General features: G+C 46.5%; 51 protein-coding genes (2 of these 51 only partly in view). 42 read left to right on the forward strand and 9 right to left on the reverse strand.

The window, feature by feature from the left end:
* The 16 genes from topA to I2B62_RS09695 all read left to right on the forward strand — a co-directional run.
* Positions 1 to 1,402 carry the 3' portion of a type I DNA topoisomerase gene (topA, locus tag I2B62_RS09620; protein ID WP_195268750.1) on the forward strand. It extends 677 nt beyond the left edge of the window, so the window shows 1,402 of its 2,079 coding nt (coding positions 678–2,079); its start codon lies beyond the left edge, outside the window; its stop codon occupies positions 1,400 to 1,402.
* A gap of 121 nt (positions 1,403 to 1,523) precedes the next feature.
* Positions 1,524 to 2,057, forward strand: coding sequence for an ATP-dependent protease subunit HslV (gene hslV, locus I2B62_RS09625; protein WP_195268751.1), 534 nt, complete (start codon positions 1,524 to 1,526; stop codon positions 2,055 to 2,057).
* Positions 2,058 to 2,073: 16 nt separating this feature from the next.
* Positions 2,074 to 3,495 (forward strand): ATP-dependent protease ATPase subunit HslU, encoded by a 1,422-nt coding sequence (hslU, locus tag I2B62_RS09630; RefSeq protein ID WP_195268752.1) that lies wholly within the window; start codon positions 2,074 to 2,076, stop codon positions 3,493 to 3,495.
* 157 nt (positions 3,496 to 3,652) lie between these two features.
* A complete protein-coding gene (gene rpsB / locus I2B62_RS09635; RefSeq protein ID WP_195268753.1) occupies positions 3,653 to 4,444 on the forward strand; it encodes a 30S ribosomal protein S2 in 792 nt (263 codons plus the stop codon).
* Positions 4,445 to 4,478: 34 nt separating this feature from the next.
* Positions 4,479 to 5,120: a translation elongation factor Ts gene (gene tsf / locus I2B62_RS09640; protein WP_038351420.1), complete on the forward strand. Its 642-nt coding sequence runs from the start codon at positions 4,479 to 4,481 to the stop codon at positions 5,118 to 5,120.
* Positions 5,121 to 5,526: 406 nt separating this feature from the next.
* Complete coding sequence (locus I2B62_RS09645; protein ID WP_195268754.1) at positions 5,527 to 7,935, forward strand: cation-translocating P-type ATPase; 2,409 nt, start codon at positions 5,527 to 5,529, stop codon at positions 7,933 to 7,935.
* 297 nt (positions 7,936 to 8,232) lie between these two features.
* Positions 8,233 to 8,946 (forward strand): UMP kinase, encoded by a 714-nt coding sequence (pyrH, locus tag I2B62_RS09650; protein ID WP_195268755.1) that lies wholly within the window; start codon positions 8,233 to 8,235, stop codon positions 8,944 to 8,946.
* A complete protein-coding gene (gene frr, locus I2B62_RS09655; protein ID WP_195268756.1) occupies positions 8,946 to 9,503 on the forward strand; it encodes a ribosome recycling factor in 558 nt (185 codons plus the stop codon). Before pyrH ends, frr begins: the two co-directional genes overlap by 1 nt.
* A gap of 128 nt (positions 9,504 to 9,631) precedes the next feature.
* On the forward strand, positions 9,632 to 10,096 hold the full coding sequence (gene rimP / locus I2B62_RS09660) for a ribosome maturation factor RimP (RefSeq protein WP_195268757.1): 465 nt from the start codon (positions 9,632 to 9,634) through the stop codon (positions 10,094 to 10,096).
* A 15-nt stretch (positions 10,097 to 10,111) separates the two neighbouring features.
* A complete protein-coding gene (nusA, locus tag I2B62_RS09665; RefSeq protein ID WP_195268758.1) occupies positions 10,112 to 11,347 on the forward strand; it encodes a transcription termination factor NusA in 1,236 nt (411 codons plus the stop codon).
* A 58-nt stretch (positions 11,348 to 11,405) separates the two neighbouring features.
* The gene (locus tag I2B62_RS09670; protein ID WP_038351432.1) at positions 11,406 to 11,672 is read left to right on the forward strand and encodes a YlxR family protein; all 267 of its coding nucleotides are present in this window, start codon (positions 11,406 to 11,408) and stop codon (positions 11,670 to 11,672) included.
* 75 nt (positions 11,673 to 11,747) lie between these two features.
* Positions 11,748 to 14,174, forward strand: a complete 2,427-nt coding sequence (gene infB, locus I2B62_RS09675) for a translation initiation factor IF-2 (protein ID WP_195268759.1) — start codon at positions 11,748 to 11,750, stop codon at positions 14,172 to 14,174.
* Positions 14,175 to 14,192: 18 nt separating this feature from the next.
* Positions 14,193 to 14,585 (forward strand): 30S ribosome-binding factor RbfA, encoded by a 393-nt coding sequence (rbfA, locus tag I2B62_RS09680; RefSeq protein WP_195268760.1) that lies wholly within the window; start codon positions 14,193 to 14,195, stop codon positions 14,583 to 14,585.
* Entirely contained in the window at positions 14,557 to 15,531 is a 975-nt protein-coding gene (locus I2B62_RS09685; protein ID WP_195268761.1) for a bifunctional oligoribonuclease/PAP phosphatase NrnA, read from the forward strand. Before rbfA ends, I2B62_RS09685 begins: the two co-directional genes overlap by 29 nt.
* Complete coding sequence (truB, locus tag I2B62_RS09690) at positions 15,528 to 16,436, forward strand: tRNA pseudouridine(55) synthase TruB (RefSeq protein WP_195268762.1); 909 nt, start codon at positions 15,528 to 15,530, stop codon at positions 16,434 to 16,436. Before I2B62_RS09685 ends, truB begins: the two co-directional genes overlap by 4 nt.
* A gap of 11 nt (positions 16,437 to 16,447) precedes the next feature.
* Complete coding sequence (locus I2B62_RS09695) at positions 16,448 to 17,356, forward strand: bifunctional riboflavin kinase/FAD synthetase (protein WP_195268763.1); 909 nt, start codon at positions 16,448 to 16,450, stop codon at positions 17,354 to 17,356.
* Positions 17,357 to 17,409: 53 nt separating this feature from the next.
* On the opposite strand, the gene I2B62_RS09700 is transcribed toward I2B62_RS09695, so the two are convergent.
* Positions 17,410 to 18,369 carry a sugar-binding transcriptional regulator gene (locus tag I2B62_RS09700; protein WP_195268764.1) on the reverse strand — a complete coding sequence of 320 codons (960 nt, stop codon included), beginning with the start codon at positions 18,367 to 18,369 and terminating at the stop codon, positions 17,410 to 17,412.
* 508 nt (positions 18,370 to 18,877) lie between these two features.
* Here I2B62_RS09700 and I2B62_RS09705 point away from each other — a divergent pair.
* From I2B62_RS09705 to I2B62_RS09780, 16 genes are all read left to right on the forward strand, one after another.
* Positions 18,878 to 19,720, forward strand: a complete 843-nt coding sequence (locus I2B62_RS09705; protein WP_195268765.1) for a class II fructose-bisphosphate aldolase — start codon at positions 18,878 to 18,880, stop codon at positions 19,718 to 19,720.
* 4 nt (positions 19,721 to 19,724) lie between these two features.
* Entirely contained in the window at positions 19,725 to 20,438 is a 714-nt protein-coding gene (locus I2B62_RS09710; protein WP_195268766.1) for a triose-phosphate isomerase, read from the forward strand.
* On the forward strand, positions 20,425 to 20,946 hold the full coding sequence (locus I2B62_RS09715) for a YjbQ family protein (protein WP_195268767.1): 522 nt from the start codon (positions 20,425 to 20,427) through the stop codon (positions 20,944 to 20,946). The genes I2B62_RS09710 and I2B62_RS09715 overlap by 14 nt, the downstream gene beginning before the upstream one ends.
* Before the next feature lie 396 nt (positions 20,947 to 21,342).
* A complete protein-coding gene (locus tag I2B62_RS09720) occupies positions 21,343 to 21,843 on the forward strand; it encodes a transcriptional regulator GutM (protein WP_195268768.1) in 501 nt (166 codons plus the stop codon).
* Positions 21,844 to 21,924: 81 nt separating this feature from the next.
* Positions 21,925 to 22,455, forward strand: coding sequence for a PTS glucitol/sorbitol transporter subunit IIC (locus tag I2B62_RS09725; RefSeq protein ID WP_013380768.1), 531 nt, complete (start codon positions 21,925 to 21,927; stop codon positions 22,453 to 22,455).
* On the forward strand, positions 22,448 to 23,428 hold the full coding sequence (locus I2B62_RS09730) for a PTS glucitol/sorbitol transporter subunit IIB (protein WP_195268769.1): 981 nt from the start codon (positions 22,448 to 22,450) through the stop codon (positions 23,426 to 23,428). Before I2B62_RS09725 ends, I2B62_RS09730 begins: the two co-directional genes overlap by 8 nt.
* 14 nt (positions 23,429 to 23,442) lie before the next feature.
* Entirely contained in the window at positions 23,443 to 23,805 is a 363-nt protein-coding gene (locus I2B62_RS09735) for a PTS glucitol/sorbitol transporter subunit IIA (RefSeq protein WP_195268770.1), read from the forward strand.
* Positions 23,806 to 23,885: 80 nt separating this feature from the next.
* A complete protein-coding gene (locus I2B62_RS09740; protein ID WP_013380765.1) occupies positions 23,886 to 25,187 on the forward strand; it encodes a hypothetical protein in 1,302 nt (433 codons plus the stop codon).
* A gap of 87 nt (positions 25,188 to 25,274) precedes the next feature.
* Complete coding sequence (locus I2B62_RS09745) at positions 25,275 to 25,550, forward strand: HPr family phosphocarrier protein (RefSeq protein WP_195268771.1); 276 nt, start codon at positions 25,275 to 25,277, stop codon at positions 25,548 to 25,550.
* A gap of 121 nt (positions 25,551 to 25,671) precedes the next feature.
* Positions 25,672 to 26,313, forward strand: a complete 642-nt coding sequence (locus tag I2B62_RS09750; protein WP_195268772.1) for a cobalamin-dependent protein — start codon at positions 25,672 to 25,674, stop codon at positions 26,311 to 26,313.
* Positions 26,306 to 27,007 carry a GntR family transcriptional regulator gene (locus tag I2B62_RS09755; protein WP_195268773.1) on the forward strand — a complete coding sequence of 234 codons (702 nt, stop codon included), beginning with the start codon at positions 26,306 to 26,308 and terminating at the stop codon, positions 27,005 to 27,007. The genes I2B62_RS09750 and I2B62_RS09755 overlap by 8 nt, the downstream gene beginning before the upstream one ends.
* A complete protein-coding gene (locus I2B62_RS09760; RefSeq protein WP_195268774.1) occupies positions 27,004 to 27,702 on the forward strand; it encodes a GntR family transcriptional regulator in 699 nt (232 codons plus the stop codon). Before I2B62_RS09755 ends, I2B62_RS09760 begins: the two co-directional genes overlap by 4 nt.
* A gap of 202 nt (positions 27,703 to 27,904) precedes the next feature.
* Positions 27,905 to 29,341, forward strand: a complete 1,437-nt coding sequence (locus I2B62_RS09765) for a trimethylamine methyltransferase family protein (RefSeq protein ID WP_195268775.1) — start codon at positions 27,905 to 27,907, stop codon at positions 29,339 to 29,341.
* 20 nt (positions 29,342 to 29,361) lie between these two features.
* Complete coding sequence (locus tag I2B62_RS09770) at positions 29,362 to 30,777, forward strand: trimethylamine methyltransferase family protein (RefSeq protein WP_195268776.1); 1,416 nt, start codon at positions 29,362 to 29,364, stop codon at positions 30,775 to 30,777.
* A gap of 11 nt (positions 30,778 to 30,788) precedes the next feature.
* The gene (locus tag I2B62_RS09775) at positions 30,789 to 32,030 is read left to right on the forward strand and encodes an MFS transporter (RefSeq protein WP_195268777.1); all 1,242 of its coding nucleotides are present in this window, start codon (positions 30,789 to 30,791) and stop codon (positions 32,028 to 32,030) included.
* Positions 32,031 to 32,080: 50 nt separating this feature from the next.
* Positions 32,081 to 33,643: a BCCT family transporter gene (locus I2B62_RS09780; protein WP_195268778.1), complete on the forward strand. Its 1,563-nt coding sequence runs from the start codon at positions 32,081 to 32,083 to the stop codon at positions 33,641 to 33,643.
* Positions 33,644 to 33,728: 85 nt separating this feature from the next.
* On the opposite strand, the gene I2B62_RS09785 is transcribed toward I2B62_RS09780, so the two are convergent.
* The 5 genes from I2B62_RS09785 to I2B62_RS09805 all read right to left on the reverse strand — a co-directional run bounded on the left by I2B62_RS09785 (position 33,729) and on the right by I2B62_RS09805 (position 39,337).
* Positions 33,729 to 34,520 (reverse strand): GNAT family N-acetyltransferase, encoded by a 792-nt coding sequence (locus I2B62_RS09785; protein WP_195268779.1) that lies wholly within the window; start codon positions 34,518 to 34,520, stop codon positions 33,729 to 33,731.
* Positions 34,521 to 34,592: 72 nt separating this feature from the next.
* The gene (locus I2B62_RS09790) at positions 34,593 to 35,141 is read right to left on the reverse strand and encodes a flavodoxin family protein (protein WP_207735985.1); all 549 of its coding nucleotides are present in this window, start codon (positions 35,139 to 35,141) and stop codon (positions 34,593 to 34,595) included.
* Between the two features lie 115 nt (positions 35,142 to 35,256).
* On the reverse strand, positions 35,257 to 36,198 hold the full coding sequence (gene glsA, locus I2B62_RS09795; RefSeq protein WP_195268780.1) for a glutaminase A: 942 nt from the start codon (positions 36,196 to 36,198) through the stop codon (positions 35,257 to 35,259).
* Positions 36,199 to 36,462: 264 nt separating this feature from the next.
* Positions 36,463 to 36,738: a metal-sensing transcriptional repressor gene (locus tag I2B62_RS09800; RefSeq protein ID WP_195268932.1), complete on the reverse strand. Its 276-nt coding sequence runs from the start codon at positions 36,736 to 36,738 to the stop codon at positions 36,463 to 36,465.
* A 4-nt stretch (positions 36,739 to 36,742) separates the two neighbouring features.
* Positions 36,743 to 39,337 (reverse strand): heavy metal translocating P-type ATPase, encoded by a 2,595-nt coding sequence (locus I2B62_RS09805; protein ID WP_195268781.1) that lies wholly within the window; start codon positions 39,335 to 39,337, stop codon positions 36,743 to 36,745.
* Between the two features lie 509 nt (positions 39,338 to 39,846).
* Here I2B62_RS09805 and I2B62_RS09810 point away from each other — a divergent pair.
* A complete protein-coding gene (locus I2B62_RS09810; protein ID WP_195268782.1) occupies positions 39,847 to 40,629 on the forward strand; it encodes an RICIN domain-containing protein in 783 nt (260 codons plus the stop codon).
* A 282-nt stretch (positions 40,630 to 40,911) separates the two neighbouring features.
* Complete coding sequence (gene xdh, locus I2B62_RS09815) at positions 40,912 to 43,482, forward strand: selenium-dependent xanthine dehydrogenase (protein ID WP_195268783.1); 2,571 nt, start codon at positions 40,912 to 40,914, stop codon at positions 43,480 to 43,482.
* A 67-nt stretch (positions 43,483 to 43,549) separates the two neighbouring features.
* On the opposite strand, the gene hydA is transcribed toward xdh, so the two are convergent.
* From hydA to ssnA, 3 genes are all read right to left on the reverse strand, one after another.
* On the reverse strand, positions 43,550 to 44,926 hold the full coding sequence (hydA, locus tag I2B62_RS09820; protein ID WP_195268784.1) for a dihydropyrimidinase: 1,377 nt from the start codon (positions 44,924 to 44,926) through the stop codon (positions 43,550 to 43,552).
* A gap of 81 nt (positions 44,927 to 45,007) precedes the next feature.
* Positions 45,008 to 48,004 (reverse strand): putative selenate reductase subunit YgfK, encoded by a 2,997-nt coding sequence (gene ygfK / locus I2B62_RS09825; protein ID WP_195268785.1) that lies wholly within the window; start codon positions 48,002 to 48,004, stop codon positions 45,008 to 45,010.
* A 56-nt stretch (positions 48,005 to 48,060) separates the two neighbouring features.
* Positions 48,061 to 49,395 carry a putative aminohydrolase SsnA gene (gene ssnA, locus I2B62_RS09830; protein ID WP_195268786.1) on the reverse strand — a complete coding sequence of 445 codons (1,335 nt, stop codon included), beginning with the start codon at positions 49,393 to 49,395 and terminating at the stop codon, positions 48,061 to 48,063.
* Between the two features lie 380 nt (positions 49,396 to 49,775).
* On the opposite strand from ssnA, the gene I2B62_RS09835 reads away from it, so the two are divergent.
* The 8 genes from I2B62_RS09835 to I2B62_RS09870 form a co-directional block, all read left to right on the forward strand.
* The gene (locus I2B62_RS09835; protein ID WP_195268787.1) at positions 49,776 to 50,432 is read left to right on the forward strand and encodes a helix-turn-helix transcriptional regulator; all 657 of its coding nucleotides are present in this window, start codon (positions 49,776 to 49,778) and stop codon (positions 50,430 to 50,432) included.
* A gap of 59 nt (positions 50,433 to 50,491) precedes the next feature.
* Positions 50,492 to 51,703: a diaminopropionate ammonia-lyase gene (dpaL, locus tag I2B62_RS09840; protein ID WP_195268788.1), complete on the forward strand. Its 1,212-nt coding sequence runs from the start codon at positions 50,492 to 50,494 to the stop codon at positions 51,701 to 51,703.
* Positions 51,704 to 51,820: 117 nt separating this feature from the next.
* Positions 51,821 to 53,131, forward strand: coding sequence for a YgeY family selenium metabolism-linked hydrolase (locus I2B62_RS09845; RefSeq protein ID WP_195268789.1), 1,311 nt, complete (start codon positions 51,821 to 51,823; stop codon positions 53,129 to 53,131).
* Positions 53,132 to 53,221: 90 nt separating this feature from the next.
* Positions 53,222 to 54,421, forward strand: a complete 1,200-nt coding sequence (gene ygeW, locus I2B62_RS09850) for a knotted carbamoyltransferase YgeW (protein WP_195268790.1) — start codon at positions 53,222 to 53,224, stop codon at positions 54,419 to 54,421.
* A gap of 80 nt (positions 54,422 to 54,501) precedes the next feature.
* On the forward strand, positions 54,502 to 55,434 hold the full coding sequence (gene arcC / locus I2B62_RS09855; protein WP_195268791.1) for a carbamate kinase: 933 nt from the start codon (positions 54,502 to 54,504) through the stop codon (positions 55,432 to 55,434).
* A gap of 40 nt (positions 55,435 to 55,474) precedes the next feature.
* Positions 55,475 to 55,852, forward strand: a complete 378-nt coding sequence (locus tag I2B62_RS09860; RefSeq protein ID WP_195268792.1) for a RidA family protein — start codon at positions 55,475 to 55,477, stop codon at positions 55,850 to 55,852.
* A 79-nt stretch (positions 55,853 to 55,931) separates the two neighbouring features.
* Positions 55,932 to 57,257 carry a nucleobase:cation symporter-2 family protein gene (locus I2B62_RS09865; protein ID WP_195268793.1) on the forward strand — a complete coding sequence of 442 codons (1,326 nt, stop codon included), beginning with the start codon at positions 55,932 to 55,934 and terminating at the stop codon, positions 57,255 to 57,257.
* 132 nt (positions 57,258 to 57,389) lie between these two features.
* A protein-coding gene (locus I2B62_RS09870; protein WP_195268794.1) for a PAS domain-containing protein crosses the window boundary here: on the forward strand, positions 57,390 to 57,671 show its start. Its footprint extends 366 nt past the window's final position; only the first 282 of its 648 coding nucleotides appear in the window; the start codon lies at positions 57,390 to 57,392; its stop codon lies beyond the right edge, outside the window.

The raw sequence follows: 57,671 nt of genomic DNA on the forward strand, positions 1-57,671 counted from the left end.
GGCGCGTCTGGAACAGATCGTGCTGCACAATCCCATCACTGTGGCCGGAGTCAAAAAGCGTGTGCGCAACCAGAAGCCCCCGCTGCCTTTTACCACCAGTACCCTGCAGCAGGAAGCCTACAAGGTTTTGGGCTTCACGACCCAGCGTACCATGCGGATTGCCCAGCAGCTTTACGAAGGGGTTGAGATAACCGGCAAGGGACTTGTCGGCTTGATCTCCTATATCCGTACCGACTCCACACGTCTGGCGGATGAAGCCATCGCCGAGGCGAAGGACTTCATTGAATCCAATTACGGCCCGGATTACCAGCAGAGCTCAGCTAAAAAAACAGTGAAGAAAAAAAATGTGCAGGATGCCCACGAAGGGATCCGCCCCTCATCAGTTTTCAACCTGCCGGAGGAAGTGCGGGATTCACTCGAAAAGGACCAGTACAAGCTGTACAAGCTTATCTGGGACCGGATGGTCGCCAGCCAGATGGCCGACGCTGAGTATTACGTGACCGATGTGGATGTAGCCTGTGCGAATCTGCTCTTTAAAACAAAGGGTGAGATCATGAAATTTAAGGGCTTTACAGCCGTTTACCGCACAGCCAGCTCAGCTGAAAAGGAAGAAGCCAACCGCCTGCCCGAATTTGAGGACAACGAAGAATTAAATCTTGTAAAAATTAACAAGGAACAGAAGTTTACCAAGCCGCCGGCGCGCTATACCGAAGCGTCGCTGGTAAAAATCCTTGAGGAAAAGGGGATTGGCCGGCCAAGTACCTACGCGCCGACCATTGCCACCATTAAAAACCGTGATTATGTCGAGGTGGTGGAAAAACATTTTGTGCCCACTGAACTGGGCGTTACGGTTACCCACCTGATGAAGGAATATTTTGAGGACATTGTCAATCTGACCTTTACGGCGGAGATGGAAGAAAAGCTGGATAAGGTAGCAGATGGCGAAACGGATTGGGTAAAGCTTCTGGAAGACTTTTACGGCGGGTTTAAAAAAGAGCTGGACCATGCCCAGGAGGCAGCGGCAGCGGTAACCATCGCCGACCCTGAGTCGGATGAGGTCTGCGAGCTCTGCGGGCGCCGGATGGTCATTAAAAAAGGGAAGTACGGTAAATTTCTGGCCTGTCCCGGCTTCCCGGAATGTAAAAATACCAAGCCTTATTTTGAAAAGACCGGCGGTATCTGTCCGGAATGCGGGGGAGACCTTGTCAAGCGTACCTCCAAGAAAGGCCGGACTTTCTATTCCTGCTCAAACTATCCGAAATGCGAGTACATGAGCTGGGATATGCCGGTGGCTGAGAAATGTCCGGACTGCGGGCAGACCATGTTCCAAAAAGGTCTGGGCAAACGAAAGAAAACCTACTGTGCCAAATGCGGTTTTGAAAAGTCGCCGGATCAACAATAGAAAACAGGGTTCAGGCTGGTGGCCGTCCGTTTCGGGCGGTCACCCGTTTACATATAGATTTAAGCATTCCTTGCTAAAATGACCCTTTAGATTAAATATAAAATGAAATGAGGAATAAAGAATGTTTCATGCAACAACAATCGTTGGTGTAAGACACAATGGCGAGGTTGCCATTGCGGGTGATGGTCAGGTGACAATGGGTGAAACGACCATCATGAAGGCAACCGCCAAAAAAGTCCGGAAGATTTACAATGACCAGGTGCTGGTCGGCTTTGCGGGATCCGTGGCCGATGCCTTTACACTGTGTGAGCGTTTTGAACACAAAATTGAACAGTACAATGGCAATCTGCAGCGCGCCGCGGTCGAGCTGGCTAAGGACTGGCGTCAGGATAAGGCGCTGCGTAAGCTGGAGGCCCTGTTAATTGTAATGGATAAAAAAGAAACGCTGGTGCTTTCTGGCAGCGGAGAAGTGATTGAGCCGGACGACGACATTGCCGCCATTGGTTCAGGAGGAAATTACGCCCTGTCAGCCGCCAGAGCTTTAAAACGCCATTCAAATCTGAGCGCAAAGGAAATCGCGCACGAAGCCCTTAAGATTGCGTCTGAAATCTGTGTTTACACGAATGATAATATCCGTGTCGAAGAATTAGAATAAATTTGAGGTAAAATTTATGGAAATGAAAGATTTAACGCCTAAAAAAATTGTCGAAGAGCTGAACCGCTATATTATCGGTCAGGAGCCGGCAAAAAAGGCGGTGGCCGTAGCGCTGAGAAACCGTTACCGCAGGAGTCTGCTTTCAGAGGAAATGCGTGACGAGTTTACGCCAAAGAACATTATTATGATGGGGCCGACCGGTGTCGGTAAAACCGAAATTGCCAGACGGATCGCCAAGCTGGTGTCGGCGCCCTTTATTAAGGTAGAGGCCACTAAATTTACGGAAGTGGGATATGTTGGGCGTGATGTGGAATCCATGGTCCGCGACCTGGTGACCACCTCCATCCGCAAGGTACAGCAGGAAAAAATGAAGGCCGTTTATGAGCAGGCCGAAGCGCGGGCGGATAAGCTGATCTTAGATATCCTAGTGCCCCTGAAAAAGAAAAAAGAAACCATCAAAACCCCTTTCGATATTTTTATGAAAAGCAACAAGCAGCCGGCCCAGCCTGAAACAACAGATCCGGCCAAAGAAGCCGAAAAAGCCGAAAGAGAAAAGAATCTTCAGATTAAGCGTGAAGCCATTGCCCAGGATCTGGCCGACGGTAAGCTGGAAGATGAGGTTATCGAAATCGAAGTGGAGGACGATGGCTCCAAAACCATCGGCGTCATGGCGGGGATGAATGATGATATGAACATCAACATCAACGACATTCTCGGCGATTTTCTGCCTTCCAAGAAGAAAAAACGGCACGTCAAGGTCAAGGACGCCCGTAAGATTTTTACCAACCAGGAAGCCCAGAAAATGATCGATATGGACGAGGTTAAGGAGATCGGTCTGCGCGAAGCCGAGCAGAATGGGATTATTTTCATCGATGAAATTGATAAGATCATTGGAAATGGCAATAACAACGGCCCCGATGTCTCGCGCGAAGGGGTACAGCGGGATATTCTGCCGATCGTGGAGGGCAGCACCATCACCACAAAATACGGTCCGGTGAAAACCGATTTTATTCTGTTTATCGGTGCGGGTGCTTTTCATGTGGCTAAGATATCAGATATGATTCCGGAGCTTCAGGGACGTTTCCCGATCACCGTTGAGCTGGACAGCCTGACAGAGGAGGATTTCAAGCAGATTCTTACCCAGCCTGAAAACTCAGCCATCCGCCAGTATCAGGAGCTTTTAAAAACCGAAGATGTCACCCTGGTCTTTGAGGACGACGCCATCGAAACACTGGCACAGATTGCGTTTGCGCAGAACGAGGAGCAGGAAAATATCGGCGCCAGACGTCTGCACACAGTGCTTGAAAAGCTGTTGGAGGAAGTCTCCTTCTACGCATCTGATTACGATGCCGATACCTTTGTGGTCAACAAAGCATATGTCAACTCTGTTTTTAAACCGGCAGAGCGAGAACGCAGTTATTCCAGATTTTTACTTTAAAAAAATAATAAAAATACTTGTCACTGCCCTGTAATTGTGTTATTATAGGGCAGTATGTTGTTATTACACACATTTTTCGAGGAACGGCAGGTGCCTGCGCAGCAGGTGGGCTTATTCCGGAGAGAAAAATGGAGGAAAAACCTAAGGAGGAATTATTATGGCAGCAGTAACAATGAAACAATTATTAGAAGCAGGTGTCCATTTCGGTCACCAGACCAGAAGATGGAACCCTAAAATGGCGCCTTACATTTTCACTGAAAGAAACGGTATTTACATCATCGACTTACAGCAGACAGTGAAAAAAATCGATGTTGCCTGCAACTTCGTTAAAGATGTAGCAGCAAACGGCGAAAGCATTTTATTTGTCGGAACCAAAAAACAGGCTCAGACCAGCATCGAAAAGGAAGCTAAGAGAAGTGGCAGCTTCTGTGTTAACCACCGTTGGTTAGGTGGTACCTTAACCAATTTCAGCACCATCAGCAAACGTATTGAGCGTTTAAAAGAATTAAAAGCGATGGAAGAAGACGGCACTTTTGAACTGTTACCGAAAAAAGAAGTTATCAAGTTAAAAAGAGAACGTGAAAAACTGCAGAAATTCTTGGGCGGCATTGAAGATATGAAGGAAATGCCTGGCGCGATGATCGTTATCGACAGCAAGAAAGAAAGAATCGCTATTGCAGAAGCACATAAACTGGGTATTCCAATCGTTAGTATCGTTGATACCAACTGTGACCCGGACGAAATTGACTACGTTATTCCTGGAAACGACGATGCAATCCGTGCCGTCGCTTTAATCCTGGGCGTATTAGCAGACGCTATTATCGAAGGAAAACAGGGCGAACAGTTTGAAGAAGCTGTCGTAGAAGAAACCGTTGTGGCAGAAGATGCCTCCGGCGACGTGGTTGTTGAAGAAGTTGTAGAAGTTGAAGCAGAAGTGACAGCTGAATAAGCTGTTTGACATTTAATCAGAGGAGGATACAGACGTGGACGCTAAATTAGTTAAAGAATTAAGAGAAAAAAGCGGCGCAGGCATGATGGACTGCAAAAAAGCTTTGGTTGCTACCGATGGTGACATTCAAAAAGCAATGGAATATTTAAGAGAACAGGGCTTAGCCGCTACCAATAAAAAAGCTGGCCGTGTTGCGGCGGAAGGTGTTGTAGAATCTTACATCCATATGGGCGGTAAAATCGGTGTTTTAGTTGAAATCAACTGTGAAACAGACTTCGTGGCTAAAACCGATGGCTTCAAGGCCTTTGCGAAGGATGTTGCCATGCACATCGCAGCTGCAAACCCAACCTATGTTTCCAAGGAAGAAGTGCCGGAAGCAGAAGTTGAACACGAAAAGGAAATCCTGAAGCATCAGGCATTAAATGAAGGCAAGCCGGAAAAAATCGTCGACAAGATGGTTGAAGGCCGTATCGGCAAATTCTACAAAGAAATCTGCCTGTTAGAACAGCCTTTTGTTAAAAACCCGGACATCACCATTGAAGATCTCGTAAAAGAACAGATCATGACAATTGGTGAAAATGTAAAAATCAGACGCTTTGCCCGCTTCCAGTTAGGCGAAGGGATCGAAAAGAAACAGGAAAACTTTGCAGAAGAAGTAGCTGCACAGATGAAATAAATAAGCTATCGAAAAAAGGACAGGCTGTCTCGCAGCGTGTCCTTTTTTATTTCCAGGTTGTTTTCATAATACACATAATACAAAGAGCACACACCAGGTAGTTATAAAAATGGATTTAAAAACGGAGGGGTATGATTCTTTTTGTTTAAAAAATGAAAATAAATAAATATATTTATAAAAAAATGCCTTTATACGTCCTGTGCTTTTTTGCTTTTTAACTTACAGCAGCTGTGTTCTGTGTATTATGTGTATTATGAAAAGGTCTCATAGTGATTGGCAGAATACCTTTGTGTTTTAAAACGAAAGCCTCTGACTGTTCATTGTTAATAATTTTTTAATAATTCCTTTATTACCAGGTTAGAAAGTTCCGTTACAATAAAGACAGCAAAAACGATGGAGGCTGTCAATGAGTAAAAAAAATTGTGAAAAAAATCGTATAAAAGGACTTTCTGAAGCAGAAGTAAACCAGCGTGTGCAGCAAGGCCGGCAGAACCGGACTCAAAGCGCTATGACCAAAACAACGGGTGAGATCATACAGAAAAATGTTTTTACGCTGTTTAATCTTATGAACCTGCTGATTGCCATTGCGCTTTTCTGTGTTGGCGCCTACAGCAACCTGCTGTTTTTGGGTATTATCATCTTAAATGTGCTTATCGGTATCGCGCAGGAGATTAAAGCGAAGAAAACCGTTGAGAAGCTCTCACTGCTGTCGGCGCCTTCGGCCACCGTGCTGCGTGGCGGTGAAGAAAAGACCATAACGGTGGAAGAAGTGGTTCAGGACGATATCATGGTCTTAAGCGCGGGCCAGCAGATCTGTTGTGACGCCGTTGTCATTTCGGGTGACGTCGAAGTCAATGAGGCGTTATTGACAGGGGAGGCAGATGCTGTTGGAAAAACGAAAGGCGGTAAGCTCCTGTCGGGCAGCAGCCTGGTCAGCGGCCAGTGTCTGGCAAGGGTTATACACGTTGGCGGTGATAATTATGCGTCTAAAATCGTGCGGGAGGCCAAACAGGTCAGGGAACAAAGCTCTGAGCTCATGCAGTCCATGCGCAGGGTAACCCGGATCACCAGCCTGTTTATTATCCCATTAGGGATTATTTTATTTCTGGAGGCCTTTGTTTTACGCGGCGATCCGCTTTTCACTTCGGTGGTGTCCAGCGCTGCGGGCCTTTTGGGAATGCTGCCCAAAGGGCTGGTGCTGTTAATCAGTGTCTCGCTGGCCGGAGGTGTCATTAAGCTGGCAAAAGATAAGATATTGATTCAGGACATGTTTTCTCTGGAAGCTTTGTCACATGTGGATGTGCTGTGCCTCGATAAAACCGGAACGCTGACTGAGGGAAAGATGGAAGTGGAACGGGTATGGCCTTTTGAAAACACACTGGCCAAAGGGGTAAAGCTGGAGTCTCTGATGGGTTCTTTTCTAAAATACAGCGATGATAACAATGCGACCTTCCAGGCTTTAAAACAGTACTTCCCCAAAAGTGACGCCTGTGCTTTAAGCTCGAGGGTTGCCTTTTCCTCGGAGCGGAAGTGGACGGCCATGACCTTTGAAAACGGCAGAACGCTTGTTATTGGCGCGCCGGAAAGGGTGCTGCAGGGTGAGATGCCGGATGGGCTGAAGAGCGAGATAAAAAAGGGGCGGAGGGTCCTGGTGGCTGGGGTTACAGAGGATGAAGTTACGAGCCGGACCAATCTGTCAAAGACAAGGCTTATCCCCTTGGCGGGAATCGTCATCCGGGATAAGGTGCGCAAAAGCGCGCCGAAGATTTTAAGCTATTTCAGAAAACAGGGCGTTACGGTGAAAGTCATCTCAGGGGATCATCCGGCGACGGTATCGACGGTGGCAAGAGATGCCCGGCTGAAAAATTATGACCAGGCCATTGACATGACGACCGTGGGAGAAGATGTGGATTTCAGTAAAATTGCGGAAGAATACACCGTGTTTGGGCGAACCACCCCCCAGCAAAAAAAGAAGCTGGTTCAGGCACTGAAGGCCGCAGGCCATTCTGTAGCCATGACCGGTGACGGCGTGAACGATCTTCTGGCTCTAAAGGAGGCTGACTGCTCCATTGCCATGGGCAATGGAAGCGACGCGGCCAGGCAGGCCGCACAGGTGGTTTTATTAGCGTCGGACTTTTCGGCGCTGCCGGGGCTATTGCTTGAAGGACGGCGCGTGGTGAATAATGTCACCCGCGCGGCAGGCGTCTTTTTTATCAAGACCATTTATTCCGTGGTCATGACGCTGATCTGCGTGCTGGCCAATATTCCCTTTCCCTTTTTGCCCATCCAGATTACGTTGATCGACGCTGTAATTGAAGCCTATCCCTCGTTTCTTACAGCCTTTGAGGCCGATGGGCGGCGCATTAACAGCCGATTTCTGCCCAAAGCGTTGTCGAAGGCACTGCCGAATGCAGCCGCCATTATTGTGTCATTTGTTATGGTCAATATCATAACAGCAGCAGGACTGATCGAAATCGGCATGGCTGAGAAAACAACGGTATTATATCTTCTGGCAGGCCTGGTAAGCATGCAGGCGGTTGTGAAGAACAACAGACTCTTCACAAGGCTTCGGGCGTTTGTGAGCATCACGATGGCCGCCGGTTATTTTGGCGCTGTTTTTATGTTCAGCCGGCTGCTGGGGCTGGAGAGGACCTTAAGCGCCAGTGCGCTGCTGCTGCTGGGGCTGTTATTGGCGGCAGCCTTTGGGGTTGAACGGCTTCTGACACATTGTGTCAAAGTTTATGACCGAAAAAAGCAGGCGGCAGCTGGCCGTTGTTTTCCGGTCCCGCACAATATGCCCCAAAAGGAACAGTGATCCTGAGACAAAGCGGTACCGGGGTGGCATTCCATTACGAATTTCTTGTGAAAGAAGCTTGACGAATGCAGGTGTTTTACGCTATAATAGTATTGTCCATTATGACTGTTTATTGGACGGTTAATGACCGTGTCGGCTCTTTGGCATAAAGGTAAGCCGATACAAACGGTACCTGAATAGATTTGTGATAAAGAGCACGAAAGTGTTCTTTTTTTACAGTTTGGATTGTTCTCGGTGTTCCCTTGAAAAACAGGGGGTTCTGAGGTATAATCGAACTAAGAATAGAAGGGGGATTATATGGAGACGAAATATAAAAGAATTATTATCAAGCTGAGCGGCGAAGCCTTGTCTGGTGAGGTTGGCTTTGGTATTGATCCGCCGACGGTGCAGCGTATCTGTGAATCGGTCAAAGAGGTTTTTGAACAGGATGTTGAGATCGCGATCGTTGTAGGCGGCGGCAACTTCTGGAGAGGCCGCTTTGGTGAGGGCATGGATAAATCCACCGCGGATTATATGGGAATGCTTTCCACTGTGATTAACGCGCTGGCGCTTCAGGATGTTTTAGAGCAGATGGGTGTGCCGGTGAGGGTGCAGACCGCCATTGAAATGAAGGAAGTGGCCGAGCCTTATATCCGCCGTAAGGCAGTCCGGCATCTGGAAAAGAAACGCGTGGTTATTTTTGCAGCCGGCACAGGCAATCCGTTCTTTACGACGGATACCACAGCGGCGCTGCGCGCGGCAGAAGTCGACGCCGAAATGATTCTGCTGGCCAAGAGTGTGGATGCGGTCTACGACTCGGATCCGGAAGTCAATCCGGAGGCTAAAAAATATGACCGCCTGACCTATATTGATGTCATCAACCAGGGGCTTAAGGTGATGGATTCCACCGCCATTACCCTGTGTATGGATAATAAAATACCCATCCTTGTTTTCGGTCTGGATCAGCCCGAAAATATCTTAAAGGCCGTTCGCGGCGAAACCATCGGAACAATTATCGAGGAGGCAGAATAATGTTAAACGAAATTAAAGACAGAGCCAATGATAAAATGCAAAAAGCCCTGAATAACTTAAACGAGAGTTTAGGAGGGCTCAGAGCCGGCCGTGCGAATCCCCATATTCTGGACAAAGTAACGGTTGATTATTATGGAGCGCCGACAGCCATTAACCAGCTGGCAAGTGTGGCGGTGCCTGAAGCCCGTATGATTACCATTCAGCCCTACGACAGCACTTCGATTTCTGCGATTGAAAAGGCCATTTTGACCGCGGATCTGGGCTTTAATCCGTCCAACGACGGCAAAATCATTCGTCTGGTGGTGCCGGAGCTGACAGAAGAACGCCGTAAAGAACTGGTTAAGCTAACCAAAAAGTACGGTGAAGAATGTAAGGTTGCCATGCGCAATATACGCCGTAAAGCCGTACAGGACCTGAAAGACGCTGAGAAGGAAGGTCTTATCAGTGAAGATGAGCTGCATCAGGGTGAGAAGGAAATCCAGAAGCTGACCGATGATGAAGTTAAGAACATCGAAAGTGTGCTGAAGGAAAAAGAAGGGGAAATCATGGCGGTTTAGCCAGTGATGCCCTGATTGTCAACTGAAATCCTTTCGGTTGTGTTTGTGAAACTAAATAAGTCTTTCACAAGAGTGGGGAAACCCACTCTTGTGTGTTTTTCGAGGCTTATTAAAATTTAGGAGAATATATGAAAAAGCAATCCAAGGAATCAATGCTTGAGGAGCTCATCGCGCCGGTGGTGGAAGCCGCGGGGTATGAGTGTGTTGATGTCACCTTTGAAAAAGCCGGAAAAGACTGGGTGTTAACCACCTACATCGACGGACCGGACGGCATCGGGCTGGATGACTGCGAAGCAGTCAGCCGCAGTCTCAGTGACCTGATGGATGAAAAAGATCCCATTGAGCAGAGCTACCTTTTAGAGGTATCATCTCCGGGAATAGACCGTCCCTTAAAAAAGGAAAAAGATTTTGTCCGCAATATGGATAAACGTATTGTCGTCAATTTCTACGCGCCGGTGAATGGCAGCAAGCAGTTAAGCGGTATCCTCAAAGGCTACAATGGCGCAGCGCTGACCCTACAGCTTGACTCTGAAGAAATGATGGAGCTGGAAATGTCTGCGATTTCCAAGGTTGCTCCGGAAATTGAATTTTAGGAAGGCGAATAAGTTATGAATGCAGAGTTTATGAGAGCGCTTGATGCTTTAGAAGCAGAAAAGAACATTGATAAGGAGGAGCTGATCGATGCCATTGAGGTATCCATCGAATCCGCCTACAAAAAAAATTATGGCAATGTCCAGGATGTGGATGTGAAGCTCGACCGTGAAACAGGAGAGATTACCGTTTACGCAACCCGTGATATTGTCGAGGAAGTCGAAAATCTGGAAACACAGATATCGCTCGAGGAAGCGCGCGAGCTTGACCCGACCTATGAGGCTGGGGATGTCTACCGTAAGATTATCACCCCGAGAGATTTTGGACGCATCGCGGCCCAGAATGCCAAACAGCTCATTGTCCAGCGAATCAAGGAAGCAGAGCGCAATATGGTTTACAACGAATACCTGGAACGCCAGGATGAGGTAATGACCGGGATGATCAACCGTATTGAGCGCGGCAATGTCTTTGTCGATATTGGAAACGGCGAAGGCTGTATGCCGCCGATGGAACAGGTTCCCGGAGAAAAATACTATCCGGGACAGCGCCTGAAGGTTTATCTGCTCATGGTGCGTAAAACCACCAAGGGACCGCAGCTCAGATTATCCAGAACCCATCCTGGACTGGTAAAGCGTCTCTTTGAGACCGAAGTACCGGAAATATATGATGGGGTGGTAGACATTGTGTCCATTTCCAGAGAAGCGGGTTCCAGAACCAAGATCGCAGTAAAGGCCAACGACTCGTCGGTCGATCCGGTTGGCGCTTGTGTGGGACAGAAGGGGATCCGTGTTCAGAACATCATCAATGAGCTGAACGGTGAAAAGATTGATATCATCAAATACAGCGACGATGTGCGCGAGTATTTATCCAATGCTCTGAGCCCGGCAAAAATTTACCGGATTCTGCCGAATAAAACGGAAAAGACTGCGATTGCAGTTGTCGATGATTTTCAGTTATCCCTGGCCATTGGGAAAGAAGGACAAAATGTCCGGCTTGCGGCAAAGCTGGCTTCCTGGAAAATTGACATTAAAAGCAAAAGCGACTTTGAACGTATGCTGGAAGAGAATCCCGATTTCGAGGCGGACTATACAAACGCCGGAGAAGAAGAGGATATTCTGGATGAGCTGAAAAATGAACTGGACGAGGTACTGGACATTCAGATTGATGAAGATCATGCCGAAAACCTCGATCATGTGCTGGATGAACTGGTAATGACGGACGAATTAGAGGATTTGGATGACTTTTTTGAATAAGTAAAGATTTATCCGGTATCTCTGTGATATAATATTATAATGTGTGCAGGAGGAAGCAATGAAAAAAATGCCCGTAAGAACCTGCGTGGTTTGTCATTCAAAAATTGAAAAGAAAAATCTATTGCGTATTGTCTGCAATAAAGACAATGAAATATTCTATGATCCAACGGGAAAAGCCAACGGGCGGGGCGCCTATATCTGTGACGACCCCAAATGCCTGGACGCTTTTCTGAGTAAAAATATTCTTGAAAAAGCTTTTAAACGGCCCATCGACAAAGATACCGTCGAAGAAGTGCGTCAAAAAATAAAAGAACAGCTGTCATAGGCCCTAACAGCCGATGAAAAATACAGCTATGGAGAGATCTATGAACAAATAAAAACAATTGAAGGGAGGAATTATATGTCAAAGTTAAGAGTTTATCAATTAGCAAGTGAATACGACGTTCCCAGCAAGGAATTTGTCGATATCTTAAACAAACATAATATTCCCGTAAAAAATCACATGAGTGTGTTAACAGAACAACAGGTAACGGACTTCAGAAAAGAATACAAAAAAGGTGAAGATACTAAAGAGCAGCCAAAGGCAGCGGCGCCGAAGCAGGAAGCAAAGGCTCAAAAGCCCCAGCAGCCAAAACAGGAAAACAAACCGCAGCCAAAAGCTCAGCCCCAGTCCAGGCCCCAGCAGCAGGAGCGCAAACCCCAGCAGGCAAAACCGCAGCAGCAGGAAAGAAAACCCCAGCAGCAGGAAAGAAAACCACAGCAAAGGGACAACAACGCCTCTCAGAACCGCCGGCCGGCAGATGGTCAGAGAAATGGCAGCAATGGCCAGAGCCAGCAGAAAAGAAATACCGGCGCGCAGGGAAACAGCGGCAATACGGGCAACCGTCCCAATAATGCCAAGGGCCAGACTGTGCCCAATAACAGCAAGCCAGACCGCAAAAACAAAAACCAGAAAAGAAATGCCAATAACAATAACCAGCCCGCTAAGGTAAGAGACCATAGCAAGAAGGGAAAAACAGCCCGCAGCGTTTACAAAAAGATGAAGGATGAGAAAAAGACCGAAAAAATGAAGAATCAGGTCTTTGAGATTCCGGAACTGGTAAGTGTTGGGGAGCTGGCGGAAATTCTGGATGTTGGCGCGACCGAAATTATTAAAATTTTAATGATGTCGGGCACCATGGCAACCATTAACCAGCAGATCGATTACGAAACCGCAGAGATTGTGGCGTCTGAGCTGGGCTATGAAGTCAAGGCTGTTAAACTGGAGGATGTCGTCACCAAAATTTTGGAAGAATATGACGAAGAAGATACCGGAAACGAAATTAAACGTCCGCCGGTTGTTACTGTTATGGGTCACGTAGACCACGGCAAGACCTCCCTCTTAGACCGTATCCGTAAGGCCAATGTTACAGCCGGTGAAGCTGGCGGGATTACCCAGCATATCGGTGCATATACGGTTACCATCAATGGTGAGACCATCACCTTTATTGATACGCCAGGTCATGAGGCCTTCACCGCCATGCGTTCCAGAGGGGCGCAGATGACCGATATCGCAATCTTAGTGGTAGCGGCCGACGATGGCGTCATGCCGCAGACCGTAGAAGCCATCAACCATGCCAAAGCGGCCGGTGTTCCAATCATTGTCGCCATTAACAAAATCGACAAGGATGGCGCTAATCCGGAACGTGTAAAACAGGAATTAACAGAGCACAATCTGGTGGTTGAAGAATGGGGCGGCGATGTTATCGCGGTGCCGGTTTCAGCTAAAAAAGGCGAAAACATCGATACGCTGCTTGAAATGGTTCTGCTGGTTTCCGAAATGGGTGAGCTCACAGCAGATCCTAAACGTGCAGCCCGCGGAAGTGTGATCGAAGCCCAGGTTAAAAAAGGAAAAGGCGTGACCGCCAGTCTTCTGGTACAGCAGGGTACCCTGCATGTTGGCGACTCGATTATTTCAGGTATGACCTACGGTAAGGTCCGTACCATGATTGATGATAAGGGCAAGCGGATTAAAAAAGCCGGCCCCTCCACACCAGTCGAAATTTCCGGCCTGTCGGATATCCCTGTCGCAGGGGATGACTTTATCGTGCTCGAAAACGAAAAAGAAGCGCGGCAGCTGGCAGAAAAACGCCGTGAAATGGAAAAGGATGCCCGCCAGGCCAAGATGCGCTTATCCCTGGACGACCTGTTCACCAAGATACAGGAAGGACAGATTCAGGATATCAACATTATCATCAAGGCGGATGTTCAGGGCTCCATCGAAGCCATCAAGCAGTCGCTTGAAAAGCTGAACACAGAAGATGTCCGTATCAATGTGATCCACGGTGCGGTCGGCGCCGTCAACGAAACCGACGTTATGCTGGCCTCCACCTCCAATGCGATTATCATTGGCTTTAATGTGCGTCCGGATAAAAACGCGCTGGCCGCCGCAGAAACCGAAGAAGTGGATATCCGCTTATACCGTGTTATCTATGACGCCATCGAAGATGTCAAGAAAGCCATGGAAGGCATGCTGGCACCGGAATTTGTCGAAAAAGTTACCGGGAATGCCGAAGTCCGTGAGGTCTTTAAGATTCCAAACGGCAGCATGATTGCCGGCTCCTATGTCACCGACGGCAAGATATCCAGAAATGATGAGGTTCGGATCATTCGTGACGGCATTGTTGTATTTGAGGGCGAAATCGCATCCTTAAGACGTTTTAAGGATGATGTTAAGGAAGTTGCCAGCGGGTACGAATGTGGTATTGGTATTGAAAAATACAATGACATCAAGCTTGGTGACGTCATCGAAACCTTTGTCATGGAAGCCGTGGCAAGAGAACTGTAAAATAAAGGGGGTGCTATTATGGCATCACATCGTATTGAAAAAATTAACGGTCAGATTCAGCGTGAGCTGAGTCTGATCATTCAGCAGAAAATGAAGGACAGCCGTTTCAACCGTGATACACTCAGTATTACCCATGTCAAAGCGGCGCCGGATCTTAAAACCGCAACGGTTTATGTCAGTATTTTCGGAACACCTGACGAAAAAGAAGAAGTTTTGGGCCTTTTGGATAACGCAAAAGGTTTTTTGCGGGCGAATCTTGGGAAGGTGCTCAAGGTGCACTCCATCCCCGCGCTTACCTTCAAATTAGATGATTCTGTGGAGTATGGCATGCATATCGACAGTATTTTAGCAAGTCTGAAAAAAGATAAAGGAGCATCTGAGGATGAAGAAGGTACCGACAGAGATTCTTGATTGTATAAAAGAGAATCAGAGCTTTCTGATTCTTGTGCACAATAAACCCGATGGCGATGCCATCGGGTCTGCTGTTGCTTTTGGAAAAGGCCTGAAAGCGCTTGGAAAGGACGTAGACTATTATATTGATACGCCCCTGGAGGATAAACTCCAGTTCTTCAGCGAGAGCCGCTATTTTGAAGAAGAGCTCCGGGATGAATATGACGTTGTGGCCATTTTGGACTGTTCGACAATGGAATATGCGTTTAAGCCTGTTCCGATGGTCAATGCTTCGGTCACCATGGTCATTGATCACCATGCCACCAATCTGGGCTATGGCGACGTCAATTTTCTGGAGATCACAGCTGCGACGGCTGAGCTGGTATTTCGTATTCTGGATGCTCTGGGCATTGAGCTCGATCCTGAAATGGTCGAGGCGGTCTTTACAGGCATTTCCACCGATACGGGCAGCTTCCAGTTTTCCAATGTCACCGCGGATACGCATCAGATATTAAGCCGTCTTTATGAACAGCGCGATAATTTTGCCGTGCTGTCCAAACGGCTGCACAGCGAAAAGAATTATGCTCAAATGAAGCTGTACGGCAGGGCTGTCGATTCATTGCAGCTCTATGAGGACAACACCTTAGCGTGGATTTTTTTAAGCTACGCGGATATTTGTAAATATGGCGGACCCGTTCAGATAACGGACGATGTGGCCAATATCGGCATGAACGTTATCGGCGTTCAGCTTTCCGCCACGGTAAAGGAAGTTGAATGTGGTATCTACCGTGTTTCGCTGCGCTCAAAAACGCCGTTTAAAATTGATGTTTCACTGATTGCCCATAAATATGGAGGAGGCGGCCATATGCGCGCCGCGGGATTTACCTTTGAAGGAGACCTGAAAGCGCTGAAAAAAGAACTGATCGAAGTGATCGAGTATTATAGGAAGCATGAAGAAGATATATGAGTGAGCTAAATGGTTATCTCAATATTTATAAAGAAAAAGGGATGACATCGCACGATGTTGTCTTTAAGGCCCGGCAGATACTGCATACCAAAAAAATCGGACATACCGGGACGCTGGATCCCAATGCCCAGGGCGTGCTGGTTTTATGTGTCGGCAAAGCCACCAAGGCAGTGGAGTATTTAAATGACCTTGATAAGGTTTATGAGGCAGAGATTCTTTTCGGTTACGAGACCGACACCTGCGATTGTACAGGCGCTGTAACCCTAGAGGCGCCTTTGAATTTTACCAGAGAAGATTTTTTAAAGGTCCTTGAGTCCTTTAAGGGTGACAGCCAGCAGGTACCGCCGATTTATTCCGCTTTAAAGATCAACGGCCGCAAGCTTTATGATTACGCGCGGGCAGGCGAGACCGTTGAAATACCGCCGCGCCCCATCCATATCAGCCGCATAGAAGCCATCGCGACCGATGAGCTGCCCCGCAAAGCCCGGTTTGTGGTAGCGTGCTCCAAAGGCACATATATCCGTTCCCTTTGCCGGGATATCGGTAAAAAACTGGGGACAGCCGCCTGTATGGGAGACCTTTACCGTAAAAGGGTGGGGGATTTCAGAATTGAGAATGCCCTGCATTTATCCCAGCTGAAAAATTTGATGCTGGTGGGTCGTGTTCAGGGCTTTTTCCATGAGCCGGAGTACGCGTTGGAAAAGTTCAGAATGGTGACAGCCAATGCGCAGGGCAGCCGGTTTTTGAGAAGCGGCAACCGTCTGTATCCGTGGAATGTCGTGGAAGATTTTGCGAACTTTGAAGACAGTGAAATCCTGCGTCTTTACGACCAGGAAGAATTTGTAGGTATTGGCCGGTTTTGCGCCGGCGAGGAACCCTATGTTCAGCCAATTAAAATGTTTTAGGGAGAAGAACCATGAATACCGAAATTAATCCAAACGAAAAAATAGTCCTGGCCCTTGGCTTTTTTGACGGCGTGCATCTGGGACATCAGGAGCTGATCAAAGCCACCATCAAAAAAGCAAAAGAATTGAATTGCGCCAGCGGTGTCATGACTTTTGCCGAGCATCCGCTAACCCATATTTTCCCGGCTTATTCACCGTGGCTGATTACCACGAATGAAGAAAAAGTTCAAATTATGAAGGATCTTGGGATAGATTACGTCTTTTTAAACCCTTTTAATGACCAGCTGATGTGCTACAGCCCCAAGGCGTTTATACGGGATTATCTGTTACAAAAATACAATGTCGCGCACATTGTGGTGGGCTTTAATTATAGCTTTGGCTTTAAAGGTGAGGGTGACATCCAGATGCTCACAGAGTTTGGACAGCGCTTTAATTTTGGCGTAACGGTGATACCGCCGTGTATTATTGATGGCCAATCGGTCAGCAGCACCCTGATTCGAGAGCTTATCGGCACCGGAAAGGTGAATGAAGTATCAACCTTTTTAGGCAGGGATTACAGTATAGAGGGAACCATTGTCAAGGGCAAGGGCCTGGGGCACACCTTTGATATTCCGACAGCCAATTTAAAAATGAAAGAAAAGGTCATCCTTCCCAGCAGCGGTGTTTACTATACGAAGATAAAAGTCCGCGGCCAGGAGCATGACGGCCTTACGAATTTAGGCTTTAATCCTACCTTTGATAAGCATCCTTATAGTATTGAAACCTATATTTATGATTTTGATGAGAACATCTATGGTGATTACGTAACACTGACCTTTAAAGAGAGGGTGCGCGGTGAGATTAAATTTGATAATCTCGGGGATCTGGTAGCACAGATCAAAAGCGACATCCGAAATATTCACACACGTTACAGGAAATAGAGATAAAAGGATGACCGTCCATTTCGGACGGTCATCCTTTTATGTTATACACTCTATTCGTTTTTCATACGATCCAGAATCTGCGCGCATTCATAATCTGTAATCAGCACATTGATATAGCCACCGTTGATGGCGCCGGAAATGGCAACAGGTTTATCGGCACCGCCGCAGACCCCGATGGCATATTTGGTGGTTTTGAGCACGCTCAGGTCAATGGACATCATTTTTTCGTTATATTCAAATTTATCGATATTGCCGTTTTCATCATAAAAAACCATGCAGATATCGCCGCACATTTTCTGCTCGCGGATTTCCTCAAAGATTTCTGGCGTGAAGTAACCTGTTTTGATAATGGTAGAATTACTGGTCGGCGCGCCGATCCCCAGAATCGCAATGTCCATACGCTTAGCTTTTTTAAAAACACGCTGGATACTGTTTTCCTTCATCAGCTCAATTTTTGTGTTTTTTCGCGAAATCATGGCAGGGGCGTGAAGAGGATAATAAATTCCCCCAAAGGCACGCGCCATGGACTCGGCAATATAATTACTGTGAAGTTCGGTAGCGACAGTGCCGATGCCCCCGATTAAAGGGACAAAGGTAAGGTTTGAGTGATAGGAGTGATCAGCGTGAGGCGCAATCTGCGCAACGGTGGTTCCCATGGTCACGCCAATGACATCGCCATCGCGAATAATTCGGGAAAGGTACTGCGCAGCTGCCTTGCCCATCAGGGCTTTTGTCTCGGCTGTATCTTCCAGAGTTTCTACGATGAAAACCTCTTTCAAGCCATATTTTTCCTCCAACAGCTGCTCCAGCTGGAAGTATTTGCGGCCATTGGTGTCCGATACCGTAATGGTGACAATGCCATGCTCCCTGGCAGCGGTCAGCAGTTTTGATATGGTAGGCCGTGAAATGGACAATTTATTGGCAATCTCCTGCTGACTCATATTTTTATTGTAATACATATCGCTGACGCGTAACATCATGCGTTCATCCTCAATAATATTTTTTTTCATTGAAAATTCCTCAGTTCGATTATTAGATAGTTTAAATTTTAACACAGCTTCCTTAGAAAAACCATTGTTTTTCAACATAAATTGACAAATGTTTTAAATAGTAAAAATGTTAAAATGACATTTTTGAAAAATATAAAAAATTAAAAGCGTTAAAATTAAAAAGAGAAATCTGTTTACAAATGTTTTTGTATTGCAGAGCAAATGAGAAGAAGCTTTCTGGAGATAGCTTAGAATGGCGATTTTAAAAGGGTTTTCAGAAACCTGAACAGAAAAAGAAGCGTAATTAAAAGAAATAAAAAAACAAATGTAAAAAATAATAGACGCTTCTTAAAATAAATGCTTAGAAGATCTTATGATTTGACAAAAAATAAAAAACGCATATAATCATAAGTAAGTAAGAACAAAAAGGGCTTACAAGAACATATGTTACAATGGATAAAGGAGAGCTCACCTTTTACTTGTTTAGCGGCAGATAATGCCGGTTTTTGATTCTATGGAGGGATGAATTATGTTAGTTACATCAAAGGAACTGTTTGAAAAGGCTCAGCAGCAGCATTTTGCAATACCAGCAGCCAATTTTATTGACTTGGAATCGCTGAAATGGCATGTGGAGGTCGCCGAAAAACTGGGGCTTCCGCTTATTCTCGCTTTAGCCGAAAGCCATCTTGGTGAAAATATTAACCTGGAGGATGCTGCGCTTGTTGGCAAAAAATACGCAGAGGCTGCCACGGTACCAGTGGTTTTACATTTGGATCATGGCGCTACGCCGGAAGTAATCAAAAAAGCCATTGATCTGGGCTTTTCTTCTGTAATGATTGATGCCTCGATGGAAAGCTTTGACACCAATGTATCCAGAACCAGGGATATCATTGATTATGCTCACCCGAAAGGGGTCGTGGTAGAAGCAGAAATAGGCCATGTGGGCGCCGGGGAAAACTATGAAAACCACGATGAAACAGACTCAAAATATACCACGGTAGAAGATGCCGAAAACTTTATCAGGGAAACCGGCGTCGATTCTCTGGCGATCTCCATCGGGACAGCCCATGGTATGTACAAAGGTATTCCAGAGATAAATTTTGAGCGATTAAAGGAAATAGCCACAGCCGTGGAAACGCCGCTGGTACTCCACGGAGGCTCGTCCTCCGGAGATGAAAATCTGAACAAATGCGCGGTCAGCGGCATTACAAAAATTAATATTTTTTCGGATTTTCTGGCGGCTGCCATGGAAACCTTGAAAAAACAAGCACCGGATAATTATCTTGATGTCAAAAAAGCTTCAAAAGAAGGTATGCAGAAAACACTTGAACATTATTACCATGTTTTTGAAACAAAACCAGTGGAGGTGTAAGATAATGAGAAAAATTAGAACCCCTTTTCTGATCGTTAATCCAAAGTCTTATCTTTATGGGGATAAAAGCCTTGCGCTGGCTAAAGCTGCCGATAAGGTGGCAGAGGAGACCGGTGTCGAGATTTTCTTTACCTGTCCCTTTGCCGATATTCGATACATTGCAGAAAACACGAAAAACATCATTGTGACGGCTCAGCATATGGAATCATTGCGCCCGGGGAGGGGAATGGGCCATGTGCTGCCAGAATCTTTAAAAGCGGCGGGAGCAGAAGCTGTATTTTTAAATCATGCAGAGAACAGCTGCACAATAGCTGAGCTGTATGCGACGATGAATCGTGCTAAAGAGCTGGAAATGCTTACCGTGGTCTGTGCAGATTCGGTTGTGGAATCAAGGGCTATCGCAGAAATGAAACCGGATATCCTGCTGTCTGAACCAACAGACCTTATTGGAACGGGCGAAATCGCTGATGACAGCTATGTGCTGGAAACTACCCGGCAGATACACGCCGTAGATCCCGAAATTCTGATTATGATTGCATCTGGTGTCAACTCTCCGGAAGATGTCTATAATATTATAAAGCTTGGCGCAGATGGGACTGGGGCAACCTCCGGTATCGTCGGCGCGCCAGACCCTGCTAAAATGGTTGGTGAAATGGCGGAAGCGATGGTAAAAGCCGCAAAAGAAAAGAAAGAGGAACAATGCCATGAAAATGTATAAAGAAGTGATCGAATTGGAATCCCACGGCGGTAGACCCACCTATTTTGATATTACACCGCAGTTAAAGAAAATTATTCAGGAAAGCGGCGTTAAAGATGGTATATGCGCTGTTTCCTCGCCCCATACGACCTGTGCCGTTTTTTTCGAGGAATTTGTCCACGATTATACAGAAGAAGGCGATGAATTTTTACAGGTCGATTTAAATAACGGACTCAATAAGATTTTTCCAAAGCATGAAAATAAGGATCAGTATTTATACCCGGGTGAAGAGCATTATCGAGAGGTTGAATCCTGGCCGAATGCGGAAACATATTTGCCGGGGGGAGACAGGACACAGCTGTTTAATTGTGACGCACATCTCAAGGCAACGGTTATTGGCTCAAGTGAAGTTTTTGATGTTGAAAATGGAAATCTTGGAGTAGGTGTGACAGGGTATGCCTATTTTGTTGATTTTGACTGTTCGCGTCCAAGGCCAAGAAAATGTAAAGTCTGCATTATTGGCGAATAAATTTTTAAGCATATAAGAAGTGCAGTGCGATCCGTTATCGAGGAGCGCACTGCGCTTTTTTATTATACAAAAGAAAAAATACACAATACAGGTCATAATTTATTTTTGTAAATTTCAAGCGCTTGTTAAACAAATAACATCATATAATTATCATTTGTAAAAGATATAACGACAATCTAAAATGACATTATTTTAACAAATGATTTAAAATAGCGGATAGAAAACGAATACAAATGGCTAAAATAAGCCAAAAGTGAATATTATTTAACAGATGCAGGATTGGTTTTTAAATTATTATTGGATTGACATTTACAAATGTGCGTTATATAATGCGTTCATAAACAAGAACAAAAGAAAAATAAACGCGTTTGAAATGAAGATGAGGGGTAAAGGAAAATGCAGAAGAATTTGTTGTTTTTAATCGTATTTGCGTTGATGGCGCTTCAAATGCTGCTGAGCCTGTTTCAGATAAAGCGCTACCAGCGGGAACTGAACAAGCTGCGGGGTACTGGCACCGTCGGTATCGGACACACGAAAGGGGGAATGAAGGCAGGCCAGATTTTGATCGTATCCTACAGCAGGCATAAGGATCAGGTCGTGGCTTACCGTCAGATGAAAGGGCTGACCATCTTTGCAGGCTTTAAGACAAAGGAAGCAATGATTGGCAAAAGCCTGTTGGATTTAAAAAGGATCGGGCTGGAAGAAGATGCCCGGGAATTCCGGCGCAGAAGAAAAAAGCATCCTTACGACGCTGAAGAAATGACCAAAAAGAAGGGCGCCCTTATTCAGGCCGTTGAGGCCATTGAAAAAAGGCTTGCTGCAGAAGATACGCAAACAGAAAATAAAAAGCGGATGCTTGAATGTACCGGAAGGCTTACGGCTGAAAAGTTAGTGTGAATAATGAACCGGCTGTAAAGAGCAGTATGGCTGTTTGCAAATCGGTGATTATCAAAAAAAGGAAAGAACGAGGAGGTAATTATGGAATTCTTATCAAATTTAGCGACTGCATTCATTGGGCTGTTTCAAATCGGGGGTGAACAGTTTGTCGGTTACATCACCGGAATTATCCCGACACTTGTTTGTCTGATCACAGCAGTTAACGCTTTGATTGCAATCATTGGTCAGGATAAGGTCGATAAGCTGGGGATTATCTGCAGCAAAAACTTTTTGCTCCGATATACACTCCTGCCGATTTTGTCAATGTTTTTCCTGTGTAATCCAATGGCTTACACCATGGGACGATTCCTGGACGAAAAGTACAAACCTGCGTTTTATGACGCGGCAGTATCATTCTGTCATCCCATTACAGGCCTTTTCCCGCATGCGAATGCCGGCGAATACTTTGTGTATGGCGGTATTGCGGCAGGCCTTACGACCTTAGGTAAGGATCTTGGTCCGCTGGCGATCCGCTACTTTATCGTAGGGGTCATTGTCATACTGATCCGTGGGATTATCTGTGAAAGACTGACCATTAAGTTCATGAAAAAGGGGGAAAACGCAAATGTATAAAGCCGTTAAAGTATCAAGAGGTTCTTCTGGCTGGGGTGGTCCGCTGGTTATCCAGCCAACAGAAAAGCGTAATAAAATCGTATCGGTTACAGGCGGCGGTATTGATCCGTTAACAAAAAGAATTGCTGAGCTGACCGGGGCGACGGCTGTGGATGGCTTTTCAACCGGTGTTCCGGATGATGAATTTGCCTGTGTCGTTATTGACTGTGGCGGTACAGCGCGGTGCGGCGTTTATCCTAAGAAGCAGATTCCAACCATTAATATTACATCAGTAGGCCAGAGCGGGCCGCTGGCCAAGTTTATTACCGAAGACATCTACGTATCGGGCGTAAAGCCTGAGACGATTCAGCTGGCAGATGGTTCCGACGCGCCAATCGCGACAGAGAAGGCTGTTCAGCAAGAAAAGCAGAAGAAAGAAGAACATAAAAGCGATAAGCGTGAAAAAAAGGAAAGCATCATTGTACGGCTTGGGAAAGGCGTTGGCGGTGTTGTTGGTAAATTCTTTCAGGCGGGCCGCGATACCATTGATATGGTTATCCGTAATATTCTTCCGTTTATGGCCTTTGTGGCCATGCTTATCGGGATTATCCAGGGGACAGGCCTTGGTGACTGGATTGCGAACACCATCTCGCCGCTTGCAAATACACTGCCGGGCTTGCTGGTTATCTGTATCATCTGCTCTATCCCAATTATCTCACCGATCATTGGACCAGGCGCCGTTATCGCCCAGGTAGTTGGCGTGTTAATCGGCCAGCAGATTGGGGTAGGTGCGATCAACCCGTCCCTCGCGTTACCCGCGCTCTTTGCCATTGATGCACAGGCAGGCTGTGACTTTGTCCCTGTTGGTCTCTCCCTTGGTGAAGCTGAGCCGGAAACCATAGACGCGGGTGTGCCAGCCGTCTTGTTTGAACGCTTGATAACAGGACCTGTAGCAGTTCTGATCGCTTACGCTTTCAGTATTGGATTATATTAAAAGGCAGAATAAAAATGGATTATAAAAGTACCGTAATGGCCATTGGCCCACTGGTAGAGGAAATGGCCGCTGAAGGAAATTTTATCATTGTGTTTAATGAGAATGCACCAGAAGCTCTGGCGGAAATGTCCATCCTTCACACAATATGTGATATAGATCAGGAAGTAAAACCAGGCGATGTCGTTATTTTTGGAAAAAATCAGTATATTGTCACCGCTGTGGGTGAAGAAGCAAACCATACCTTAAAGGCTATGGGGCATTGCTCTTTTAAATTCACAGGACGAGAGGATGTTGAGCTGCCCGGACAGATTGAACTGTCCGGCGGTGATCTGCCCGAAGTAAAGCCGGGTGATCCGTTTGAAATTTTGTTCACCTGATCCGGCAGGGAAGATTAGATTTTAGAATGCTGGATGTAAAATTGTTTAACAAATTTTTGATATAGAAAGAGGTATTTAAAATGATTAACATGATGTACAAGTTGCAGAAGCTGGAAGATGAAGGCAAACCGATTAAAGCCAGTATCGTTGGCGCGGGTCAGATGGGCTGCGGTATGGCCGCTCAAATGACCGTTATGAAGGGGATGGATCCGGTTGTTGTGGTCGATGTTGTGCTTGAAAATGCAAAACGGGCCTATCTGGACTCTGGATATAAAGAAGGCGAAGATTTTGTCGAAGCAGAAACGGTTGAAGAAGCCAACAAGCTCTTGGCAGAAGGAAAATTCATTGTTACAAAGAACAACGAAATCGCAACAAAATGCGATATCATTGATTGTGCGGTTGACGCAACCGGTGTGCCGGAGGTTGGCGCTAAGGTGGCTATGGACGCCATTAACGCGGGCAAACACATTTGTATGTTAAATGTTGAAACCGACGTCTGTATTGGTCATCTGTTATACAAACTGGCCAATAACGCCGGAGTTGTTTATACGGGCTCTGCTGGGGATGAGCCTGGCGCTGTTGTCGAAATGTATGATTACGCAAAAGGGCTTGGGTTTGATGTCAAGGTTGTTGGTAAGGGTAAAAATAACCCGCTGGCACTGGAATGCACACCGGAAACTGTTGCTGAAATCGCCAAGGAAAAGGGCGCTTCACCAAAAATGATCTGTGCCTTTAAGGATGGAACGAAAACCATGGTAGAAATGACCGCCATGGCTAATGCAACCGGCTTTGTGCCCGATGTTACCGGCGCGCACGGCGCAGAGAGTGACGTCGCCCACCTGAATGATGTCTTAAGCCTTAAGAGCGAGGGTCGAGGCGGTGTATTAGACAATTACGGTGTTATCGAATATATTAATGGCGTTGCGCCTGGTGTGTTCGTCATTATCGGGACAGATCAGCCAGACATCGCCGCAGAGCTAACCTACCTGAGCATGGGTCCCGGACCAAACTACACCCTGTACCGCCCATATCACTTAACCTCTTTAGAAACGCCAATGTCTGTAGCAAAGGCCTGTATTGATCACGAACCAACCATTGTACCGCGCTGCGGCCGGGTGGCTGAAACGATTGCCGTTGCTAAAAAAGATATGAAAGCCGGCGAAATGCTGGACGGTATCGGCGGATATACCATCCGCGGTACTTTTATGGCCGCTTCTGAAGCAGACAGACAGAATGCACTGCCGATGGGACTGGTTGATAAAAAAACACAGCTGGTGCATGATAAAAAAGCGGGCGAGGTCATAACTTATGATGACGTTGTGCTGAATAACGATAACCTGATTGTACAGCTGCGTAAGCTGCAGGACGAACTGTTTATCTAATGATCTAATGTTTACCCCTTGCCCGGATGGGCCGGAAGCCAGCAAGCGCTTCAGGCTTGTCTGGGCAGTTTTAAAAAGGAGAGAAAAATGTACACGCAAAAGCTGACTGTTGTAAACCCTACCGGGTTACATGCACGCCCCGCTGCTGAGTTCTGCAAAATTGCAGGAGGCTATCAGTCGAAAATTATGCTTAAACGTCTGGGAGCAGACGAAAAAGAAGGAAATGGAAAATCCGTTATCGCCGTTATGGCCATGGGACTGCCAAAAGGCTGTGAGATCGAAATCAGTGCGGAAGGCGAGGATGAAACCGACGCTGTCAATGCGCTGGCAGAGCTGGTAAAAAGCGGATTTGGCGAGATTTAAATCATTAAGGCTGCTAAAGCAAGTATTGTTTAGCAGCCTTTTATTATTATTTTGCTTCTGCTTTGTTTACATTCAAAAGCCACTAAGATATAATGAACTATAAAGTTGAGGTGATTTGAAAATGCTAGAGGCACTTGTATCCTTCTTTATCGAGCTGGATGAGGATAAAGTAATCATAACCATACAGCGCCTGCTAAAAGCGGGCATAGAGAAGAAAAAAGTTGTGGAGGCGCTGAATCAGGCGCTGGACATCATCGGGAAAAAGTATGAGACTGGTGAGTATACATTGTCCGATTTAATGATGGCAGGTATTCTTTACGAACAGGTAATGGAGATGGACTGTATCGATATCTCCAAATCTGTTGAAAAATCATCCCTGAAAAGTGGAATGATTCTTATTGGAACCATTGAGAGTGATATGCACGATATTGGAAAATCGCTCTTTAAGAGTGTGGCCTCCACCTCTGGATTTCAGGTCATTGATCTCGGCGTCAATGTAAAACCCGAAATATTCTGCCAGAAGATCAAGGAACTTCATCCGGATATTGTAGGGATCAGCGCTGTTCTTACTGGCGCTATCAGCCATCTGCGAAAAGCGATTGATGTCATCACGCTGGAAGGCCTGCGAAATCAGGTGAAAATCATTATCGGTGGCAGTGTGGTAGATGCGGCGGTCTGTGACGAAGTGGGGGCAGACGGCTTTACAGACGATGCGATTCAGGGTGTTGAAATATGTCAAAAATGGATGAACAGCAATGGGTGAATATACAAAGTATACAGAAATTATTGAAAATATAAAACAAAAAATACAAAGTAATATTTACAAATCAAACGAGCTTCTCCCTTCAGAAAAAGAGCTCTGCACCGAGTACAGCGTAAGCCGGCGGACTGTTCGAAGGGCAATTATGGAACTGGTGGAGGATGGTTATCTGTATACTGTGCCCGGCAAGGGAACCTTTGTACATGTCCTGAATAAGGATAATTATGAGGTTAACTTTAGGCTTGAGGATATTATCTGCAAAGGATTTGACAAGGCAGAGCTGTATGAAGCCACTATCCTCTCGCCAGATGTCTATCTTGTATATAATTTGCAGGTGGCACCGACCGATAAAGTTTTACGCATTCAATCGCTGCTGAAAAGAGGCGAGCAGATTGTTGCCTTTGATGTTAAAAACATTCCGTACTTTCTGGGTATTCCTCTGAAGGAGGAAAACCTGAATTACAACAGTCTGAGAGATATCTTAAAAAATAAGATCTCCCAGTACGAGATGACAGAAGAAATCTATCTGACCTCAATGATGGCAGATGATTTTTTGTGCGGGGTCATGCAGCTGACAGCGCCAGAGCCACTGCTGGTTTTGGATATCATTATCAGCGATCGTGACAATATACCATTGGGCTGGAATAAAATATATATCAGGTGGAACGAAAGTGAAATTAGAGGGGTATCGGTTTGACAGTAAACAATCATTTTACAGCTTATGAGCTTATTGCGAGCGATATCCGCGAAAAAATTGAGGATAATATTTATAAGTCTGAGCAGCGTCTGCCATCGGTGCTTGAACTGTGTAGTGAATACAATGCCAGCGATTCGACCATCCGCAAAAGCCTGGATATTTTAAAAAAGGAAGGTTATATTTACAGTAAAAAGCGGGTTGGTGTTTTTGTAAGCTCCATCGAAGAAAAACGGTTTATCCTCAAATTTAATGAGTTCAGCAATTTAAAGGAACCGGTTACTGCATCTGAAATTTTGAAGTTTGGCCAAGGGCAGGAGAATCGAGACGCGAAGGACTTAAGGTTTAGTGATAAAAAGCATATTGTGTGCCACCGTATCTATTACGCCGGTGCATTTCCGGTATTATATAAAATTGACTACATTCTATACAATGCTCGAATGCGGCTGGAGAGCATCAATGCAGAAAAATGGATCGAGGAGATGGATCTTGTGATGGAGAGTCCCGCAATTTATAAACGGCTCGCATTAAAAATTGAGATGGGTGTTCCGGATATTCGCGAGGCGATGATATTAGCAGAGGAAAGTATCCTTTATAAAATAAGGCGCGAATATTATACTGAAAAGAAGTCGTTTGTGGGTGTTAGTGAAATTTTTGTGGCAAATCATGATTTGAAATTGCAAATTTATGAAAAATAGGGTTGACAGAACCATTAATTCCTGATATATTCTATGTGTAATATGTACAACATAAAAGAAAATAGACATGCGACGGCGTGTTTATTTTTTAAAAGCTTCTATGTGCTACATGTACAACTTAATATCGCGATAATTAGGATAATGATTTTTAAAAGGAGGGTCCTTTGACAAATCGATTATAATAGTTGTTAAGGGGAAAACTATGAAACCATACGAACGATTTATTTCAAAAGAAGATATTCAGGCCATTCACGAAGAAAGTGTAAAAATTCTGAGTGAAATTGGGGTTAAATTTGAACATGAAACAGCCATTGAACTATTTAAGAAACATGGTGCAAGGGTCGACGGAGATGTTGTTTTTATCGATGAGGCTCTGTTAAACGAATCCTTGAAAAATGTGCCGGAAAGCTTTGAGGTCAATATTGGTGACGGAGAGACCATTAATCTGGGCGGCGGCTCAAAAGCCCGTATGCCGGCGATGGGAAATATTTATATTTCAGAAAAGGGAAAAATACGCAAGATGGATAATCAGGATACCATCAACCAGTTTAAGTTAGCAGACACCAGTCCGGTGATTAATGTCAATTATTTAAATTATCTGCCAGATTTAAAGGGTTTTACCACGGAGCAGAAAATGTTTTACCTGATTGCCATTTCGCTGAAATACTGTAATCAGCGCAATATCATGCTTAAAGTAGATACCTTCCACATGCCCGAGAACCGCTCGGTCCGCGAAGTTACCCAGGAAGGATACCAGCTTGTCAAGCGTTTTTATGGCATTGACGGGTATGTAGCCCTTGGCGATATCAACCCAATTTCACCGTTGACCTATGACCATGACCCCATCGAAAAGCTGCTGGGGATCTGTGCAGAAAACCAGCCAATCTGGATTTGTCCGTGCGCAATGCCAATGATGACAGCTCCAGCCTCTGTTGCTTCCATGGTCGCCCAGACCAACGCAGAAATTTTGGCAGGCTTGACACTCATACAGCTTATTAATCCCGGAACGCCGGTTTTATACGGAAACACCTCCGGCTCCACAAATCTGCGCACGATACAGCTGAGTATTGGGGCACCTGAGACTGCGCTTGTCAGCTATGCCACCGCCGGACTTGCCGACTATTACAACTTGCCCTTTAGAACAGGCGGCGGTCTGAGTGACGCGAAGGATATGGATATGCAGGCCGGACTGGAATCCATGCTGATGATCCAGACAACCGAAGAGTGCAACCCGGATTTAGTGATGCACAGCTGTGGGACTATCGGCTCATTTAATGTCATTAGTTTTGAAAAGTTTCTGGTGGACGAAGAAATCTGGGCCTATGTCAGACGGTTGATAAATGGTGTCGATATCACCGAAAAGAAATTCTGTTTTAAGGATCTGCAAAAGGCAGGACCGCGCGGGACTTTCGTGACAGGAAGAACGCCGAAAATGTATCGGGAAGAGTTTGTTCTGCCGAAGTATCTGAACAAGGATGATCCCAACCAATGGCAGACACAGGGAGGGACAGCGCTGCGCGATACTCTTGAGGAGGCTGTCAGAAGCCGTATTGACAGTTACATGCCGCCGGAAATTACCAGAGAGCAGAATGCGCTGTTAATGCCATATCTTCCCGAAGCCTACAAGGAAAGAATTTAAAAAAGATAAAGAGGTTAAGTATGTGCGCTGTAAAAAAATATTTGGAAAAAAATGGCAGTCTTCATGAGCAATCAAAAACTTTTTTGGAAAAAAATGGTTTGCGGCTGGAAGATGCAAGGCTGGCAGAATGGTTTAAAAAAAGGGGCTTCGAGATAGAAGACGGCTACATAAAGTTTAAGGATCATGAGATTGAACATGCATTAAAGCTTTGTCCGCCAGTTATCCACCTAAAAGCCGGTAAGTCCGATTTAGAGATCGGAGGATCGGAAAAGTTTTATGGCTTTACAGGGGCGCCGGAATTTTTATTAAAAAGTAGCAGCGCACACATTTTTCAAAAAAAGGATGGCATTAATCTCTTTAAGCTGGTGGATACCAGCCGCATCATTAATTTTTCTGAACGCTATCCCTGGTTTTATGAAAACAGGCGGGCAACAGAACAGATGGCTTTTTTTCTTAAATACAGCAATAAGCCGCCAGTACTTTTGCCGGGGAAATGGAAAGACAAAGCGGATCTATGTGGAACGCTTCAGAGTCTCAATGACTACTTTGAACAAAAAAAGGCCTGTCAGCTGGCCGTACCGCTAGAGGTGTATGACGACAGAGCCGTTACCTGGAGCCAGATCGAGTGCCTGGAGTGCACAACAGGGTTTCATCAAGCGATTTTACTGAAAATCCACAGCGCTGTGAAAGAGAATGAGCTGATAACCGAAGAAGCATTGTGTGTCCGGATAAATGCCGTTGCTCTGGGCTATTGCTGCATCCTTCAAACATTATGGCCAGGGTATCCTGTGATCTTTGGCTTGTCCAACCGGATAGTCTGTGGTCAGAAAAATAAATTCGCTGTAGGTATTATAAATAGAAGTATTTTAGCGGTGACTGCGCAGGTGTGGCGGTATTATCAAATACCGTTTATGCTTGAAAATATTACCTTTGAGGCACAGTCGCCAGATGTTTTTGCAGGTATTGAAGCCACGTCGCGTTACCGGGAGATGTTTGATCATTTTCAAAGTGATCTGATGAATTTCTCTCTGGGTGCTCTCGACTGTGAAAGGGCTTTTTGCATTGAAAAATATCTGACGGATGAAGAAATTATCGAAATGCTGGTGCGCTTGTACCAGGGAATCGACTGTTCGGAAAAAATGAACGGATACAGCGCTGTAAAAAACGCAGGCCCAAGGGGGAGCTACTTTAACACGCGTATGCTTAAGCTGATCAAAAAAGAATTTTATGACAGCCGTTATTTAAATAAGGAATCACTGGGGAACTGGCGCTCCGAAAACGAAAACGATTTGATCGATTATGTGGGAAGAGCGCTTCAGAAAAGACTGAAGTTTTATGTTCCGCCTGAGATTACAAAGGAGAAAAAGATGCTTTTGGATAAGTATCTGAGAGCAGAGGACGACGGTATCACTCAATTTCGGGATATTAAATTTTAGAGGAGAAAATCATGGAGTTATCAAAGGGGAAAAGAAATTTTCTGGTGGTATTAATCAGTTTTATGGTCGGGATTATTTATTTTATTCCATATATTCGATTTACATTTTACGATCAAACAATTGCCGCTTTTAATCTTACCAATATGGAGCTTGGCAATTTAGGGGCTATCTATGGTCTGGTCGCATTGTTTTGTTATCCGATTAGCGGTTTTCTGGCAGAAAAATTCAGCCCGAAGCTTTTGCTGGCGGCTTCATTTGTCGGAACAGCGGCAATGACTTTCTGGCAGGCGAGTTTTCCGAGCTATGGAGCGCTGTTAGTCATCTATGTATTGTTTGCCTTTTTTACTACAGCAACGCTTTGGTCGCCCTATATCGCGGTGTTAAGAAATCTGGGAACAGAGGAGGAGCAGGGCAAGCTCTTCGGTATTAGTGAAGCCATGCGAGGTATTGTCTCCACAGTGACTGGCTTTGTCTTTGTCTGGATACTCAGTCTGTTTGCTGATTCGGTTGGCGGCTTTCGCGCTATTTTGATCATCGGAGCGCTTGTTTACATTGTTTTTGCGGCTTTGGCCATTATTTTCCTGCCCAAGAACGTTTCGCGCGATCCAGAGGAGCCTGAAGAAAAAAGAGAAAAGGGCAGTGTGCTGCAAGCTTTAAAGTTGCCGGGCGTCTGGCTGATGGGACTCTTTATTTTTAGCTGCTATTCCATTATCGCTGCGGGCATCAACTATCTGGGAACTTACACTACACAGATTTTAGGTGTTTCCGCTTCTGTATCCAGCAGCCTGGCGATTATCCGAAGCTATGTCTTAACAGTTGTAGCAGGCATTGGTGCTGGAATTATTGCGGACAAATTCAAATCACGTCTGATCTTTTTGGTTTATGTTTTGATGGCTATTATCGTTTGCGCAGTTGCTACGCCGTTTTTCTCTGATATGGTGACGCTGGCCATTATCGTTACGATGATTTTGTCTTTATTGTATTTTATGATGAAATCTGTTTACTTTTCGATCATGGGAGAGAGTGGTATTCCTGTGGCTATGACCGGTATCGCCAGCGGCATTGTCTCGTTTATCGGATTTATACCAGATGCTTTTATTACTTCGCTGATGGGGTCGTGGTTGGACAAGGATCCAGTAATGGGTTTTAACATGATTTTTGCCTGGATTGCAATCTGGGGAGTTGTTGCAATCGTTTTGGCACTTGTTATCTATAAAAGAGGAAAGAAAAATCAGCTCAGTCATGAAGAATGACCATATTTAAAAGCGGCCCGTCTGTTCGGCCGCTTTTTTTGGAGGAAGCAATGAAATATCAAAAGATTAATTTACTTGTTTTTGTACCGGCAATACTGCTTTTCGGAGGCTGCATTTTACTGGCATTTCTTGATAATGCGGCGTTTGTAAGCTTAACCAGCGCCCTTTACGCTTGGATCCTGGATAAATTTGGATGGCTGTTTCTGTTGACGGCACTGGTTGTTTTTCTTGTCTGCATCGGTTTGTACTTTTCGCCTTTTGGGAAAATAACCATTGGCGGAAAGGAAGCAAAGCCGATGATGTCTACCTGGAATTGGTTTAGTATCACACTCTGTACCACTGTAGCTTCAGGTATTGTATTTTGGGGAGCGGCGGAGCCGGTGCAGCATATTCTCAATCCGCCGGTATCAAGCGGCATTGAAGCCATGACGCCAGAGGCTTCACTTTTTGCCATGGCAGCTGTTTTCAGACACTGGACGGTCTTACCCTATGGACTCTATACGATTTTAGCGGTTGTTTTTGCTTTTGTTTATTATAATATGTGTCAGCCCTTTTCGCTGGGTTCTGTTATTGCACCACTTATTCCTAAAAGAGCAAGAAGCAGTGTAAGCCAGGTTGTGGATTTTGTCTGTGTTTTTGCTCTGGTTACAGGGCTTGCCGCTTCTTTAGCATCAGGCGTCCTCAGTATTAACGGAGGACTAAACAAGCTTTTTGGTGTGGATTCAAACGAAGCAGTCTGGGGAATCATCATTCTGATTATTGGCGGCATGACCATCATTGCTGCAGTAACAGGCATTACCCGTGGCATAAAATACCTTTCAAACATCAATGTGGCAATGTATATTGTGATTTTGGGGTTTATACTCCTGTTTGGAGGAATCACCTTTATCTTTAGCTTTGGCATTGAAAGTATTGGTGAGTTTTTAACAACTTTTTTCAGCGGTACGCTTTTTACCGGTACAGCAGAGGGTGATCCCTGGGCTAAAAACTGGACCATGTTTTATCTCGGCAACTGGATGGCATGGGCGCCTGTGACGGCTGTGTTTTTGGGGAGGATCAGCTATGGGCGAAGGGTAAAGGATATAATTGCCATGAACCTGTTTGTGACAGCGTTGTTCAGTATTGTGTGGTTTATGATTATCTCTGGAGCAACTGTTAATCAGCTGATGCATAACACAGGTTCAGGTATCGTTGAAGCATACAACGCCGGTTATGAGAATGTGATTTATCAGTTGTTTAAAAATCTGCCGTTAAGCCGGATTTTTATTCCGTTGTATCTGCTAGCGGTTTTGATCTCTTTTGTGACAGCAGCCGATTCCACCACTATGGCTATTGCGGGCATTTGCAGCAAGGGTATTGCACCGGATTCGCCGGAGCCGCCCGCCAGCTTGACCGCCGTTTGGGGAATTATAGTAGCAGTGGTCACCTGGATTATGATGTCTGTCGGGGAAGGGATAACGGGGATTAAAATGCTCTCGAATATTGGAGGTCTGCCAGCGATGATTTTGATTATTTTTGTAGTCATCAGTGCACTAATGATTTCGTTACACCCAGAAAAGTACAATAGTATTGATAATAATCATGTAATTGATCGGAAACATAAGACGAACTGATTTATTGTAAGGGATACTTTGGGATATACGGTTATAAACAAAAAAGGCGATAAGAATCTAAGCTGTCGGAAAGACATTTATCCTTTTAACGTGGCTTAGACAAATGCTCCATATCGCCCACAGCGTAAGCAATATACGGCGTTTCTAAGCAATAACCGAGACTTTCGGCGAGATGCAGGGATTCTTGACTGACGGCATCCCAGCTGGGGTAACGGTTTTGACGCAGACACTCTAAAATAAGGCGGGAACCCACAACCCGCGCCAGACCCTGCCTTCGATAAGGCTGTTTGGTGTCGATCTGAATTTCAATGCCGTCGTTGTAATAGGTGTAAGAAGAGGCTCCGGCAATAATTTCATGATTTTTAACGATGACAAAGCCAAGCCCGTTCTTTGCATAGTCCTGAGCATTTTCAAACTGAGAGCATAAATCTTTTGACCATTCCTCTTTTAGCAGCGCATTGTAAAGTAAAGGGTCGATTTGGCGGATTTTGCAGTCCGGGGGCAGGGCTTTGAGATTCGCCTGCAGCTGTTCTGGATCAAAAGCTGTGGGTTCTTTTTTTAAGGCATAACGCGTAAATTTCTCGTATTGTCCGCGATAGATGGTTTCGAATAATGGATGCCAGGTTTCCTCACGTGCGATCAGGGTAATGACAGGAACGATTTTGGGGTCAGGAATATTTTCAATGAGCTCAGGATTGGGAATGCCAGCGAAAAAACAGAAATCACCGATTAATATTTGGGCAGAACGGGGTGAATCGGGATCATCCACAAAAGCCTGACCAAGGTGGCCTTGAAGGTATGACCATACAGGTGTTTCGTTCCAGCCTTCAAATAATGGCGCGATGCGGTTTCGGTCTTTTTTTGAAATTATATACAATGTGATCCTCCTAAACAGTAAGGGTAAAATAAGCCAGGAGAAAAACTCCTGGCTTTAGTCTATCAAAGAAGCTTAAAAACTCTGACCAAAAGCCAGAACCTGTTCCAGCCAGCCGCTTTGGATGATATCGTCCTTTTTCCAGACATCTGAAGCGATGAAAACACCTTTATCCTGCCATTTCAAGTAATCTGCGGTCAGCTTGTAGCTGTCAATGGCTGGCAGAAAATCTTTCAGGTCATCGCTGGCACCGGTCATTAAAAGAACGGATTTTTTTCCAACCAGAGGCAGCGGCTTATCACTTCGGCAAAAAGCGTACAGCCGGTCAATGACGGCTCTTAATTGGGTGGACATGTTGAAAAAGTACAGTGGTGATACCAGTACCACCATGTCAGCGGCCAGCAGCATGGGGTATATTTTCCAGAAATCATCCTTCTGGATACAAGGGGCGTCGGGTTCGGTGTAGCACTGGTCACAAGCCAGACAGCCATTTATTTTCATATGGCCGGCGGAAATCATGGTCACCACATGGCCCTTTTGCTGCAGCCCCTGGGCAAAGGCACGGGCCAGCAGTTCGCTGTTGCCACCTTTTCTGGGACTGGACGAGATGATTAAAACTTTCATGTTTATCCTCCTGATAACGTAAACAACCGTTGAATAAAATTATAATCCAGCGTGCAGTCAAAAGCAATGATAACATGAAAATTTATGGTGTGATTTTTACAGTATTCGTATGTAATTACCGGTAAAGGGAAAGGTCAAGGGCATCGGAAATAAAGCGCAAGGCCTTTTGTCCCCGGACGCTGTTGCCAATGGGGTCCAGTCTTGGGCTGAAGGCTGAAAGCGCCAGCTGGCCAGGTACAACTGCCAGTAAACCGCCGCCAACACCGCTTTTACCCGGAAGTCCAACGGTATAGGCGAAATCGCCGGAAGCCCCGTAAAGACCTTCCATGGTCATCTCGGCGAAAATATGAGGTAAAAATTCTGGATTAATGACAGCTTTTCCAGTGACTGGATTGACGCCGCTGTTGGCCAGAGTAGCGCCCATAACCGCCAAATCTTTGCAGGTGATGGCGATTGAGCATTGCCTGGTATAAAGATCACAGGTGGTGTCCGGATCGTCATAGAGTGTGCCATAGCCAGACATAAGCCAGGCGATGCCCTTGTTATGACTGTTGGTGGCAGTCTCTGAGGTATACACAGCTTCCATAACTTCAAGACTGTGTCCGGCGAATTGGCTGTAGCCATCTAAAATTTTATGCCACTTTTCATCAGCGCTGGCGGCAGGCAGGAGGCTGACGGTAGCCATGGCGCCGGCGTTTACCAGTGGGGAGAGCGGCTTCCCGCGGTGCAGCTCCAGTGCCATTACAGAGTTAAAGGGAAGTCCTGTTGGGTCTGCCCCCACTTTTTTAAGCATCTCTTTAGCGCCGACAGCCTCCATGACAAGTGCCATGGAAAAAACCTTGGAGATGGATTCAATGGCAAAGGGATAGCTGCTGTCGCCTGTCTCAAGTACGGTACCGTCTGCTGTAACGGCAGTCAGTCCAAAAAGGCCGGAAGGTACTTTTGCCAGGGCTGGAATATAGGAGGCGTTGGCGCCGGACTCATCACTTTCTGCAGCGCTGTAAGCCTGTTTTAGAACGGTCTCCAGTTTATTTTTGTCAATCATATTTTTTTGCATGTTTTAAACCTCGCTTTCTTAAATTGCTATATACCCATACCATTCAAAAAAGAAAAGAGATGCGAAGTGTTTAAATTTTTGGAAAAGGGTATATATTAAAGCGAGCATACAACCTCTTACTTAAAAAATTTTACTCTCCCCAAATTTTCCCTTGGCAGACGCCGGAACAATGTTTCCGGCGTCTGTTTTTTTATGGATAAAACAGCTGCATTGATTGGTGAATGATAAAGGATCACAAAAAAGCCCCTTTCGGGGCTATTGAGGTTATTTGTAATATTTGTCCAAAATAGTAATGATTTCCTCAATCTTAGTGTTGCGCTCATCCTTGCTGCCGTTTTCAAAGGCATCGGTTACGCAGTGATGCATATGCTGCTCGAGGATCTGAAGATTGGCTTTTTTTAAAAGAGCCTGAACCGCCAGTACCTGCTTGGATATATCAATACAATACCGGCCTTCCTCCAGCATTTTAATAATGCCGTCCATCTGACCTCTGGCAGTTTTTAAAAGATTGAGTTCCTTGGTGCGGTCAATGCCTTCCATCGTTTTATTCGGTAATGACAGAAGCGGGATAGCCTGCCTCATCAAGGGCATCGCACAGCATTTTGTCGGTAACGGCATCCGTTACGTCCAAAGTAGCCTGGGCGTCTTCCAGAGAAACATGAACATTTGAAACGCCGTCGATGGCGTTTAAGGTGTCTTCAACACGTTTTACACAGTGTTTGCAGCTCATGTCATTTACATGTAATTTTTTTGTCATAGTGGTTCCTTCTTTCTGTGATTCCATGATCGAATCACTGATAATATTTTTATTATTGATAACCGTCACATCCGTATGGGCGGACGGCAGATCATGCACAGGGGTAAATTTGGGCTTAAAGCCTTTCAGAGACAGGGCGTTCAGCACAACCGAGACAGAGCTCAAGCTCATGGCGGCCGCTGCGAACATCGGATTCAGCTTAAGGCCAAAGGGGATATAGAGAATGCCGGCAGCCAGCGGGATACCGATGGTATTGTAGATAAAGGCCCAGAACAGGTTCTGTTTGATATTTCGGATAGTGGCTTTACTCAGCTGAATAGCCGCGACAATCTGCAGGAGGTCATTCTGCATGAGAATAACGTCAGCAGATTCGATGGCAACGTCAGTGCCGTTGCCAATGGCGATACCGATATCGCTTTGGGCCAGGGCGGGGGCGTCATTGATGCCGTCACCTACCATAATCACCTGCTTACCTTCATTCTGAAGCTTTTTGATGAGATCAGCCTTTTCTTCCGGCAATACATTGGCAATGACATGATCAATATTGATTTTTGCACCAATGGCCCGTGCCGTCCGCTCGTTATCTCCGGTCAGCATATATACCTGAGTGCCCATGGCTTTAAGCTGGGCAATGGCGTTTTCTGAGTTTTCTTTAAGGGTATCTGCGACAGCGATGATGCCAATCAGTTCGCTGCCCTCACCAATAAACAGCGGCGTTTTACCCGCATCCGAAAGCGTGTTATACAGCTCGGTCTGGGTGCTGGGGTCAATGCCGGAGCCTTTCATGAGTTTCTGATTACCAATGGTAATAAAACGGGTGTCCACAGTACCCTCGACGCCAAGGCCGGGAATGGCATTAAAGTCGGACACGTCCCGCAGTGTGATTCCGCGTTCTTCAGCGCCGTCTACAATGGCCTCGCTGAGCGGGTGTTCGGATTTGGCCTCGATGGAAGCGACCAACTGAAGCAGCGTCGTTTCATCGGTATTGCCCAAAGGCACAATGTCCGTAATGGAAGGCTTGCCGATGGTGATGGTACCGGTTTTGTCAAAAACGACCGCATCTGCTTTTCCGAGCGTTTCAAGAGCAGGGCCGTTTTTAAAGAGGATTCCCTGTTCAGCGCCTTTACCAGTACCTACCATGATGGCTGTTGGCGTTGCAAGGCCGAGAGCGCAGGGACATGAGATAACCAGTACGGATATACCCATCGAAAGGGCAAAGGAAAACTCATAGCCGAGCAGCAGCCAGATGATAAAGGATAATGCCGCGATCCCCATAACCGCCGGTACAAAATAACGGCTGATCTGATCGGCAATCTTAGCGATAGGGGCTTTGGAAGACTGGGCTTCTTCTACCAGATGGATAATTTTGCTGAGCGTGGTGTCATCGCCAATTTTAGTGGCGCGAAATTTAAACGCGCCGGTTTTATTGATACTGCCACAGATAACGTGGTCACCGGTTTCCTTTTCGACCGGGATACTCTCGCCAGTCAGCAGGGATTCGTCTACACTGGAATGCCCAGAGATAATTTCACCATCTACAGGAATACGGTCACCGGGCTTAATGATAACCGTGTCGTCAAGCCGCACATCATCAATTGGAATCTCGACCTCGGTATTGCCGCGTTCTACTAAAGCGGTATCGGGCGCCAGTGCAATGAGTTTTTCGATGGCCTGGGAGGTTTTTCCCTTAGCGCGGGCTTCCATATATTTTCCAAGAGTGATCAGAGTTAAAATAACCGCAGTGCCCTCAAAATAGATTTCATGTGCGAAGTGATGGACCATGGCCATATCGCCATAGGAGTAACCCCAGGCAAGCTGGTACAGGACATAGATGCCATAAAGGAATGAAGCACTGGTTCCTACGGCTACCAGAGAATCCATATTGGGAATGCGTTTCCAGAGCGCTTTGTAACCATCCTTATAAAAGTGCGCACCCATATAAACAACGGGCAGGGTCAAAAGCATCTGAGTAATTGTGTTAATCAGACGGTTCATATCCCCGTCCAAAAAGGCGGGAACAGGCAGTCCGACCATGGGACCCATGGACAGGTAGAATAAAGGAATGGTAAAGACCAATGAAATGATGAGCCGGGTCTGGAGCTCCTTCATCTGTTTTTGTGCGTTTTCACCCGCGGTGTTTTTGACCGTACTCTTACCAGATGTTGAAGTGTCCTGTTCGGGGACAGCGCCATAGCCAATTTTTTCAATGGCAGAAACAATTTCCGGAGCCTGGACGGAGCCGTCATCATAGGTAACGGCCAGATTTTCGGTAGCGTAGTTAACTACCGCGTCCTCGACGCCAGCCATTTTGTTGACGGTTCGTTCAATGGCAGCGGCACAGGCTGTACAGGACATCCCTTCTATTTTAAAATTTTTCTTCATGTGTTAACCTCCAAACGGCACCCCTCATGGGGTGGGGTATGTTCATATCATATAACATTTTGTAAGAATGGTCAAGCTCTTTTCAGAAATTTTTTACCCGATTGTCAGATATCTTAACAGAGGCTTTAAAATACAGTTGTTTTTAGAAGGCATCTGAAAAAATAAAAACAGCCTGTTCAGGTATCTGTATGGCTTTTTATACAGACTACCGCATATGAATCTTTCCAGGCATGTGTATCCAGAGAATAAAGGCCTTTTGTGAATTAAAATTACAATTAAAGCTAAGTCTTGTGATATATTATAATTTTCACTATTTATTGTTGAAAACGCAAAACAATGCTTAATACTTGTTTATATTTTGTAAAATTTTCAATGAATGTTTGACGAATGCCTGAATAATTGCTATGATAGTATCAAGCTAAAGTAAATCAAAATGCAGTGTAGAGATATTTTGATAAAAACAGCATCATGTTATAACGCTGTTTAAAAAGACCAAAGGAGTTGGTAAATTGAAACTGCAAGCAAATAAAGAATACGTCATTATGGCGCAGGAAAAGACATTGGCTCTCGGAATTGAAAACGGCTCTGCCGAAAACGGCGCGCTTATAAAATTACAGGAGGCTTCCCAAACAGGAGCGGACAGCCAGAAATGGACACCCCAATACGCAGAAGGTGAGTGGTTTAAGCTCATCAACAAGTATTCTGGAAAAGCACTGGATTTGTGTATGCTGGGAACTGTAAACGGCACATGGGTGCAGCAGTGGGAAGCTGTTGATACGGACAGCCAGCTTTGGACACTGGAAGAGACCGCTGAAGGCAGTTATCTCATAAGATCACAGCGCGCGGGTATTTATCTAGATATTGCCATGGGGGCTGCGGTGCCGGGTGCTCAAATGCAGATATGGGAAAAAACCGGCAGTGCGAATCAGGTATGGCATTTTACGCCAGTTCAGGCTGACGAGGATGAGGCGGCAGCGCCAGAAGTAAAAAAGACAACCAGAACAGCGCCACGGAAAAAAACGGCTGCCACGAAAAAGACCACCGGGACAAGAGCGAAAAAAACAACCGAGGCAGAGGAGAAAACTCCGGCAGAAGCCGCTAAAAAAGCAGCGACAGCTAAAACCACCACAGCACGAAAAGCGGCACCTTCCAAAACAACGGCCAAAAAAGCCACAGCAGCCCGAAAAACCACTGTGGCAAAAAAGACTGAAGCCGCGTCAGAAGAGCCCGCTAAAAAAACAACCCGTAAAACACGTGCGACAGCCGCCAGGAAGACCGATACGGAGGCATAGAGCGAGCAGAATTTTCAAAACCACCGGAAAGCAAAACGGTGGTTTTTTTATTGCTTAAAAGCACCGATTGTTCTAAAAAAAACAGTCGTTTTTGAGAATAAAAGCTTGCTATTTCCATAAAAATACGATAAAATATTATTAAGTCATATAATAAAACAGTATTGCGTTTTAATGAAATCCCTGTGCAAAGTTTATCAGAAGAATGGCTGCCCGTAATTGTTCTGAGTAAAAGCATGGAAAACAAAGCATTCGACAGCATTAACCAATAAAGGAGTATCAGAAATGTACACGATTAAGGTCAATGGAGCTATACACGAGCTTAAAGAAGATAAAAAGCTTATGCGCTTTTTAAGAGATGATTTGAGATTAACCTCTGTGAAGGATGGCTGTAGTGAAGGAGCCTGTGGTACCTGTACGATTATTATCGATGGAAAGGCTACCCGGTCCTGCATCCCCATGGTGTCTAAAATGGCGGATAAAGAGATTGTGACAGTAGAGGGGCTTACTGAGCGTGAAAAAGAGGTTTACAGCTATGCTTTTGCAACGGCCGGTGCGGTGCAGTGCGGCTTCTGTATACCGGGGATGGTAATGTCAGGCAAAGCGCTTATTGACGCCAACCCCGAACCAACCCGCCTGGAGGTAATAAATGCCATTAAAAATAATATATGCCGATGTACCGGTTATAAAAAAATTGTCGATGGTATTCTACTGGCAGCTAAAGTTTTCAGAGAAAATCTCCCTGTAAATGAAGAAGCCGGAGAGGTTACGGTTGGACAGGCCATGCAGCGTGTAGATGCCAGAGAAAAGGTGCTGGGAACTGGCGAGTACCCGGACGATCTTTATCTGGAGGGGATGATCTACGGCAGCGCTGTACGGGCAGAATATCCGAGAGCCCGCATATTGGCCATTCATACAGATGAAGCGAAGGCGCTTGCGGGTGTGGTCGGCGTTTTTACAGCGGAGGATATTCCTGGAAGCGTGAAGGTGGGCCATCTCAAGCAGGATTGGGACACGATGATTCCAGTTGGGAAAACCACGCATTACATTGGCGACGCGATCTGTCTGGTAGCAGCAGAATCACCGGAAATCCTGGAGGAAGCCAAGAAGCTGGTAAGTGTTGAATATGAACCGCTTGAGGGGATTTTTGACCCGCGTGAGGCAATGATGGAAAATGCGCCTTTAGTGCATGAAGGCAGCGAAACCAATGTTTTAGCCCACGAGCACCTGGTACGGGGCAATGCCGATGAAGTGATCGCGCGTTCAAAATACAAGGTTAAGCGTCATTATGAAACGCCGTGGACCGAGCATGCTTTTCTGGAGCCGGAAACCGCTGTGGCAATGCCTTTTGATGATGATGGCGTCTTTATTTATTCGACAGACCAGGGAACCTACGATACACAGCATGAGTGTATGGCAATGCTGGGCCTGCCGGCGGAAAAGGTTATTGTCGAAAACAAGCTGGTAGGCGGGGGCTTTGGAGGAAAAGAGGATGTTTCTGTTCAGCATCATGCTGCTCTGATCGCTTATTTAACCAAAAGGACCGTCAAGGTTAAGCTCACACGAAAAGAAAGCCTTATGATCCATCCTAAACGCCACCCCTTTTATATGGACGTCACATCTGCCTGTGATGAGGAAGGCCGCCTGACAGCATTAAAAGCGGTGGTCGTGTCTGACACCGGCGCTTACGCCTCCCTGGGGGGGCCGGTGCTTCAGCGTGCCTGTACGCACGCTGCCGGACCTTATAATTTCCAGACCATTGATATTGACGGTAAAGCTGTGTATACAAATAACCCGCCGGCCGGTGCTTTCCGGGGCTTTGGAGTAACGCAGACCTGCTTTGCCTCTGAAATGAATCTCAATCTTTTGGCAGAAATGGTAGGGATCAGCCCGTGGGAAATCCGCTATCGTAACGCGGTGCGTCCAGGTGAGGTGCTTCCGAATGGACAGATCGCCGATCCGGCAACGGGGATCGCCGAGACATTGGAGGCGGTTAAGGAAATTTATGACAGTGAAAAATACGTGGGCATTGGCTGTGCGATGAAAAATGCCGGTGTCGGTGTGGGTCTGCCGGATTGGGGACGCTGCCGTCTTCTGGTAAAGGATGAGCGGGTCGAGATTCATGCCGGGGCCTCCTGTATTGGACAGGGGTTGGGGACAGTGCTGACACAGGTGCTTTCTGAAACCGCTGGTCTGAGACTGGATCAGATTGCCTACATGCCCCCTAATACAGCCAATGCGCCGGATTCCGGTACCACCTCGGGCTCCAGACAGACACTGGTAACCGGCGAGGCCTGTAAACGGGCAGCCGAGGAGCTTAAGACTGCGATGAATGATAAAACGCTGGCAGAGCTTGAAGGGCAGGCGTTTATGGGCGAGTATCTGGCAAAAACGGACGCCATGGGCACACCAGTGCCCAATCCGGTATCCCATGTGGCTTATGGTTATGCTACGCAGATGTGTGTGTTAAATGAGGACGGGACGATAAAGAAAATGGTCGCTGCCCACGATGTGGGTAAGGCGGTAAACCCCATTAGCGTCGAGGGACAGATCGAAGGCGGTGTGGTCATGGGAATGGGCTACGCGCTCACAGAACAGTATGAGCTGGATCATGGTATTCCAAAATCGAAATTTGGGACGCTGGGCCTTTTCAAAGCCGACAAAGTACCAGAGCTTGAAAGTATTATTGTTGAGAAGCCGGGCATTGATGTGGCTTATGGCGCCATTGGAATCGGCGAGATCACTTCGATTCCGACAGCGCCGGCCATTGCGGATGCGTATTATCGCTTAAGTGGTGAGTTCCAGACGGTTTTACCGCTTAAGGATACACCCTATGAGAAAAAGAAAAAGAAGTAAAAGGAATATCGAATCTACTAAAAAAAGAGTCACCAATGAAAAGGAGGTGACTCTTTTTATTTTTTCTTTAAAGCTGGCAGATACCCCGTGAGATATAGCACCCTTTATTTTCAACGATAACCCGGCCTTTTTCTACAACGGTTTCGCCGTTTAGCAGCACGACGTCCGCTCTGCCTTTTATTTTGACACCTTCATAAGGGGTGTAATCTACATTTTGGTATTGCTTCTGCTGGGTGATGGTGCCGCTGTACGCTGGATCCCAGATGACAATATCCGCATCGCTGCCGGGTTTCAGAGCGCCTTTTTGTGGATACATGCCGAAAATTTTTGCCGGTGTTTCTGAGAGCAGAGCGGCCATCTGGTTTAAGGTCAGTTTATGCTCACATACGCCAAAGGTATACATGAGTACTGGGCGTGTTTCGACACCGGGCATGCCGTTGGGAATCTTGCTGAAGTCATTTTTACCAAGATCCTTGCCGCCCTTCATATTAAAGCTGCAGTGATCACTGCCGATGGTATTGACAATACCATCGCTTAAAGCCTCCCAGAGTGCTTTTTCATCGGACGGCTTGCGTGCCGGAGGGGCGAAAACGTATTTTGCGCTCTCAAAGCCCTCCAGCTCATAACAGCTGTCGTCAAGCAGCAGATACTGCGGGCAGGTCTCAATAAAGACTTTTTGACCGCGCTTACGGCCATTTAAACATTCCTTGAGTCCTCGTTTTGTGCTGAGGTGAACCACATAGACGGGAGAGTCCGCGGCTTCGGCAATGGCTAAAAATCGGTTAACGGCCTCAGCCTCGACAAAGTCGGGCCGGGAGAGGGGATGGGCTGCAGGGCTCATGCGGCCTTGCTTTTTTTGTTCGGCGATCAGTGCATTGACAAGATCGCCATTTTCACAGTGCATGGAGACAAGACCACCAAAGGTTTTGACCGCTTCTAATATTTCGAAGATTTCCCGGTCATTGGAGCGCAGGTTATCATAAGCCATATAAAGCTTAAAGGAGGTTACGCCTGAATCCTTCATTGTCCTGAGCTCTTTGCGCGTCGTGTCATTCCAGTCGGTAATGGCCATATGAAAGCCATAATGACAGGAGGAACGGTTATCCGCCAGAGCATGCCAGCTTTTTAAAGCTTCTGTCAGACTGTGTCCCTTATCCTGGGTGGCAAAATCGATGATAGCAGTGGTGCCGCCGGAAACAGCCCCTTTTGTTGCGGAGACAAAATCATCTGCGGTATGGGCGGTGCCGGTGTCCATATCCAGATGTGTGTGTGGATCAATAAAGCCTGGGAAGATATACTTTCCCGCGGCGTCGATGATGCTGGCTTCCGGGTCTTTGAGCTTTTGGCCGATTTTGGCGATTTTACCATCTTCTATCAGGATATCAGCGTTAAGTGTGTCCTGAGAGGAAAAGAGAATACCGCCTCTGATGATTGTTTTTTTCATAATTATACCTCGTTTTACAATGGGAATTCACGCAGGAAACAAGTGAAGGGACGTCATGAATGACGTCCCTGATTATCGCTTTTAGAGGAGATAGCTGTAGCTGCTGACAACTGCTTTTATGATATCATTGATCCCCTGAGGCAGTGCACTGTCACCGATGGAGGTGTCAATTACATTGCCGTCAAGGCGGACCTTAACGCGATCGTCACTGGTGATGAGAAAACCACTGTTGCTGCTGTCTTCAAAGTCGGAGAGTGTGTGATACAGGGTGAATTTATCTTTATAAGGCGCGCTGTCATAAGGGCAGAAGGTCTGGCAGTTACCACATTCATTACACATTCTGTCCACGTGAACGATCTGACGCATTTTGTGGTGGGGTACAAAGAGCGCAAGATTTGCGCGGTTTGGACATACATCCATACAGGATTCACAGACGGTCGAGCATTCCAGGCAGCGGCTGCACTCTGTCGATTCACATTTCGGTTCAGCCAGAATACCGCGTTTGGCCAGCGCTCTGTTATAATCGCCGGTTTTTTTGGAATAAACAGGAGCTGCTTCAAGTGCTTCGGCTTCTACGATCGTATCGGCCACTTTGCGTGCGTCCGCAATGGCCTGTACAACAGTCGCGGCGCCCAGTTGCGCGTCGCCGGCCACAAAAATATTGTCACGCGCCTCCAGGGTGTCTTTGTTGACTTCGACACGGCCACGGTCTGTCAGGCCGATCTTGTTCTGGGTAAACCATTCCTGATCAATTTTTGCGCCAACCGAGGCGATAACCGTATTGGCCGGAATATCCATGAATTCATCGGTATTCTGCGGGCTTCTTCTTCCGGAAGCGTCGGGTTCGCCAAGCACCATTTTCCGGCAGGAAAGGGTAAGGCCGTCAAATTTTTCAGGGGAGAGAAGCTCGTAGAATTTAACGCCGTCTTCCAGTGCCATTGCCAGTTCTTCCTCGTCGGCCGGCATATAACGTTTGGTTCTGCGGTATACCAGATGGACATTTTCGACACCGGGTGCTTTTTTGGAAGCTCTGGCGGCGTCCATGGCGGTGTTCCCTCCGCCGATCACCACAACATCTTTCCCGAGATTCAGGCTGGATGCGTCTTTTCTGAAGCTCTGTAAGAAATCAAGCACGTTGAGGGCCTGTTCGCCCTCTAGCTTATACGGGCTTGGCCCCCAGGCGCCGGTAGCGGCAATAACATACTTAAAGCCTTTGCTTTTTAATTCGTCCACTGAGCAGACAGGGGTATTAGTGTGGATTTCTACACCGTAGGCTTCCATGAGCTTTACGTCATTTTCAACAATTTCGGCATCGACTCGGAACTCAGGCACGACGTGGCGTACAATACCGCCAAGACTTTCATTGCGCTCAAAAATCGTGGCGGAGATACCGTTTCTTGCCAGGAAGTAAGCGGCTGAGATACCAGCAGGGCCGCCTCCGACAATGGCAACCTTGGCATCTGTGCGTTTTTCGACAGGCCGGATCTCTTTCAGCAGGTCATCATAGCCCAGCTCGGCGGCATTAAGCTTTACACCGCGGATACACAGGGGTGTCTCATAGAAATTGCGCGTACATTTATCCATACAGCGGTGGTTACAGATGGTACCAGTGATGAATGGAAGTGGATTTTTCGCAGTGATAACCTTAAGGGCCTCCAGCGGTTTGTTTTGGCCCAGGAGTTCAATATAATCCGGTATGTCCTGAGAAATTGGGCAGGCTTCAGAGCAGGGCGCTGTAAAGCAGTCAACCAGGGGCACTTTTTTGTCAAATTTTCTGGAGGGTAACGGCTTTATGGCCCCTTTTACATTGTGGGGGTTAGTTCTTGCACGTTTTGCGAGTATGGACAAAGCGGCAGGCTTCAGGCTTTGTACTTCCTTGAAGTTATAGGAAACAAGGTCCTCTGCCATTTGGTCAAGACGGTTATATCCGCCCGGCTTTAATAAAGTGGTGGCCAGGGTGATGGGCCAGATGCCTGCTTTGAAGATATCTTTAATGTTAAAGATATCCGCACCGCCGGAATAGGAAATGCGCAGATCGCCATCAAAGGCTTTTGCCAGACGGTTTGCCAGTTCGATGGAGCACGGGAACAGGGACCGGCCAGACATGTACATATCTTCACTTGGTAAAATACCGTCAACGACCTTCTGAGGGAAGGTATTTGTAATTTTTACCCCAAAGGCAACGCCTTTATCGGCGGCTTCCTTTTTCAGACGGGTAAACATGGGCACGGCATCCTTGAATTGAAGGTCGTGGAGGAAATGATAATCGTCAAAATCCATATAGTCGTAGCCCATGCTGTCTAAAATCTCACGGGCGGATTCATACCCCAGCATGGTCGGGTTACATTTAACGAAAGTATTCAGGTCTTTTTCATTTATCAGGTAGCTGGCAATGCGTTCGATTTCGTCAGGAGGACAGCCGTGGAGTGTGGAAAGGGTGATGGAGCGGCTGACAACCGGAGAGATCCCTTTGACATAACCTGCGTCAATGTTGTCAAACTGGTCGAGATGGGCCAGGGTATAGTCCACACATTCCCGCCATACTGCGGAATTTTCAGCGTTTTTCATCCCCTCGATATAATGATCAATTTTTTCAGACTGAACACCGGCAAAATCGTAGCCGACACTCATGTTAAAGATAAAGCCGTCCGGACTTCCAAAGCCCATTTCCTTGGCCAGAAGCTTGAGGGCAAACCAGGCCTTTACATATTCGTCGTAGGCTTCCTCCACGCGCAGCTCGGTGGACCATTCACAATTGTAGCATTCGTCGCCGGCTGTAATGCAGGGCTTGGAGACCAGCGCCGCCAGGTCTTCGCCATCTACAGGCTGTACGGTTTTTAATTCAAAGAAGCGCGCGCCGCCGACATAAGCGGCTACAATGTTCTGAGCCAGCTGGTTGTGCGGTCCGGCAGCCGGACCAAAGGGTGTCTCCAGCATTTCGTCAAAAATTGAGAGTGTCTGCTGGTCGCTTTTTCTGTAAAGCTTTCGGACGCCAAAGATGCTTCGCTCTTTTTTATATTCGCTTAAGATCCAGTTGATCATTTCGCCAAAGGGGATAGGGTACATTTTATCGCTCATTTCGATACTCCTTTTTTATGGTGGGAATTGTTTTTTAGTATAACAGGGCAGTGGTACTATCTGTGATTAATGCGGTCGGCTAATTTCTTAGCCGTTTCGCGTGATTTTGCCAAAATGGCATCTTCGTCGATGTTCAGCAGTTCGCGGTCTTTCATAAGGACCTTGCCGTTAATCATGGTGGTAATGACGGAACGTCCGCACATGCCAAAGAGAATATGTGAGTTGTAGTTGTCAGCGGTCATGGGGGTCGTTGGGTTATAATCTGTTACAATGATATCGGCAGCGGCTCCTGGAGCCAGTACGCCTAAGGTTTTGCCGAAAAGACGTTTTGCGATGGCAGGATTGTTGTTAAACAGCATTTGTGGAATTTCACCCCAGGCCACGTTTGGATCACAACTGAAATGCTTGTGGAGAATGTTGGCTACCTTGTAGGATTCGATCATGTCGTTGGTATAGCCGTCGGTTCCAAGTCCGATGAGGATACCGCGTTTTACAAGCTGAAGCACTGGCGGACACCCGACAGCGTTGCCCATGTTGGACTCTGGGTTGTGCACGACCATGGTATTGGTATCTTTGAGAATGGACATTTCCTCGCCGTTGATGTGAATGCAGTGCACAGCAATGGTATTCTCACCTAAAATATTTTTATCGAATAAGCGGTTAACCACACGCTTGCCATATTTTTCTAAAGAGTCGTAAACATCGTCTAAACCCTCGGCAACATGTACATGGTAACCTGCGTAATCCGGTTTTTCGGCGTTACAGTAATCCAGGGTTTCATCCGTCAGGGTAAAAGCAGCGTGCAGACCCAGCATGCCGTGTACCATACCGCTTTTATCTTCGTGGGCGGCCTTGATGAAGTCGATATTTTCCTTGACGGCGGCTTTCATTTTATCTGCGCCGTCGCGGTCGGATACTTCATAGCACAGGCTGGTACGTACGCCCAGCTCCCTGGCGACATCGGCGATGGTAAAGAGGCTGTCCTTTATTTCGCCATAGCTTGCATGGTGGTCTACCACGGTGGTAACACCCTGCTTGATACAGTCGATATAGGTATCGTACGCGCTGTATTTATTGTCCTCGTTTGTCAGGTTACGGTCAATGGTCCACCACTGTCCATCTAAAATATCCATAAAATTCTGGGGATTAAAGCCTTCAATGGAAAGGCCTCTTGCAAAGGTACTGTAAATATGGTTATGGGTATTAATCAGCCCCGGCATGATGACGCCGCCTCTGGCATCGATGAACTCAGCACCGGGATATTGTTTTTTTAGTTCTTCTGTAGAAGCAACGTTTACAATCTCATTGCCTTCCACTGCAACACAACCATTATCTAAATACGTGTTCTTTTCATCTCGGGTAATTAACCGACCGTTTCCAATTAAAATCATTGTTCTCTCCTTGATTGTTATTATTTTGAATGGATATAGAGGCAGTGCGCTTTTCTATATCACCCGTGAATACTATAAAACATTGAATATGCGAAGGTTTTTATATGCGATGCAGCAGCCTGGCAGTGGACCTTGAGACAATAATAGTTTATTATCCTAACGATAATTTATCATGTTTTGCTGCAAAAAGCAAGTCTTTTTTAAAAAAATTTATTAAATCCATTTTTACGATATAATAAATTTTTATTTTTTTTAAAAACAGGGGTTGTGTTTTTTCCAAAAGGGTGTTATGATAGACACATAAACCAAACAAATTGTCAGGTAACCTGATAAACTGTTTGGTTTCGAGGAAAAGTCGAAATGCGAAGGAATGAATTAAGATGCAAGGAGAAACACTGGATTTATTAAAAAATTTGGCCCATGGCATTGCTACTCAGTTTGGCAGCAACTGTGAAGTGGTGGTGCATGATCTTACAACTGAGAATAAAGAAAGCACGGTTGTCTATATTGAAAATGGACATGTTACGAACCGTAAGCTGGGAGACGGGCCCTCCCATGTGGTGCTGGAGGCTCTGAAAAAGAATCCCGAAGATTTACAGGACCATCTGGATTATATGACAAAAACTGCGGATGGCAAAATATTAAAATCGAGTACGGTTTATATCAGAGATAAGGATAACAGAGTTGTTGGAATCTTTTCGATTAATTATGACATTACCGGTTTGCTGATGGTGGAAAATTCGCTTCAAGCCCTCATAGGAACCAAACAGGAAAAAGAAGCGGAGGTGGAAAATATTCCCACCAATGTCAACGACTTGCTGGACGACCTGCTTGAGCAGTCGGTTCGTCTGGTTGGAAAGCCGGTGGCCTTAATGAACAAAGAGGATAAGATCAAGGCGCTTAAATTTCTAAATGATGCCGGAGCCTTACTGATCACCAAGGCGAGCGAAAAGCTGACGGCTTTCTTTGGAATATCCAAGTACACATTGTACAGCTATATTGATCAGAGCAGCTCTGATCCGTCAGAAAAGAAATAGACCGGGACCATCACGTCCCTGAAAGCAATTTTGTATTACACTTCATACAGGAGAAAACAATGGAAAAAATCAAATGGGTATCCAATGAGATGCCAAAAACGGACGATAAGGAATTATCGGTGATGTCCATCGAATCGGTTAAAAAGGCAAAAGCTTTTCATGAAAGCTTCCCGCAGTATTCACAGACCCCACTTGTAAAGCTTAACAAAATGTCAGAGTATCTTGGAATTGGCAGCTTATTTGTTAAGGACGAGTCCTACCGTTTTGGGCTTAACGCCTTTAAGGTTTTAGGGGGCTCCTTTGCCATGGCCCGGTATATTGCCCAAAAGCTGGGCCGGGATGTCTCAGAGCTAAACTACGATTATCTGACATCGGATAAGCTGAAAGAAGAATTCGGTCAGGCGACCTTTTTTACAGCAACCGATGGCAACCATGGCCGGGGTGTTGCGTGGGCAGCCAATAAGCTTGGTCAAAAAGCGGTCGTCTACATGCCAAAGGGCTCCAGTCCCATTCGTCTGGAAAACATTTTAAAAGAAAATGCTGAGGCGTCCATCACCGAGGTCAACTATGATGAATGTGTCCGTATTGCAGCAGCTGAGGCAGAAAAAACGGAAAATGGCGTCGTGGTTCAGGACACAGCCTGGGATGGCTATGAGGAGATACCCGCCTGGATCATGCAGGGCTACGGGACCATGGCGCTGGAAGCGGCCGAGCAGTTAAAGGCTGAGGGATGCGAACGCCCGACACATATTTTTATCCAGGCAGGCGTCGGCTCACTGGCCGGAGCCGTGCAGGGCTTCTTTGCCAATCTGTTCCCAGGCGACTGCCCTACAACGGTTGTGGTGGAAGCGGATGAAGCCGCCTGTTTATATAAATCCGCCGCGGCTAAGGACGGCAAGATCCGTTTTGTTGACGGTGATATGCAGACCATTATGGCTGGTTTAGCCTGTGGTGAGCCCAATACCATATCATGGGAAATTCTTAAAAATAACAGCGCTTTCTTTGTCTCATGTCCCGACTGGGTAGCAGCAAAGGGTATGCGGATGCTGGCGGCGCCGGTGAAGGGGGATACCCCTGTCACCTCCGGCGAATCCGGTGCGGTATCCATGGGCTTAATCGCCGCCTTAATGGAAAACGACGACTATAAAGAGCTAAGAGAACGTATTGGTCTGGACCGTCATTCTAAAATCATCATGTTCTCGACAGAAGGGGATACCGATCCTGAAAATTACCGCGCCATTGTCTGGAACGGCGCACACCCCTCAGTCTGATACAGGATCAGCTTTGAAAATGTGGCCGGCAGCGCATTGAAAAAAGAGGCTGCCGGTTAGAAAATAATGATTCAGTCATAAACGTTATATATTAAATCAATCAGGAGGCAAATAAAAATGGATTTTAAAGCAATCAAAAAAGCGGCGCAGGGTTATGAAGAGGATATGACAAGATTCCTCCGTAATATTGTCAAAAACCCGGGTGAAAGCTGTGACGAGGAAAAACACATTAATACCATCGCGGAAGAAATGCGTAAGCTCGGTTTTGATAAAGTGGAAATTGACCCACAGGGAAATGTTTTAGGCTATATGGGAACTGGTAATACCCTGATCGGCTTTGACGCCCATATTGATACCGTTGGCGTCGGCAACATGGACAACTGGGAATTTGATCCCTATGAAGGATTTGAGTCGGATAGCGAAATTGGAGGCCGCGGAACCTCTGACCAGCTGGGCGGGATTGTATCCGCTGTTTACGGCGCTAAAGTCATGAAAGATTTGGGAATGCTGAATGACAAGTACAGCGTACTGGTGACGGGCACGGTTCAGGAAGAGGACTGTGACGGCCTGTGCTGGCAGTACATCATCAATGAAGATAAGGTTCGTCCGGAATTTGTTGTGTCTACCGAACCGACTGATGGCGGTATTTACCGTGGACAGCGCGGACGTATGGAAATCCGGATTGACGTCTCGGGCGTTTCCTGTCATGGCTCTGCACCGGAACGCGGTGACAACGCCATCTATAAAATGGCGGATATTCTCCAGGATGTCCGTGCTCTTAATGAAAATGACGCAGAGGAAGGCACTGAGATCAAGGGCCTGGTTAAAATGCTGGATGAAAAATACAATCCTGAATGGAAGGAAGCCCGCTTCCTGGGCCGCGGAACCGTCACGACCTCTGAAATTTTCTTCAGCTCGCCCAGCCGCTGTGCCGTAGCAGATGGATGCTCTGTTTCTTTAGACCGCCGTATGACCGCCGGTGAAACCTGGGAGAGCTGTCTGGACGAAATCCGGAACCTGCCAAATGTTAAAAAATACGGAAATGATGTAAAGGTCTCAATGTACGAATATGATCGGCCCTCCTATACCGGATGCGTTTATCCGATTGAATGTTATTTCCCGACATGGGTGATTCCGGAAGACCATCAGGTTACCAAAGCGCTGGAAGAAGCCTATAAAGGACTGTACGGTGAAGAACGTATCGGTTCTGCTGAGACAGCGGCAGAACGCAAGGCCCGTCCGCTGACAGATAAATGGACCTTCTCAACCAACGGCGTGTCCATCATGGGACGCAATGGGATTCCGGTTATCGGTTTTGGCCCTGGAGCAGAAGCACAGGCACATGCGCCCAATGAAAGAACCTGGAAACAGGATCTCGTTACCTGTGCCGCTGTTTACGCGGCGCTGCCAACCGTTTATACCAGATAATCCGGCTGACGGCCAGCGGCCCTTTGATCAGACCGGTTATCCCTCACAAAATCACACGAATGAATTTTATAAAATCAAGGAGACTGAAAAATGGATAAAACTTTACAAACCTATATTGATAAACTGAATGCGCTGAATTTTAAAGAAATGTATGAAAATGATTTTTTCCTGACCTGGGAAAAAACACCGGAAGAGCTTGAAGCCGTTTTTACGGTGGCTGATGCCTTAAGATACATGCGCGAAAACAATATCTCGACTAAAATTTTTGAGAGCGGTCTGGGGATTTCGCTGTTCCGTGATAACTCTACCCGTACCCGTTTCAGCTTTGCCTCTGCCTGCAACCTGCTGGGACTCGAGGTGCAGGACCTGGACGAAGGTAAATCCCAGGTAGCGCACGGCGAAACCGTGCGCGAAACTGCCAACATGATCTCCTTTATGGCGGATGTGATCGGTATCCGGGATGATATGTATATCGGCAAGGGAAACGCCTATATGCACGAAGTGGTCGACGCTGTAACAGACGGCCATAAAGACGGTATCCTGGAACAGAAACCAACCTTAGTCAATTTACAGTGCGATATTGACCATCCAACACAGGCCATGGCCGACGCGCTTCATCTGATCCACTATTTTGGTGGTATTGAAAACTTAAAGGGCAAAAAGGTCGCCATGACCTGGGCCTACTCGCCGTCCTATGGAAAGCCATTGTCTGTGCCGCAGGGGATTGTCGGCCTGATGACCCGGCTGGGCATGGACGTGACGCTGGCCCACCCAGAAGGCTATGAAATTATGTCTGACGTAGAAGAAGTGGCTAAGAAGAATGCAGCTGAAAGCGGTGGATCTTTTACAAAGACCAACAGCATGGCAGAAGCATTTAAAGACGCTGACGTTGTTTATCCTAAGAGCTGGGCGCCGTTCTCCGCAATGGAAGAACGGACCATCTTATACGGCAACGGTGACCAGGAAGGCATCGATCGTCTCGAAAAAGAACTGCTCGCTCAGAATGCAAACCATAAAGATTGGGAATGTACTGAGGAATTGATGAAAACAACCAAAGAGGGAAAAGCGCTTTACATGCACTGCCTTCCAGCTGACATCACTGGCGTCAGTTGTGAGCAGGGCGAGGTAGAAGCCTCTGTATTCGATCGCTACCGTACCGAATTATACAAAGAAGCCAGCTACAAGCCCTATATTATTGCCGCTATGATTTTCCTGGCAAAGGAAAAGGACCCTCAGGCAACCCTGAAAGCTTTGGAAGAAAGAGGTATTGACCGCTTCTTTACCAAATAAGCGCAGGTTGAAAATAAACTTCCGGATGGCTGTGTCCTGTGACCAGCCGTCCATCCATTTTTCGTTTAAAGGAGAAAATCATGAGCAAAAAAATTGTGATCGCCCTGGGAGGAAACGCCCTGGGCAACAATTTACCCGAACAGATGGCAGCGGTTAAAAATACGGCCAAGGCCATCGCAGATTTGATAGAGGAAGGAAATGAGGTCGTTATTTCACATGGAAACGGCCCGCAGGTCGGCATGATCAATCTGGCCATGGGCGAGCTGGCAAAGGCAGATCCGGGCAACCCGGTGGCGCCATTGTCTGTGTGTGTGGCAATGAGCCAGGGCTATATCGGCTATGACCTTCAGAATGCCCTGAGGGAGGAGCTCCTTGACCGGGGGATCCACAAGCCTGTTTCCAGTATTATCACCCAGATGCGCGTGGACCCTGATGATGAAGCTTTCAGCCATCCCACAAAGCCCATCGGCCGTTTTATGACAAAGGAAGAAGCGGACCAGATGGTTAAGGAAAGAGACTATGATGTTGTTGAGGACGCGGGTCGTGGCTACCGGCGGGTGGTGGCCTCACCAAAGCCCGTCGAGATCATTGAGATTGAAACCGTCAAGGCTCTGGCAGACGCCGGACAGGTAGTGGTAGCAGCCGGAGGCGGCGGTATCCCGGTTTACGCTCAGGGAAACCATTTAAAAGGCGCCGCCGCTGTCGTGGATAAGGATTTTGGAAGCTGTCTGCTGGCCAGGGAAATCGGGGCGGACTGCCTGATTATTTTAACAGCCGTCGAAAGGGTTGCCATTAACTATGGCAAGCCAAATGAAACATGGTTATCGGAAATCAGCGTTGAGGAAGCCCAGAAATACGCTGATGAAGGGCAGTTTGCCCCTGGCTCCATGCTGCCAAAGGTACAGGCAGCCATGGACTTTGCAAAATCCGGCCCGGAACGTTTTGCCCTCATCACGCTGCTGGAAAAAGCAAAGGATGGGATTCTGGGGAAAACCGGGACCATTATTAAGTAAATAAGTTAAATTTTTAACAACAAATAAGAAGGAGAATATTATGAGTAAAACAGCTATAAACGCAGCAAAAGCGCCGGCAGCGGTCGGCCCATATTCACATGCCAATGCCGCGGGCGGCACTATTTATGTTTCTGGACAGCTGGGGCTGGACCCAGAAACAGGAGCTCTGGCAGAAGGAGTGGAAGCACAGGCCCAAACCGGTTTTGAGAATTTAAAAACCATCCTGACCGAGGCGGGTGTCTCTTTTGAAAACGTTGTGAAAACAACCGTCTTTTTAACAGACATGAATGACTTTGCTGCTGTTAATGCTATTTACGCTAAATACTTTACAGGAGATTACCCGGCGCGTTCCTGTGTCCAGGTTGCAGCATTGCCAAAGGGTGCTTCGTTTGAAATCGAAGCCATTGCAGTGAAATAACGATGCTTTCGTACACTGCGCACAAAGTGTTCTTAAAGGGCTGCCCTTAACAGCCCTTTAAAGTCATGAGGAGAAAATCATGAAAAACGATAAAGATAATGTCATTTATCAGCTTAAGGGAATGCCGAAAATAAAAGAAGCGATCCCGTTGGCACTGCAGCATGTTGCAGCAATGATTGTCGGCTGTGTCACTCCAGCCATTATTGTAGCCGGGACCGGCGGTTTGTCGCCGGCAGATACCCGGATTCTTATTCAGGCGGCGCTGATCATTTCAGGTATCGCCACGCTTATTCAGCTGTTTCCCCCTTTCAGAAAGGTAGGCTCCGGCCTCCCGGTGATTATGGGGGTCAGCTTTGCCTATCTGCCAACCATGATCGGTATCGTCAGCGATTATAATATCGCCACCATACTTGGATCGCAGGTTATTGGCGGTGTTGTGGGGATCCTGATCGGTATTTTCATTAAAAAGCTGCGAAAGCTTTTCCCCCCAGTTGTCACCGGGACCGTGGTTTTCACCATTGGTCTGTCACTCTACCCGACGGCCATTAAATATATGGCCGGTGGAGCGGGCAGCGAGAGCTTTGGCTCGCCAATGAACTGGATCATTGCCATGATCACCCTGGTACTGGTTATTTTCTTTAATAACTTTACTAAGGGCTTTGCCCGTCTGGCGTCCATACTTTTGTCGATGATCATTGGCTATATCATCGCGCTTTTCTGCGGAATGATTGATTTCGGGACCGTGCAGGAGGCCAGCTGGTTTATGCTTCCGTCGGTGGGACATTTTGGTTATGAGTTCCATCTCCCTGCCATTATCTCCATGTCGATTCTGTTTGTGGTCAACTCGGTGGAATCCATCGGTCAGTTTTCCGCGCTCAGCGTGGGGGCCATGGACCGTGAGCCCACAACCGACGAGCTGTCAAGAGGACTGATGGGGAACGGCGTTTCCAGTATTATCGGCTCGATTTTCGGCGGTCTTCCCACATCTACCTTTGGGCAGAACGTAGGGATTGTGGTAACGAACCGGGTCATTAACCGTGTGGTCATTGGATTTGCCGCCGGCTTTATTGTACTGGCCGGTCTCTTTCCAAAATTTTCGGCTCTGATGATGACCATCCCATACTGTGTACTGGGCGGCGCGACCATTTCAGTTTTTGCCACCATTACCATGACCGGGGTTAAGCTTTTTATGCAAAGCGAGTTGACTCAGCGAAACGCGACCATTGTCGGCCTGTCGGTGGCTCTGGGGATTGGTATCTCTCAGGTTCCAGGCGCGATGGAGCAGCTCCCGGCCTGGATTGACAGCCTCTTTGGAGAATCGGCGGTGGTGGTTTCAACCCTGTCTGCAATCCTTTTAAACTTAATTTTACCAAAGAATACTCCTTTTGAAACGGAAGATCTTTAAAAAAATCGATACAATAATAAATTATTATTGTGTTTTCTTCCGAAATCTGCGATAATAGAGATATAACATTTTTAAACAATGACTTTATGCGTTCCTTGTTTATATGAATCAAAGTTCAGAAGGAGAATGATTATGGCAAAAGATCTTGAAACCTACAAAATATTGGTAGATTTTTTAGCAGATTATTTAGGAGAGAACACAGAGGTTGTACTGCATGACCTGTCAGACTGTCAATCATCTGTTGTAGCAATCCGCAATGGCGACATCAGCGGGCGGGATTTGGGGGCACCGGTCACGGATTATGGCCTTAAGCTCATTAAAAATGAAGCTTACAAAGAAGCCCCGTACCGCGTGAATTACCGGGGACTGTCTCCGAGAGGCAACATCATACGTTCAGCAACGTATTTCATTAAG

The sequence above is a fragment of the Eubacterium sp. 1001713B170207_170306_E7 genome, from assembly GCF_015547515.1.
Classification (GTDB): domain Bacteria; phylum Bacillota; class Clostridia; order Eubacteriales; family Eubacteriaceae; genus Eubacterium.

Bases quoted from the DNA above. Each gene is read 5' to 3' on its own strand.
- hslV (WP_195268751.1), top strand. From the start codon at position 1,524: ATGTTTCATGCAACAACAATCGTTGGTGTAAGACACAATGGCGAGGTT.
- hslU (WP_195268752.1), top strand. From the start codon at position 2,074: ATGGAAATGAAAGATTTAACGCCTAAAAAAATTGTCGAAGAGCTGAAC.
- rpsB (WP_195268753.1), top strand. From the start codon at position 3,653: ATGGCAGCAGTAACAATGAAACAATTATTAGAAGCAGGTGTCCATTTC.
- I2B62_RS09645 (WP_195268754.1), top strand. From the start codon at position 5,527: ATGAGTAAAAAAAATTGTGAAAAAAATCGTATAAAAGGACTTTCTGAA.
- pyrH (WP_195268755.1), top strand. From the start codon at position 8,233: ATGGAGACGAAATATAAAAGAATTATTATCAAGCTGAGCGGCGAAGCC.
- frr (WP_195268756.1), top strand. From the start codon at position 8,946: ATGTTAAACGAAATTAAAGACAGAGCCAATGATAAAATGCAAAAAGCC.
- rimP (WP_195268757.1), top strand. From the start codon at position 9,632: ATGAAAAAGCAATCCAAGGAATCAATGCTTGAGGAGCTCATCGCGCCG.
- nusA (WP_195268758.1), top strand. From the start codon at position 10,112: ATGAATGCAGAGTTTATGAGAGCGCTTGATGCTTTAGAAGCAGAAAAG.
- I2B62_RS09670 (WP_038351432.1), top strand. From the start codon at position 11,406: ATGAAAAAAATGCCCGTAAGAACCTGCGTGGTTTGTCATTCAAAAATT.
- infB (WP_195268759.1), top strand. From the start codon at position 11,748: ATGTCAAAGTTAAGAGTTTATCAATTAGCAAGTGAATACGACGTTCCC.
- rbfA (WP_195268760.1), top strand. From the start codon at position 14,193: ATGGCATCACATCGTATTGAAAAAATTAACGGTCAGATTCAGCGTGAG.
- I2B62_RS09685 (WP_195268761.1), top strand. From the start codon at position 14,557: ATGAAGAAGGTACCGACAGAGATTCTTGATTGTATAAAAGAGAATCAG.
- truB (WP_195268762.1), top strand. From the start codon at position 15,528: ATGAGTGAGCTAAATGGTTATCTCAATATTTATAAAGAAAAAGGGATG.
- I2B62_RS09695 (WP_195268763.1), top strand. From the start codon at position 16,448: ATGAATACCGAAATTAATCCAAACGAAAAAATAGTCCTGGCCCTTGGC.
- I2B62_RS09700 (WP_195268764.1), bottom strand. From the start codon at position 18,369: ATGAAAAAAAATATTATTGAGGATGAACGCATGATGTTACGCGTCAGC.
- I2B62_RS09705 (WP_195268765.1), top strand. From the start codon at position 18,878: ATGTTAGTTACATCAAAGGAACTGTTTGAAAAGGCTCAGCAGCAGCAT.
- I2B62_RS09710 (WP_195268766.1), top strand. From the start codon at position 19,725: ATGAGAAAAATTAGAACCCCTTTTCTGATCGTTAATCCAAAGTCTTAT.
- I2B62_RS09715 (WP_195268767.1), top strand. From the start codon at position 20,425: ATGAAAATGTATAAAGAAGTGATCGAATTGGAATCCCACGGCGGTAGA.
- I2B62_RS09720 (WP_195268768.1), top strand. From the start codon at position 21,343: ATGCAGAAGAATTTGTTGTTTTTAATCGTATTTGCGTTGATGGCGCTT.
- I2B62_RS09725 (WP_013380768.1), top strand. From the start codon at position 21,925: ATGGAATTCTTATCAAATTTAGCGACTGCATTCATTGGGCTGTTTCAA.
- I2B62_RS09730 (WP_195268769.1), top strand. From the start codon at position 22,448: ATGTATAAAGCCGTTAAAGTATCAAGAGGTTCTTCTGGCTGGGGTGGT.
- I2B62_RS09735 (WP_195268770.1), top strand. From the start codon at position 23,443: ATGGATTATAAAAGTACCGTAATGGCCATTGGCCCACTGGTAGAGGAA.
- I2B62_RS09740 (WP_013380765.1), top strand. From the start codon at position 23,886: ATGATTAACATGATGTACAAGTTGCAGAAGCTGGAAGATGAAGGCAAA.
- I2B62_RS09745 (WP_195268771.1), top strand. From the start codon at position 25,275: ATGTACACGCAAAAGCTGACTGTTGTAAACCCTACCGGGTTACATGCA.
- I2B62_RS09750 (WP_195268772.1), top strand. From the start codon at position 25,672: ATGCTAGAGGCACTTGTATCCTTCTTTATCGAGCTGGATGAGGATAAA.
- I2B62_RS09755 (WP_195268773.1), top strand. From the start codon at position 26,306: ATGGGTGAATATACAAAGTATACAGAAATTATTGAAAATATAAAACAA.
- I2B62_RS09765 (WP_195268775.1), top strand. From the start codon at position 27,905: ATGAAACCATACGAACGATTTATTTCAAAAGAAGATATTCAGGCCATT.
- I2B62_RS09770 (WP_195268776.1), top strand. From the start codon at position 29,362: ATGTGCGCTGTAAAAAAATATTTGGAAAAAAATGGCAGTCTTCATGAG.
- I2B62_RS09775 (WP_195268777.1), top strand. From the start codon at position 30,789: ATGGAGTTATCAAAGGGGAAAAGAAATTTTCTGGTGGTATTAATCAGT.
- I2B62_RS09780 (WP_195268778.1), top strand. From the start codon at position 32,081: ATGAAATATCAAAAGATTAATTTACTTGTTTTTGTACCGGCAATACTG.
- I2B62_RS09790 (WP_207735985.1), bottom strand. From the start codon at position 35,141: ATGAAAGTTTTAATCATCTCGTCCAGTCCCAGAAAAGGTGGCAACAGC.
- glsA (WP_195268780.1), bottom strand. From the start codon at position 36,198: ATGCAAAAAAATATGATTGACAAAAATAAACTGGAGACCGTTCTAAAA.
- I2B62_RS09800 (WP_195268932.1), bottom strand. From the start codon at position 36,738: ATGGAAGGCATTGACCGCACCAAGGAACTCAATCTTTTAAAAACTGCC.
- I2B62_RS09805 (WP_195268781.1), bottom strand. From the start codon at position 39,337: ATGAAGAAAAATTTTAAAATAGAAGGGATGTCCTGTACAGCCTGTGCC.
- xdh (WP_195268783.1), top strand. From the start codon at position 40,912: ATGTACACGATTAAGGTCAATGGAGCTATACACGAGCTTAAAGAAGAT.
- hydA (WP_195268784.1), bottom strand. From the start codon at position 44,926: ATGAAAAAAACAATCATCAGAGGCGGTATTCTCTTTTCCTCTCAGGAC.
- ygfK (WP_195268785.1), bottom strand. From the start codon at position 48,004: ATGAGCGATAAAATGTACCCTATCCCCTTTGGCGAAATGATCAACTGG.
- ssnA (WP_195268786.1), bottom strand. From the start codon at position 49,395: ATGATTTTAATTGGAAACGGTCGGTTAATTACCCGAGATGAAAAGAAC.
- I2B62_RS09835 (WP_195268787.1), top strand. From the start codon at position 49,776: ATGCAAGGAGAAACACTGGATTTATTAAAAAATTTGGCCCATGGCATT.
- dpaL (WP_195268788.1), top strand. From the start codon at position 50,492: ATGGAAAAAATCAAATGGGTATCCAATGAGATGCCAAAAACGGACGAT.
- I2B62_RS09845 (WP_195268789.1), top strand. From the start codon at position 51,821: ATGGATTTTAAAGCAATCAAAAAAGCGGCGCAGGGTTATGAAGAGGAT.
- ygeW (WP_195268790.1), top strand. From the start codon at position 53,222: ATGGATAAAACTTTACAAACCTATATTGATAAACTGAATGCGCTGAAT.
- arcC (WP_195268791.1), top strand. From the start codon at position 54,502: ATGAGCAAAAAAATTGTGATCGCCCTGGGAGGAAACGCCCTGGGCAAC.
- I2B62_RS09860 (WP_195268792.1), top strand. From the start codon at position 55,475: ATGAGTAAAACAGCTATAAACGCAGCAAAAGCGCCGGCAGCGGTCGGC.
- I2B62_RS09865 (WP_195268793.1), top strand. From the start codon at position 55,932: ATGAAAAACGATAAAGATAATGTCATTTATCAGCTTAAGGGAATGCCG.